Raw genomic sequence first — 56,637 nt, 5'->3', positions numbered from 1 at the left:
GGAGAAGGTTTCGGCAGGCTCTCTCGTCGGGGCAGCGTAAATGGGCTAATGCGGAGATGATGTTCGAATTGAGCCAGCTCCGTTGCTTCGTCGCCGCTGCCGAGGAACTCCACTTCGGCAGGGCGGCGAAGCGTCTTAACATGACGCAATCGCCGCTCAGCCGGCAGATACAACTGCTTGAGCGCATTCTGGACGTGACCCTGCTGGAGCGGACCAGCCGCAATGTGGCGCTGACGCCTGCGGGGCGGGTGTTCCTGATCGAAGCGCAGCGGATCGTGCGGCTGGCAGAGAACGCGGCGCTGGCCGCCCGGCGTGTGGCGCGGGGCGATGCGGGCAAGGTTTCCATCGGGTTCACTGCCGTATCGGGCTATTCGCTGGTGCCGGGCATCGTGGCGCAGGCGCGCACGGCGCTGCCGAACATCGATCTTGAATTGCACGAAATGGTTTCGCGCGATCAGACCGAGGCATTGCTGACCGGGCTGGTGGACATCGCGTTCATGCGCCCGCCCATCGTGCGCAGCGAGTTCGAGACGGCGCTGGCACTGTCCGAGCCGCTGGTGGTTGCCTTGCCCGATGGCGATCCGCGCGAGGACAAGGAAGAGCTGACGCTGGCCGATCTGCACGATGTGCCGCTGGTGATGTATTCGCGGAAAGGCGCGGGGTATTTCCACGACATGCTGATGCGCTTTTTCGATGAAGCGGCGCTCAGCCCGGTGGTGGTGCAGCACGTCACGCAGATCCATTCTATGCTGGGGCTGGTGCGTGCGGGCGTAGCGGCGGCCATCGTGCCGCGTTCGGCCGTGGACCTGCACCCCGATGCCGTGAGGTTCCGGCGGCTGGTGACGACACCCGAAGCGCCGGTGGAACTGTTCATGGCGTGGAAGCGCGGCAATCCCAACCCCGCACTGGATGCGGTGCGCCGCTTGTGCCTGGATTGTCTGGCGCAGCAGGCTTGATGGCGTGACCAGCGCAGACCCCATAGCGCTGACGCGGCATGGCCGGGTGCGGGGCCTGCGTGAGGATGGCGTGCTGGTGTTTCGCGGCGTTCGCTATGGTGCGGACACGCAGGCGACCCGCTTTGCCCGTGCGGCGTTGCCCGAAGCATGGCGGGATGTTGCCCCGGCGACAGCCTATGGCCCGGCTGCGCCGCAAACCCACGCGGAAGAGCCGATCAGCGAGGATTGCCTGCTCCTCAATGTCTGGACACCGGCGCTGGACGGTGCCCGCCGCCCGGTGATGGTCTATCTGCACGGCGGAGCGCACGCGCACGGTTCCGGGTCTGATCCGCTATACGATGGCGGCAATCTGGTGCGGCGGGGCGATGTGGTGGTGCTGACGCTGAACCACCGGTTGGCGGGGTTCGGTTACGGCTATTTCGCAGGAGTGGGCGGGCCTGAGGAATCGGGCAATGTCGGCAATCTCGATATCTGTATGGCTTTGCGGTGGGTGCAGGACAATATCGCAGCGTTCGGGGGCGATCCGGGCAGGGTGATGATCTTTGGCCAATCGGGCGGCGGGGCCAAGGTGGTGTCGCTGATGGCGATGGAAGAGGCGCGACCGCTGTTTCATTCGGCTGCGACGATGAGCGGCCAGCATGTAACCGCCATTGGGCCGATGAACGCGCGCCGCCGCGCCGCTGCATGGATGGCGGCGGCGGGGGCAACAAGCTTTGCCACGTTTTGCGAGATGTCGATGGAGCGGCTGGTCGAGGCGATGGGCGCGCGCGATCCGATTGAGGGCAAAGGGGAGATCAGCTTTGCATCGACGCTGGATCATTGCGCGCTGAAGCGCCATCCTTTCCATCCCGATGCGCCAGCCGAGGCGGCGCACATCCCGCTAATCATCGGCAATACGCATGACGAGACGGGCTATTGGCTCGCTTCGGCCCTGAAGGCGGGCGATACCGATTGGGGCAATCTGGAAGCGAGGGTGGCGCAGCAGATCGTCAAGGATGTGGACCCAGCATGGTTGGTGGCGCAGTATCGCGCACTCTATCCCAAACGATCGGCGGGCCAACTGCTGCTGGCCATGTCCACCGCCGCGCGGTCATGGCCGGGACATCTGGTTCAGGCCGAAGCGCGGGCGCGGCAGGACGGGCCGACGTGGATGTACCAGCTCGATTATCCATCGCCCGAAGCAGGCGGGGTGCTGGGAGCATTTCACACGCTGGATATTGGGCTGGTCTTTGCCAACACGCACTTGCCAGCCGCGCGCACCGGCAACACGCCGGATGCCGCGAAGGTGGCAGGGGAAATGGCCGAGGCCTTTATCCGGCTGGCGCGGAGTGGCGATCCCAATGGCGGCGCTTTGCCGCACTGGCCGCGCTTTACGCTGGAGGAACGGGCGACGATGATCTTCGACCGGAAGGTGCGCGTGGAGAACGATCCGCGCGGGGCAGAGCGCAGGTTGCTTGCACCGATCCCCTATATCAAGCCGGGCGGCTGACCTTTACCTGTCCCACGGGAAGGCCAGCGTGGGGCGAGCGGCATAGCGCGTCATTTCCAACGCCAGTTCGGTGCCGCAACCGGGGGCAAGCTGGATGGCAAAAGCCCTGCCGCCCACTTCGCGCCGGATGCCATCGCTGCGCACGGCATCGATGCGGTGTTCGCCATAGGCACCACCCTGAACCACCACTTCGCGCGTGGACGTGCCGGTGTTGACCAGCGTGACGCGCGTTTCACGGTCGGACATGGCCGTCACCAGTGCGGCCACGTCTTCGGGCATTCCCGCGCGCTTTCGCACCGGATCGAAATAGCGCAGGCGGCAGTGCAGGGGCACGCCGCCTTGTGGCGGGCTGGTGCGCGACCATGTGGGGCGGGCGATATGCAGGCCGCCGGTCATGGTCTGGACCAAGGCCTTTGCGCTGGCAGGGTTGAAATCGAGCGTCCAGTCCGCCAGCCGGGTTTCAGGCGTGGAGGTATCGGCGCGCATTGCGGCAACGCGCGCATCAAGGCGCTGGCGATCAGCCACAAGCGCGCGTTCGGCATAGCCCGGATCACGGCCTTCGAGGAAGGCAATCCACGGATCGTCGCCCGCGATGGCGCGGTCTTCAGGCGCTTGTGTGGCGTACCAGATCTCGAACGCGCTGGTGCGATAGGGGCCGGGCTTCCAGCCATACCAACCTTGCGGACCGTGCATCGTGGGCGTGGAAAACGTGCCATCGACAATGCGCCCGGCATCGTTGATGATCGCGGTCTGCCGCCGCCACAGGCGCATGAATTCCATGTCACCGCTGAGCAGCAGCGCATTGTAGAACGCCGTGATCGAGCGGGGCACGCGGTTACGGTGTTCGCGTTCACCGGTTTGCGGGACGATGGGGGAAAAGTTCCAGCCATAGGTGCCGCCCCACCAGGCTGGCGCGATGCTGCCATCGAGCGCGATCTTGCTGGGCAGGACGCCGCCATTGGCGCGCATCCGGTCTGCCCATGCGCCGAAGTAATCGAGCGTCCATGTGCGAAACCGCTCTCCCAGCCCCAGCGCATAGGCATTGAGGCCAAGCGTGGTGGCCTGAAGGTTCAGCGGGTTATCGCCCACCACATCGGTATATTCGGCGTAATGGGCAAGGAACTGGCCGTAATCGTCCTCACCATGTTCAAGGTGAAAACGTGAGGCATCGAAAGGATCGCCTGCCCAATCGAGCGGGGTCGCCTTGCGCAGCATCGGGCCGCGGCTGCCGTTGAGCAGGCTGCGGATCACGCGGGCTTTGCGATCGTAGTTTCCGACCGACTGATCGTGCCCGGTGTAGAGATCGGCAAAGGCGCGGGTGCGGGCGGCAAGGCGCGGGTCGGCAGGTGCGCTCAGGCCCATGACGTTGAACGTGGTCAGGCCTTCGGCATTGTGCTGCCAGTCCATCTGCACGGGAAAGTCGCGGTGATACATGCCCTGCCGCGCGATGGGCACGTCGCTGGTTCGGGCAGCAGCATACTGGCGCAGATGCCCTTCCCAGAAGCGCTGCGACAGGTCGAGCAGGCGGTCTGATGCGCCGAGGGCGTGGAGCAGAACCCAGTCGTTGGTGAACTCTGCGGCGTCATCAGGCCCATCGTTCGCGCCCCAACGCACGAAGCAGCGCAGCGCGTCGTTTTCATCGACATAGCGGGCGTAGTAGGCCTCGCACGCTTTGGCATGGGCGGCCAGAAGATCGCGCTGGAGCGTGGCCCAGCGGGGGGTGGGCATGGGCGTATCGACCGCCAGCGGCGCTGCGGGCAAGCCGCGCGGGCGGGCGGGTAGGGGAGCGCAGCCGGTGGCGGCGAGGGTCGTCAAACCCAAGAGTGCTGCGCGCCGGTCAATCCTCACGCCGCCAGCTCCAGCCTGCGGATCGGGCCGACGATGACGGTGTAGGCAAGGATCGTGAGCACGCAGTGCAGCGCGACAAAAGCCAGCGCGAGGTCGAACGAGCCGGTGGTGCCGACGATATAGCCCACGACGATGGGCGTGACGATGCCAGCGGTGTTGCCGAACATGTTGAACACGCCACCCGAAAGCCCGGCAAGCTGGCGCGGCGCGACATCGGCCATGACGGCCCAGCCGAGCGAGGCGACGCCTTTGCCGAAGAACGCCAGCGACATCAGCAGGATCACCAGCCATTCCGCATCGACCCACACGCAGCCGATGATCAGCGTGGCCAGCGCCATGCCCAGCACCAGCGGCACCTTGCGGGCGCGATCAATGCTGCCGGTGCGGGCAAGGATACGGTCGGACACGATGCCGCCGGCAAGCCCGCCGATGAAGCCGCAGATCGCCGGAACGGCGGCGGCAAAGCCCGCTTCCATGATGTTCAGCCCGCGTTCCTTGACCAGATAGATCGGAAACCAGGTGACGAAGAAATAGGTCAGCACATTGATGCAATACTGGCCAAGATAGATGCCCAGCATCATGCGATTGGCCAGCAGTTGCCGCACGTTGTGCCAGGTGAAGGTTGGCTGTGCGGCGGCGCTGGAGGGGCGCTCCATCGCGATTTCGCCGCCGCCTTCGCGGATGAGATCAAGCTCTGCCCGATTGATGGCGGGATGCCGGTCCGGTCCGTGGATGAAGGCCATGAAGATGGCAGCGGCGGCGATCCCCAGAACGCCCATCACCCAGAACACCGCACGCCAGTGAAAGGTATGGACCAGCCAACCCATCAACGGCGCGAAGGCGACGAGCGAGAAATATTGTGCCGAATTGAAGATGGCCGATGCGGTGCCGCGTTCGCGGGCTGGGAACCATGCCGCTACAAGCCGCGCATTGCCGGGAAACGAAGGGGCCTCTGCCAGCCCCACGAGAAAGCGCATGACGAACAGGGTGGTGACTGCCGCCAGGCCCGGAATCCAGCCGACGAACCCTTGCAATGCGGTGCAGAGCGACCAGAACGCGATGGCGGCAACATAGACCCGCTTGGTGCCGAACCGATCCAGTAGCGCGCCGCCCGGAATTTGTGCCAGCACATAAGCCCATGCGAACGCCGACAGGATGAAGCCGGTCTGCACTGCCGTGAGGCCGAGTTCGGCGGAGGCTGCTTCCCCTGCGATGGAGAACGTTGCGCGATCGGCATAGTTCAGCGACGTGATCAGAAAGATCAGGGCGATGATCTGAAAGCGAATCCGGGTTGGGCGCGTGGCAGTTCCGCTGGGCGCTGGTTCGCTGGGCATCGTCTTCTCCGGGTGATCGTTATCGCGGCCCCTCATTCGATGCGACGCTCCCAATGTATTAGGGCTTTGCGCGCACTTGCCGGAGGCTGTCCACGCTGTGGTAGCCAAAGCGGCATTGCCGGTCCAAGTCCAATTCCGCAGGGATTGAGCCAAGGACGGCATTGATCGCGCAGCAGGTGCGGGTATCGGACGCTGGGCGGGTGGCTACTCGCCAGCGCTTGGCCGTGATCGGTGCAACTTGCGCAATGATCCATGCGCGATTGAGGTTGGCCTTGGGCAAGGCACCGTCGCTATCCAAAGATCGCTCCGGCAAACATGACCGGGAATGATTTGGTCGGTACGCGGCATCGCGACGGCCAGGTATGAGGGGATACGAAATGGCACTTTTCGATCTGCGCGCAGCACGGGCTGCGCTGGCTTGTTCATCGGCTCTGGCGACTCTAGCCGCCGTCCCCGCGATTGCCCAGGATGCCGCGCAATCGGTGGCGGATGAGGCTGCGCCGCCCGAATCGGCAATCATCGTGACCGGTTTCCGCGAAAGCCTTTCCAGCGCGCTGGGCCTGAAGAGGAACGAGACGGCGGCGATCGATGCGATCAAGGCCGAGGATATTGCCGAGTTTCCCGACCTGAACCTTGCAGAATCGTTGCAGCGCATTCCCGGCGTGGCGATCAGCCGCGTCAACGGCGAAGGGCGCAACATTTCGGTGCGCGGCCTTGGCCCGGAATATACCCGCGTCCGCATCAACGGCATGGAAGCCATCGGCACCACCGGCGGCACCGACAATTCGGGTGGCGTGAACCGTGGCCGCGGGTTTGACTTCAACATCTTCTCGTCCGACCTGTTCAACAGCCTTGCCGTGCGCAAGACCGCTTCGGCCGATGTCGAGGAAGGTTCGCTGGGGGCGACGGTCGATCTGACCATTGCTCGCCCGTTCGATTTCCGCAAGCCAACGGTCAGCATCTCGGCACAGGGCAGCTACAACGACCTGTCGCGCAAGGTTACACCGCGCATTTCCACGCTGGCGACGACGACCAACGATTCGGGCACGTTCGGCGTGCTCATGTCGATCTCATACGAAGAGCGCCGCATCAAAGAAGAGGGCGCGAACATCACGCGCTGGACCTATGGCGGGTTCAATGGCGGCTTCAATGCGGCATCGACGCTGCCGGGCAAGACGATTGCCCAGATCAACGATGCCAACCCCGATACTGCGCTGTTCCACCCGCGCATTCCGGGCCTTGTCTCTTACGATATCAACCAGAAGCGCCTTGGCGCGGCGGTTTCGGTGCAGATGCGGCCTGCGGAAAGCACGTTGATCTCGGTCGACGGGCTGTATTCGCGGCTCGACGGGACGCGCGCGGAAGCGCAGCTTCAGGCGATCAGCTTCTCGCGCTCTGGTTCGGGCAAGCCGCAGACGATTATTCGTGACGGTGTGGTCGATGGGAACAACAACATCATCAGCGGCCGGTTCGACAATGTGGACCTGCGTTCGCAGGCGCGCTTCGACAAACTGGTCACTGATTTCTACGAAGTGACCGGCAATCTTGAGCAGGAACTGGGCGAAAGCCTGAAGTTCACCGGCCTTGTCGGCTATTCGAAGTCAGCGTTCCGCAATCCGGTGCAGACGACCGTCACCATCGACGCGATCAACAGCCCGAATTTCCAGTACGACTTTTCCAGCCGTTTCCCTGCCATCGTGCCGGGCGTTGACGTAACGTCGCCCGCCAGCTTCGGTTTCGTCAACAGCACGTCGGAAGTGCGCATCCGCCCGCAGACGGTGGACAATTCCTTCACCACCGCCAAGGGTGCGCTGGAATGGAAGGCCAGCGATATCCTGACCTTCAAGGGCGGCATGGACTGGCGCCGGTTCAGCTACAACTCCACCGAACAGCGCCGCATTCAAGGCGAGACGCGCGTCAATTCGCTTACCGCATCGCAACTGGCGGCAGGCACACAACTGTTCAGCGGCTTCGGGCGCGGGCTGAACCTGCCACAGGGCACCCCGACCGGTTGGGTGGTCCCGAACCTCGATTACTTTGCCAACAACTATGGCATCTACAGCGATCCGCTTTACCAGACCGGTGGCGTGGAAAACGCAACGGCGCGCGGATCGTACATCACGGTGACCGAGAAGGATCTGGGCGCGTGGGCAATGACCGCGTTCAACATGGCCGATGTGGGCCTGCCGCTGCGTGGTGACGTGGGCCTGCGCTATGTGAACACGAAGCAGTTCTCGACCGGCTATGCCAGTCAAGGCGCGAGCATCAATTTCGTGACTGCAGAGCGCAGCTATGATCGCTGGTTGCCTTCGGCCAATCTGGTGTTCGACGTCACCCCGCAACTGCTGGTGCGCCTTGCCGCTGCCAAGACGCTGGCCCGCGCTGGCATCGCCTCGCTCTCGCCCGGCGGCAACCTGAACGTTTCGGGCGGCAATCGTTCGTTCAGTTCGGGCAATCCTGATCTGAAGCCTACGGAATCGACCAATCTTGATTTCGCGGTGGAGTGGTATCCGGCCAAGGGCGCGATCTATTCGGTGGCGCTGTTCCAGAAGGATATCGGCACTTTCGTGCAGACCTTGGCGGTCACGGTGCCATTCGCCGCGCTCGGCCTGCCGGATTCGCTGCTGACCGGCACAACCGCCAGCCCGACCGACGATTTCATCGTCAGCCGCCCGGTCAATTCCAATGGTGGCAAGTTGCGGGGCTTCGAGGTCAACGTCCAGCAGCCGTTCACCTTCCTGCCGGGCATTCTGGCAAACTTCGGCGCGCTGGCGAACTACACTTATGTGAAGTCGGATATCGAATATCTCACTTCGGCAAACGGACAGTCTTCGGTTGTAGCGCCGCTGCTTGGCCTGTCGAAGAATGCAGCTAACCTCACGCTCTATTACGAGGACAGCAAGTTCTCGGTGCGCGGTTCGGTGGCTTATCGTTCGAAGTATCTGACCGCTGTTCCGGGCACAGAAGGCAACGCTTTCAACGGCACGAACAGCACGACGAACCTTGATGCGCAGATGTCCTATGCGATTACCGACAATCTCAAGGTGAGCCTTGAGGCGATCAACCTGCTCGACACCAAGAACGATCAATTCGTGGACGAAACCAATCGCCTGAACGTGCTGACCCACAGCGGTCGCCAGTTCAACCTCGGCGCCAAGTTCACGTTTTAAGTTCGAGTTGCTCCCTGCCCGGTCCGCCTTGCTACGCGGACCGGGCCTTTTTCATGTGAGGCAAATTGACGATGGCTGCTGCTGACGCTCCCCTGTTCTCGATCGACGCAGCCACCGGAAAGCGTTTGGGCGATCCTTTGCCCGTCGATGGTCCGGCAGAAGTGGCCGCTGCCTGTGCCGCTGCCGATGCGGCTTTCGATCCGTTCCGCATGGCGGATCATGAAGTCCGCGCGCGCCTGCTCGAACGGATCGGTGATGAACTTGTGGCCACGGGCGATGTGTTGATCGAAACCGCGATGCGCGAAAGCGGCTTGCCCCGCGCGCGGCTGGAAGGGGAGCGCGGGCGCACGGTAGGCCAGTTGCGGTTGTTTGCCGATGTGGTGCGCAAGGGCGATTGGCTGGAACGCCGCATCGATCTGGCTATGCCTGATCGCCAGCCTCTGCCGCGCCCGGATTTGCGGATGCGGATGATCCCGCTGGGACCGGTGGCGGTGTTTGGCGCATCGAACTTCCCGCTCGCCTTCTCGACGGCAGGCGGCGATACGGCATCGGCGCTGGCAGCAGGGTGCCCGGTCGTGGTCAAGGCGCATCCTGCCCACCCGCGCACGGCCCTGCTGGCCGCGGAGGCTATCGGGCGTGCTGTTGCCGCCTTGGGTCTGCCCGCGGGCGTTTTCGGGCAGGTTCAGGGGCCATCTGCAGAATTGGGTACGGCGCTCGTGCGCGACCCCCGTATCGCCGCTGTGGGCTTTACCGGATCGCGCGGCGGTGGACTGGCGCTGGGACGCATCGCGCAGGAACGCCCGGTGCCGATCCCGGTCTATGCCGAAATGTCGAGCATCAATCCGGTGGTGCTTCTGCCGCAGGCCCTGCAAGCGCGGGCAGCGGCTATCGGACAGGGGTTTGCCCAATCGCTGACGATGGGAGCGGGGCAGTTCTGCACCAATCCGGGTCTGGTGCTGGGCATTGCCGGTGAAGAGCTTGATGCGTTCTGTGCTGCTGCTGGCGCCGCGATCAGCGATGCTTCGGCGCAAGTCATGCTCACGGATGGAATCCGCGATGCCTATGCCCGGCATACCACCGCTTTGGCACGGGCAGAGGGTGTTACCGTTGCTGCAACCGGTGCGTTGGCGGGGGACGAGCGCAGGGCCAGCAGCATGATGCTGCGCACCAACGCCGCAACTTTCCTTGCCAATCCGCGTCTGCATGAAGAGGTGTTCGGCCCGGCAGGGCTGGTGGTCGCTTGTGCGGATGCAGACGAACTTGCCGCCGTGCTGCGCAGTCTCGAAGGGCAACTTACTGCAACGTTGCACATGGCCGCTGAAGACCTGACAGCTGCCCAAGCCCTGTTGCCCATCCTTGAGCGCAAGGTCGGGCGGATTCTCGTGAACGGCTGGCCGACCGGGGTCGAGGTATGCGACGCTATGGTCCACGGCGGCCCGTTCCCGGCGACCACCGACGCGCGAACGACATCGGTGGGAAGCCTTGCCATCGACCGCTTCCTTCGCCCGGTCTGCTATCAGAATTTCCCGCAAGGCCTCCTGCCGGATGACCTTGCGGGGTAAGGGCTGACGGCTAGTGGTTTGATATGTGCGTGCCGAGGTGGTGGTCCGCGATGTAGCCAAAGGTGAGGCCGGGGCCGAGCGTTCCGCCCGCGCCTGCACCTGCATCGTGGTGCCGGTCTGATCGGTGGTGCCCTTGTCCACTTCGGTGCCCGCATCGGGCGTGACGAACATGATGCGGTTGGTCGCCCAGACCAAACCGATGATTTTCTCTTCATCGTCCGACAAGACAACGCCCACGGCATCGCGCATCTCTCGAGCTCGCTCGCGGGTCTGGCCGCGCATTTCAGGGGCATAGGCCTTGGCGGGATCGGCGTGGATCTGCAGCAAACGGGCGGATTCGCGCGCGGCTTCAAGTTCGAAGGCTACCGCTACGACTTCGGCGCGACGCTCTTCCCGGTCGACGATGATCGGCATGAGTGCAGACCAACGCCATGATCAGGCTTCGTAGCGGAGCCATCGGGCAGATCGATTGAAGTGGTCGGGGAGATAGGATTCGAACCTACGACCCTCTGGTCCCAAACCAGATGCGCTACCAGGCTGCGCTACTCCCCGACACCCGCAGGCCCCTAGGCCGATGCGCGCGGCGGGGCAAGGGGGATTGTTTGCATTGCGTGATCTTTGAAAGCCCTCTTGCGGATCAAGTCAAAATTAGAGTATTCATTCTTATATGGACGGGCGCGGATGGTGCAGCCGGTCTGGGGAGAATGGTGGCCTATGCAGGACGGTCAGCCCACTGGCTGGAAGCGGCGTGATTTCATGGGTGCGGCGGCATTGGTGGCGCTCGCGCTTGGCCTGCCGACGGCAGCGGTCGCTTTCACGGAACTGGACGAAAAGGACGCGCCCACATCGCACCAGCGGACGCTGATGAAAGAGGTGAGCCAGCTCGTCATTCCGCGCTCGGCTACGCCCGGCGCGGGCGAGGTGGGGGCCGGAGACTTTGCAATTCTTGTGCTGGCGCATGGGCTGGAGAACAGCCGCAAGCCGGTGAAGGATACGGCAGCCTACGCCCGCTTCCTTCGAAATGATGGGTCGGTGCGCCATGTGGCGTGGCTGGAACGCGAACTCGATCTGCGGGCGGGCGGCGATTTCCTTGGCGCTGATGCCACGCGCCGCGCCGCGTTGTTGGGCGCTCTCGATGCCGAAGCTTTTGCCAGCCGCGCCAGTGAAAGCCCGTGGAAGGCGATCAAGGCGCTGATCGTGACAGGGTATTACACCAGCGAGCCGGGCGGTTCGGAAGAACTGCGGTACGAGCCGGTCCCCGGACGCTTTGATCCCGACCTGCCATTGAAGCCCGGCGACCGGGCGATTTCCAACGACTGGACCGCCGTCGATTTCGGCTGATACGCAAGGGTAACGGACATGCAATTCGATGCGATCGTGGTCGGCTCCGGGATCACCGGCGGCTGGGCGGCCAAGGAACTGACGCAGGCGGGCCTCAAGGTTCTGATGATCGAGCGTGGGCGCGAGATCGTCCACGGTGAGTATGAGACGGAACTGAAAGCGCCGTGGGAAATGCCGTTTCGCGGCGTGGGTGATGCCGCACTCTATGCGCGCGAATATCAGGTGCAGTCGCAGAACCGGCACTTCAACGAATATACGCAAGGGCACTTCGTCAACGACAAGGACAACCCCTATACCACTGCGCCCGGCAGTGAATTCAACTGGCTGCGGTCTTATCAGCTTGGCGGACGGTCGCTCACATGGGGCCGGCAGACCTATCGCTGGTCGGACTATGATTTCGGCGCGAACAAGCGGGATGGCAATGGCACCGACTGGCCGATCCGCTATGCCGATCTGGCCCCGTGGTATGACAAGGTGGAAGAGTTCATCGGCGTTTCCGGCGCGGCTGAAGGTCTGCCGCAACTGCCCGATGGCAAGTTCCAGCCGCCGATGGCACTCAACGTGGTGGAGCAGCACGTCCGCAAGGAAATAGCGGGGAAGTTCGGCCGCTGCATGACCATTGGCCGCACCGCCAACATGACCGTGGCCAAGCCCGAAGAGGGCCGCGCCGAATGCCAGAACCGTTCGATCTGCGCGCGCGGCTGTTCGTTCGGAGCCTATTTCTCCACGCAATCCAGCACGCTTCCTGCCGCCAAGGCCACCGGCAACCTGACCGTGGTGACCGATGCCGTGGTGGAGAAGCTGGATTATGATCCGAAAACCAACCGCGTCACCGGCGTGCGGTATATCAATACCAAGGACGGATCGCGCGGCGCTGCAACTGCTCGCTTGGTGTTTCTCAATGCCAGCGCGTTCAATTCGGTCCACCTCATGCTCAATTCGCGCAATGATGCGATGCCGCGCGGGCTTGCCAATTCCAGCGGCGTGCTGGGCACGCAGATCATGGACCACCCCAGCACGCTGTCCACGATTGCGCTGTTTCCGCAGTTCAATGACCGCACGACTTTCGGTAACCGCCCGACCGGCGTGGTCGTCGCCCGCTATCGCAACATGGATGCAATGGACGGCGTAGGGCATAGCCGTGGCTATTCGTTTCAGGGCGGCGCACTGCAAAGCAACTGGGGCGCGGGCAAGCGTGAGGCAGGCATTGGCACCGCGCTGAAGGACAAACTCCACAGTCCCGGCATGTGGCGCATGGTGCTGGTCGCTTTTGCCGATTGCGTGCCGCGTGACAGCAACCGGCTTACGCTCGATGCGGCAAAGACCGACCGTTTCGGTATTCCGCAACTGCAAATCCAGTTCGCCTTCGGCAAGGAAGAGCAGGCCGCGCTGGCGCAGGCCAAGGCCGATGCGGCCGAAATGTTGACCTCCGCGGGCGGCACAGTGATCATGGGCATGGACCAGCCCGGAACCGGCGGCATGGCCATTCATGAAATGGGCGGCGCGCGCATGGGGCACGATCCGAAGACTTCGGTTCTGAACAAGTGGAGTCAGGCGCACGATGTGCCCAACCTCTTCGTCACCGATGGCGCGCAGATGGCGTCTTCGGCCTGCCAGAACCCCTCGCTTACCTATATGGCGTTGACCGCGCGGGCCTGTGACGCAGCGGTGAAGATGCTGCGTGAAGGCAAGATCTGATCCGATGCCCCAGACAAATGCCAGCCAGAAGCTCGACCAGATGACCGACCGGCAGAAAAGCCTCGCTTTCTTCACGCTGATCACGGCGCTGGTGCTGGAGATCGTCGACGTGACGATCATCAACACCGCGCTGCCCGCCATGCAGGCAGATTTTGCCGCGCGCGGGCAGGATCTGGGCGGCAGCGCCGCGCAATGGATCGCGGCGGGGTATTCGCTGTCCTTCGGGCTGCTGCTGATCCTCGGAGGGCGGCTGGGCGATCTTTATGGTGGACGGGCAATGTTCCTCACCGGCGTGGCTGGTTTCACACTGGCATCGCTGCTGTGCGGGCTGGCGGGTGATGCGCAACTGCTGATTGCCGCGCGTGTGCTGCAAGGTGCAGCAGGGGCGATCATGGCACCGCAAGTAATGGCGGTGATCCAAATCCTTTACGATCCGGTAGAGCGTATCGGGCGGCTGGCCTGGTTCGGGGTAATCGGCGGGCTGGCCGGGATCGCCGGGCCTATCCTTGGCGGTTTGCTGATTTCCGCCGACATTGCTGGGTTGGGCTGGCGCAGCGTTTTCCTGATCAACCTGCCCATCGGCGTAGCGGCGCTGGTGGCGGGCTGGCGCTATCTCCCGCGCGAAGTGGCGCACAAGGGCGCGCGGATCGATATGATTGGCACACTGGCGTTCGGCGCGGCGCTGGCTGCCATGCTGTTTCCGCTGGTGCGCGGGGAGCACGGCGGTTTCGATATGAAGAGCGGCGCGCTGCTAGCCTCGTCCCCTTTCCTGATGTGGGCTGCGTGGCATGGACTGGTAACACGGGCGCGGGCAGGCAAGCCGGTGATTCTCGATCCTGAATTGCTCGACGATGGCCTGTTCCGCACTGGTGCGCTGATCGGCCTGATTTTTTCGGCGGCAAACACGGGCTTTCTGTTCGTCTTTGCGCACGCGCTGCAATCGCGGTTAGGGTATTCGCCCTTGCAGACAGGACTGGTCCATATCCCGTTCAGCGCGGGCGTGATGATCGGCATGGGCTTTCTGGGGCGCCGTTATCTGGCGCGCATGGGCAAGTGGGTGATGGTCTTTGCATCGGTCGCGTTGCTGATTGCCAATACGGGCACTTTCGTGTGGATCGCATGGGGTGGCCCCGGCTTGCCGCTTCTGCTGCTCGCACTGCTGTTGGCGGGAATTGGCATGGGCACATCGTCCGGCCCGGTATCGCCCGTGGCGCTTGCCCGTGTTGATCGTCGCCATGCCGGAGCCGCGAGTGGCATACTCAAAACCGTCCTGCAAATGGGTAGCGCCTTCGGCATAGCGCTCGTCGGTAGCGCATATTTTGCGCTGGGCGGGCCGCAGGCCGCGATGGGGGCAGGGGGCATCTATGCCGCGCTGGGCGTGATACTCGTGCTGCTGGTAGGCTGCCTTGCACTGGCGCTTTCGCTGCCCGAACAGATATTTGCGCGCGATTCATCTTCCCAAGAGGCATAAACGCGATAATCTCACCCGCGACGGAAGCGCCAAAAGGCGCGCGGGAGAAGGACGATCGCGATGGAAGAACTTCCCACGGCGCAGTTCCACAGCATGACCGAAGGCACCCAGGCGGATTGGGACGCGATCATGGTTCATATGCGCCCCCACGCCAGCATCGGCGGGGCACGCGTGCTCGATCACTTGCGCTTGCTCGAAGGCGATTGCGGCGGCTTTGCGGTGGACCGGCTGACGCATTGCCTGCAAACGGCAACCCGCGCCTATCGCGATGGGCGTGATGAGGCCTATGTCGTCATGGCGTTGCTGCACGACATTGGCGACATGCTGGGGGCCTATAACCACCCCGATATCGCGGCCGCCATTCTCAAACCCTTCGTGTCAGACGAGCTGCTGTGGATCGTGCAGCACCACGGCATCTTTCAGGGTTACAACTTCTTCCACTTTATCGGCCTTGATCGCAACATGCGCGACAGGTTTGCCGATCACGAACACGCCGCCGCTACAGCCGAGTTCATTGAAAAGTACGATTGCCCCTCGTTCGACCCGAACTATGACACGTTGCCTTTATCGTTCTTCGAACCGATGGTCATGCGCCTGTTCGAAACGCCGAAGACGAGCGTCTACAAGAAGGCGATGGAGCAGGCCTGAAATGGTCCCAGCCAAACCCGATACACTCTGTCAAGATTGGCAGGGTTGCGTCGGGACTTAATTGCATGATTAACTCCCGCAAACTGCTTGGGAGAGCGAAGCATGGCCGAAGCTGCGGAACTGCCGACAACTGCGGAACGCACCGCACATCTCTTTACGTTTGACGGGTTCCTGCGCTTCTGGGCGGATGATCGCCCGCAAGGTGTGGCGCTGGATGGGCCGGACCGAACGCTGACCTATGGCGAACTTGAACGGGTGACGGCGCAGGCAGTTACCGGCCTTCAGGCGCTGGGCATCGAGAAGGGTGACAGGATCGCGTGGTTCGGCAAGAACAGCACGCTGTACTTCACGCTGTTCTTTGCTGCCGCGCGGCTCGGCGTAGTGATGGTGCCGATAGGGTGGCGGCTTGCTCCTGCCGAGGCGACATGGATCGCGGGCGATGCGCAGGCCAAGGCGGTGTTCCTAGGGCAGGGTTTCGAAGCGCTGGCCGATGCCTTCGCCACGCTGCCACTGGTTGGCCGGTGCTTTACGCAGGACGAAGCATGGCGCTGGATCGATGGTCAGCAGCGCACCGAATTTGTTGCTGCCGGGCCAGACGATGCGGTGCTGCAACTCTATACCTCCGGCACCACCGGCAATCCAAAAGGCGCGGTCCTGTCCAATCGCAACCTCTTTGGCCTGCGCAAGCAGTCTATCGGCAGCGATCAGCCCTACACCACGATGACCGATGACGAGGCTATTCTTGTCGCCATGCCATGCGCGCACATCGGCGGCACTGGCCTTGGCGTCATGGCCATTGGCGCAGGGCTTCCCGGCATCGTGCTGGCCGAGTTCGAACCGCGCGCGGTGTTCGATGCGGTGGAGCAAAAGGGCGTGACCCGGTTCTTCATCGTGCCTGCCGCGTTGCAGATGCTGCTCAACCACCCCGATTGCGCCAGCGTGGATTTTTCCCGCGTCAAATACATCATCTATGGCGCATCACCCATTCCGCTGGTGTTGCTGCGTGAATGTATCGCCATGTTCCGTGCCGAATTCATTCAGGCCTACGGCATGACCGAAACCACCGGCACGATCTGCATGTTGCCGCCAGAGGACCACTGTGTCGAAGGCAACCAGCGGATGCGCTCAGCGGGCAAACCGTTGCCGGGCGTGGAAGTGCGCGTGATCGGCGAGAATGGATCGGCACTCGATCCCAACGAGATAGGCGAGATTCAGACCCGTTCGTCGAACAACATGCTGGGCTACTGGAACCTGCCTGAAGCAACCGCCAGCACCATGACACAGGATGGCTGGATCGCCACGGGGGACGCCGGCTATCTGGACGAAGATGGCTATGTCTACATGCACGACCGCATCAAGGACATGATCATTTCCGGCGGTGAGAATGTCTATCCCGCGCAAGTCGAAAGCGCGATCTATGGCCATCCTGATGTGCTGGAAGTTGCCGTCATCGGTGTTCCCGATGAGAAATGGGGCGAGGTGGTCAAGGCGGTTTGCGTGGCAAAGCCAGGCCACACGATCGATCCGCAATCGATTATCGATTGGACGCGCGAGCGTCTTGCCGGTTTCAAGGTGCCCAAATCGGTCGATATAATGGCCGCGCTGCCTCGAAACCCGTCGGGCAAGATTTTGCGGCGGACCTTGCGCGAACCCTACTGGGCGGGGTTTGAGCGGCAGGTGAACTGAGAAATCGGCAAAGTGTCCGTCCGGCGTCCGCCCACTGGCAGACGCCGGGCCGGAAAGGATCAGCCGTTGAGCTTGTCCTTGACCGCCTTCGCAGCCGAGAAAGTCAGCTTGTTCGAAGCTGCGATCTGGATGGTTGCGCCGGTTGACGGGTTGCGGCCTTCGCGGGCCGGGGTGTTCTTGACCTTGAACTTGCCGAAGCCGTTCAGCGAGACTTCCTCGCCCTTCGCGGCAGCGTCAGTGATCGCGGCAAACACGCTGTCGACGGCCTTGCGGGCGTCAGCCTTCGAGAGGCCGTGGTTGGCGGCGATGATGTCGGCGAGGTCGCTGTTGTTCATTGTACTCTTGTCCTCTGCTGGAAAGGGATGGCACGGCTAACGCAACGCTGGCCGCAAACACCATGCCTCCTGCGCGTCTTTCCACGGAAATTCGCACCTTGGGAGCGATTTTGCGTCTATTTTGGGGTTGCCTTCCACCGAATCGCTGAAAAATCGTGTTTTTGATGCAAATGTAACTTTGTGTCGCAGCTGTCGATCCTGACCATCAAGGAGCGTGCGCAACTGCAGCAATCTGCTAGACACGCGCCGAAACACGCTTTGCCGGGCGGGTTTGCGATAGCTCTGGGGCGAATCGCAGGCTCGTGCGTTCGGGTGTGTCCGGTTGCGAAATCCTTTCGAGTGAGAACGTCCTTGCGGTCCCAAGCGCATTTTCTCCTGCGTGCCATTGCTGTCCTTTTCGTGCCGCTGGCCCTTTCTGCCTGCGGTTCGGCCGATGCCGAAAAGCCCAAACCGATGCCGGTGGTTGGCGTGATGATTGCAAAGGCGCAGGCTGTCGAACTCACCACTGAATTGGCCGGTCGTACCGAAGCCTACGAAATCGCCGAAGTGCGCCCGCAAGTGGCGGGTCTGGTGATGGCGCGTCTGTTTCAGGAAGGGTCCTACGTCCGCCAAGGGCAGGCGCTTTACCAGATCGATTCCCGCCTCCTTGCGGCCACGCAGGCGCAGGCATCTGCTGCTGTCGCCTCTGCCGAAGCTACTGTTGAGGCCAATCGGCTGCGGGCCGAACGCTTTGCCATGCTGGCCGAACAAGGCGGGGTCAGCAAACAGGATGCGGTCGATGCGCGAGCCACCTATAATCAGTCGCGCGCCGCCGTGGGTCAGGCCCGTGCGGCGCTGGCTTCGGCGCGGGTGAACCTCGGTTTTACGCGCGTCACCTCGCCCATCAGCGGCCGCATCGGTATTTCGATGGTCACCAAGGGTGCGCTTGTCACCAATGCGCAGGCCACGCCGATGGCGAAGGTTCAGCGGCTTGATCCGATGTATGTCAACATCCGCCAGTCGGGTGCGGAATTTATCGCGCTGCGCAAGGCGATTGAAAGCGGGAAGCTGGTCGCCGGGGCAGCGCCGGTTACCGTGATCCTGCCCGATGGCAGCGAATATCCGATGGCCGGAAAGCTCAACCCTGCCGACATCGACGTGAATCCCGAAACCGGCACCATCACCGTGCGCGCCGTCGTGCCCAATCCCAAGGGTGATCTGTTGCCCGGCCTGTTCGTGCGGGCGCGCGTGGGGCAGGGATCGGTGCCCAACGGCATCCTCGTGCCGCAGGCCGCCGTAAGCCGCGATCCACGCGGTCGTGCCAGCGTGCTCATTGCCAATGCCAAGGACGAACTGGAAAAGCGCGAGATCACCGCTGAATCGCCCGTTGGCCCGAACTGGCTGGTCACTGCCGGGTTGAAGCCGGGCGACCGGGTGGTCGTGGACGGGCTGATAAATGCGCGCGAAGGGGCCAAGGCCAAAGTTGTCCCTGCGGGCAGCGCTCCCAAAGCTGATAGCACTGCCCCTGCGAAAACGGCGGGGAACTGACGGCAGATGGTCTCCCGGTTCTTCGCTTACCGCCCGATTTTTGCCTGGGTGCTGGCCATCGTGATCATGGCAGCGGGCCTGTTTTCGGTCAGCACCATGGGGGTGGAACAGTATCCCGATATTGCCCCGCCGACCGTCTCGATAAACGCCAACTACGGCGGCGCTGACGCATCCACGGTCGAAAACTCCGTCACCCAGATCCTTGAGCAGCAGCTCAAGGGGCTGGACGGGATGCTCTATTTCAACTCCACCTCGTCGAACAATTCGTCCAGCATCACCGTCACCTTCGACAAGGGCACCGATCCCGATACCGCGCAAGTGCAGGTGCAGAACGCGATCTCGCGCGCGATCAGCCGCTTGCCCGCAGTCGTTCAGCAGCAGGGCGTCAACGTCAACAAGGCGCAGTCGGACATGCTGATGGTCGTCTCGATCTATGACGAGACGGGCCGTGCCACCAATTCCGATATTTCGGATTATCTCACCACCCACTTCCAGGACCCGCTTTCGCGCGTCGAAGGCGTCGGCAGCGCCAACGTCTTCGGCGGCTCCTTCGCGATGCGCGTGTGGCTCGATCCGGTGCGCCTTGCTGCCGTGCAGCTTATGCCCTCGGACGTTACATCTGCTTTGCAGGCGCAGAATACGCAGGTTGCCGCCGGCGAAATCGGCGGCAATCCCGCACCCGAAGGCCAGCGCCTCAACGCCACGATCACCGCGCGGTCGCGCCTTGAAACGCCGCAGCAATTCGAAAACGTTGTGGTCAAGACCAATGTCGATGGCTCGGTGGTAAAGCTCAAGGACGTTGCACGGGTCGAGATGGGGGAGGAGAACTACGGTTCGCTCAGCCGCTTCAACGGGATGCCGGCCACCGGTCTTTCGATCAATCTCGCTTCGGGTGCCAATGCCACGCTGACGGCGGAACTGGTCAAGGAAAAGGTGGCCGAACTCGCGCGTGATCTGCCGCCCGGCTATCACAGCGCCTACCCGCGCGACAGCAGCATCTTCGTCAAGATTTCGATTGAGGAAGTGGTCAAGTCGCTGATTGAGGCGATCATTCTGGTCGTGATCGTGATGTTCCTGTTCCTGCAGAACTGGCGCGCCACGCTGATTCCGGCCATTGCGGTGCCGGTGGTGCTGCTGGGCACGTTCGGCGTGCTTTCGCTGTTCGGCTACACGATCAATACGCTCACGATGTTCGGCCTCGTCCTTGCCATCGGCCTTCTGGTGGACGATGCTATCGTCGTTGTCGAAAACGTCGAGCGCGTGATGCACGAAGAGCATCTTGGCCCGCTCGAAGCCACCGTCAAATCGATGGGTGAAATCACCTCGGCGCTGATCGGCATCACGCTGGTCCTTACGGCGGTGTTCGTGCCGATGGCGTTTTTCGGCGGATCGACCGGCGCGATCTACCGGCAGTTCTCGGTGACCATCGTGTCCGCGATGGCGCTTTCCGCCTTCGTCGCGCTGATCTTCACGCCCGCGCTCTGCGCGACGCTGCTGGCCCCGGTCGAACGCGAAAAGCCCAAGGGCCGCTTCTTCACGAAGTTCAACAGCAGCTACGAACGGCTTGAGGACCGCTACAAGAACCGGCTGGCCCGCACCGTTTCGCGCCCGCTGCCGTGGATGCTGGCCTTCGTGGGCATCACCGTGGCGATGGTGCTGCTTTACATGCGCCTGCCCACCAGCTTCCTGCCCGATGAAGATCAGGGCAATATCTCGATCAACTACCAGCTTCCCGTTGGCTCCACGTCAGAGCAGACGCGCGCCGTCGCATTCGAGATTTCGCGCTACATTCAGGAAGCCGAGAAGGACAATATCAACGCCGTCTTCGTCAACATGGGGCGCGGGCCTTCCGGGTCTGCCCAGAACAGCGGTCAGGGCTTCATCCTTCTGAAGGACTGGTCCGAACGCAAGGGCGCGGACCAGTCCGCCTCTGCCATTGCTGAACGTCTCAATGCCTATTTCCGCAAATCGCGTGAAGCGCAGATATTCATTCTCAATCCCCCGCCGATCCGTGGCCTTGGCCAGTCTGCCGGGTTTGAAATGTGGTTGCAGGATGCCACGGGTGCCGGGCGCGAGGCCCTGACCGCCGCCCGTCGCCAACTGGTTCAGATGGCGGGAGACAATGCACGTCTGGGGCAGGTGCGCCTGAGCGGTCTTGAAGATACGCCGCAGCTCAAAGTCCATATCGACGATGAAGCGCTGACCGCCTTCCAGATCACGCCTGCCTCTGCCAACTCCACGCTGTCGATTGCCTGGGGCGGCCTTTATGTGAACGATTTCGTTGATCGTGGGCGCGTGAAGCGCGTCTACGTGCAGGGCGATGCCGCCTACCGCGCCGAACCTGCCGACATCGGCCAGTGGTTCGTGCGCGGCACCAATGGCGAAATGGCCCCGTTCTCGTCTTTTGCCACCTCGCAGTGGACACAAGGCCCGGTCAGGCTTGATCGCTTCAACGGCATCGCCGCGCAGCAACTCAACGGCAGCGGCGCGCCTGGTGTCAGTTCGGGCGATGCGATGAAGATCATGGAAGAAAACGCCGGTACGCTCGACGGAGGCTTTACCGTTGCGTGGAGCGGCCTGTCCTATCAGGAACGTGCCGCTTCCAGCCAGTCGGGACTGCTCTATGCTGCCTCGATCTTCTTCATCTTCCTCTGCCTTGCCGCGCTCTATGAAAGCTGGTCTGTGCCGGTCGCGGTGTTGCTGGTGATCCCGCTCGGCATCATTGGCGCGGTACTGGCGGTCACGCTGCGCGGGTATGACAACGACATCTATTTTCAGGTTGCGCTCCTGACCACCATTGGTCTGTCCGCCAAGAATGCGATCCTGATCGTGGAATTTGCCGAATTCGCCATGCAGAAGGGCGCAACGCCGATGGCCGCCGCGCTGGAAGGCGCGCGCCTGCGCTTGCGCCCGATCATCATGACCAGCGTGGCCTTCATCGCGGGCGTTGTGCCACTGGTGCTGGCCAGCGGGGCAGGAGCCAATGGCCGCCGCGCCATCGGCACCGGGGTCATGGGTGGGATGCTTTCCGCCACGGTGCTGGCGATTTTCCTTGTGCCGGTGTTCTTCGTGCTGGTGAAGGGGGCGCTTGGCCGCAAGAGTGCCCCGCAGCCTGCCGCGCCGGCAGAGGGAGAACCGGCATGAAGCTACGCCTGCTCCTCGCCGCGCTACCCGCTTTCGCGCTGACAGCGTGCAACTTTGCACCCAAGTACGTGCAGCCAGAAGCGCCCGTCGCGCCAAACCTGCCGCAAGGCGCGGCTTATCCGGCGCTGACCGCAGGAGACACCACCGTCGATGCTTTGGGCTGGCGCGATTTCTTCACCGATGCGCGGCTCCGGCAGGTCATTGCCAAGGCTTTGGCCGACAATCGCAATCTGCGCACCTCGCTGGCCAATGTCGAACGCGCGCGCGCGCTTTACCGCGTAAACCGCGCGGCGTTGTTTCCCATCGTAAACGGCACCGCCACGCTTTCTGCCGTGCAGGGCACGCAAGGGCAGGTGACTGACAATTTCCTCGTTCAGGCCGGTTCCAGCGCCTACGAGATCGATCTGTGGGGCCGCTTACGCAATCTCAGCAGTGCCGCTTTCGAAACATGGCTGGCGACCGATGAAGGGCGAAAGTCCACGCAGATCGCACTTGTGGCCGAAACGGCCAGCGCATGGCTCAGCTATGCCGCCACCGCAGATGCGCTGCGCATTGCGCAAGAAACTGTCGCCACTCGCAAGGATACGCTCAGCGTCAATGTGCGGCGTGAAGCGAACGGCATCGGCACCAAGCTCGATGTTGCGACCGCCACCTCGCAGCTCAATACGGCAGAGGCCGCTGCCGCCGATCTGCAAACCAACCTTGCGCAGGCACGCAACGCGCTGGAACTGATTACCGGTGGCCCCTTGGCCGACAACCTTTTGCCCACCACGCTGGGTGAAGGCGATCAGGTGCTGGCTGCGCTGCCGGTCGGCCTTTCGTCCGAAGTCCTTCTGCGCCGTCCTGATGTACTTTCTGCCGAACATTCGCTGCGCGCCACTTATGCGAATATCGGTGCGGCCCGCGCAGCCTTCTTCCCTGCGCTATCGCTTACCGGCCTGTTCGGCTTTGCTTCGGCAGGCCTGACGGGCATATTTGAAAACGGCGATTTCCAGAAGACAGCCAACGCTGCTGTGCGTCAGCGGATTTTCGATGGCGGTGCCACCGCCAACAACCTCGCCGCTGCCAAAGCCTCACGCGATGCCGCGTTGGCAACATACGAAGGCGCGATCCAAACGGCGTTCCGCGAAGTTGCCGATGCCCTCGCGCGGCGTGGCACCATTGACGAAAGCCTGCGCGCGCAAACCAGCCTCGCCATCAATGCGGCCACGGCCTATCGCCTCAGCAAATTGCGGTATGACGCGGGCGTGGCGACCTACCTTGAACCGCTCGACGCGCAGCGCACGCTCTATAACGCGCAGCAATCGCTGATCTCGGCACGGTTGACGCGCGCCAGCAACATGGTCGAACTCTACCGCGCGCTGGGTGGTGGGCTTCAGGAAACGACAGGGAAGTCTGAACGATAGTGATGATGCAATCTGGATTCCCGCCTTCGCGGGAATGACGATGGTTCATTCAATTCGTCATTCCCGCGAAGGCGGGAATCCAGCCCAACATAAAGCCTCAAACCCGCCTCAATAGCTCCTCGGCAAGCCCAGCACATGCTCCGCCAGATACGACAGGATCAGGTTCGTGCTGATCGGCGCCACCTGATAGAGCCGGGTCTCGCGCAGCTTGCGTTCAACATCGTATTCCTCGGCAAAGCCGAACCCGCCATGTGTCTGCACGCAGGCATTGCCCGCTTCCCAAGATGCATCGGCGGCCAGCATCTTGGCCATGTTCGCCTCTGCCCCCATCGGCAGTCCGGCTTCATACATTCGCGCCGCTTCGCGCACCATCAGTTCTGCCGCGCGCATCTGCGCGTAGGCCTTGGCGATAGGGAAGGCGATGCCCTGATTGGCCCCGATGATGCGGCCAAACACCTGACGTTCCTTGGCATATTCGACCGACCGCTGGGTGAACCACTTGGCATCGCCCACGCATTCCGCCGCAATCAGCACACGCTCGGCATTCATGCCAGACAGGATATAGCGGAAACCCTTGCCTTCCTCGCCTAGCAGGTTGCCTGCCGGGATGCGCATATTGTCGAAGAACACTTCGGTCGTCGCATGGTTCATCATCGTGCGGATCGGCCTGATGGTCAGCGATTTGCCCACCACCTCTCGCATGTCGACGATGAAAACCGAAAGCCCGTCGGTCTTCTTGGCCACCTCCTCGCGCGGGGTGGTCCGCGCCAGCAGCAGCATCAGGTCGGAATGTTCGGCACGACTGGTCCAGATCTTCTGGCCGTTGACCACGTACTCGTCGCCCTCGCGCCGGGCAAAGGTGCGCAAGGACGTGGTGTCCGTCCCGCTGGTCGGTTCGGTCACGCCAAAGGCCTGTAGCCGCAGTTCCCCGCTGGCAATCTTGGGCAGATAGGCGCGCTTCTGCTCCTCCGAGCCATGCCGCAGGATCGTGCCCATCGTATACATCTGTGCGTGGCAGGCCCCGCCGTTGCCGCCTTCGGCCTGCACCGTCTCAAGGATCGCCGCCGCCGCGCCAATGCCAAGGCCCGACCCGCCATATTCTTCCGGGATCAGCACCGAAAGGTATCCGGCCTCGGTCAGCGCGTTGACGAATTCGGTTGGATATTCGCGGGCAGCATCCAGCTTGCGCCAGTATTCGCCCGGAAACTGCGCGCACAGCTTGCGCACGCCCTCACGGATCTCGCCGTGATCTTCGCTGTCATAGGGGGACAGGATCATCGCGCCGCCTCGAATACCGCCGCGATGCCTTGTCCGCCGCCGATGCACATTGTTTCCAGCCCATAGCGCCCGCCGCGCCGCTGCAATTCGCGCGTCAGATTGGCCAGAATGCGCCCACCGGTGGCGCCAATCGGATGGCCGAGCGAAATGCCCGATCCGTTCACATTGAGCATGTCGTGGCGGCTATCATCGTCAGCCCAGCCCCAGCCCTTCAGGCAGGCCAGCACTTGCGGGGCAAAAGCCTCGTTCAACTCGATCAGGTCGATATCCTTCCATGAAAGACCGTTGCGCGCAAAAAGTCGCTCCGTGGCGGGCACCGGGCCATAGCCCATGCGGCTAGGATCGCAGCCCGCCGCTGCCCACGAATGGAACCATGCAATCGGCTCCAGCCCCAGTTCGTCCAGCTTGTCCTCCGCCACGACCAGACAGGCCGCGCCCGCATCGTTCTGCTGGCTGGCGTTCCCTGCCGTCACCACACCACCTTCCAGCGCCTTCAACTTGCCCAGCGTCTCCGGCGTGGCGTCCGCGCGATAGCCTTCGTCGTGCGCGAAGACCATCGGATCGCCCTTTCGCTGCGGCACCGGCACGGCCACCAGTTCATCGTCGAACAGCCCGCCAGCCCAAGCTGCTGCTGCCCGCTGGTGGCTGCGCGCCGCATAGGCATCGCAAGCCTCGCGGCTGATGCCGAAGTCTTTAGCCAGATTCTCCGCTGTTTCGATCATCCCGCTGATCACGCCGTATCGCTCCACCGGCTGGCTCATTACTCGCCCGCGCGAAAGCCGGTCATGCAGCATCAGGCCGCCCGCCCGCACGCCCTTGCGCACGTCGGTGGTGTAGTGCTCGACGTTGGACATGGACTCCACGCCGCCTGCCACCACCACATCAGACACTCCGGTCTGCACCATCATCGCGGCATTGACGATGGCCTGAAGCCCCGATCCGCAGCGCCGATCCAGTTGATACCCTGGCACCTGTTCCGGCAGCCCGGCCAGCAACCATGACCAGTGCGCAATGCACGGCGCCTCGCCATTGCCATAGCCTTGGGCGAAGACCACATCGTCCACCCGCGTCGGATCGATCTTCGTCCGCTCCATCAGCGCTTTCAGGATCACCGCGCCCAGTTCGCCTGCGGTGAGCGAGGACAGCGCTCCGCCAAACTTGCCCACGGCAGTGCGGATGGGGGCCACGATGGCGGCTCTTCTGAGTCCTTGAGCGCGTAGGGTCATGTCATTTCCCTTTTCTACTGAACCCGCTCAGGCTGAGCCTGTCGAAGCCCCCTGAGGTGGCAAACCAGGTTGGCGGCCTTCGACAAGCTCAGGCTGAGCGGGGTTGGGGATCGGATCAAGCCGGATTCCGGTCACTGGTGCCCACCACGCCCTGATCGATCAGCGTGGCAATCTGGCCTGATGACATCCCCAGCCGCTCGGTCAGCACCTCTTCGCTATGCTGCCCAAGGTAGGGTGCAGGCAGCGGATCGCCCGCCTTACGATCCGGGATATGCGCAAAGCTGCGCGGGGCGGGATATTCGAACCCGCTGGGATTGGCGGGCGAGGGGCCGAACAGCGGGTTGCCGGTCACCAGATCGGGATCGCGCGCCATCTCGTGCATGGTGCGATAATGTTCGAACGTTGCCCCGGCCCGCGTCAACCGCGCCGCAAGGTCGGCATAGTCAAACCCCTCCGCCGCCCGCTGAAACAGATCGAACAACCGGTGGCGGTGGACGAAGCGGTGGTGATCACTGGCAAGGAAACTGACGCCGAGCTCTGCTTCCAAAGCCGCCACCGCATCGCCCAGCCCAAAGGCCTCCACCGTGGCCTTCCACTGCTTGGGCGTCAGCGCGGCCACCATGATGCGCTTGCCATCGCGGCTGCGGAAATCGCGCCCGAACGCGCCCCATATCGCATTGCCAATCCGTTCGCGATCATCCCCGCGATAGAGCATTTCCGCCGCCGCCCCCGCGTTGAACGCCGTGCCGATGGCCACATCGCCCAATGGCACGCGCAGTTCGCTCCCCTGGCCGGTTGCATCGCGATGGCGCAGCCCGGCCATGAGCGCGAACGCGCAATAGGCACCGGTGATGAAGTCCCACGCAGGCAGGATCTGGTTTACCGGATGTGCGGATTCCCGATCCCACTCCTCCGGCCCGGTCATCAGCGGATAACCCGACGCGGCGTTTACGGTGAAGTCCATCGCCTGCCGCCCATCGTGCCAGCCCATGATCCGCACCGAAACCAGATCGGGCCGTCCTGCCGCGATCCGCTCATGCGCCATGAAGCTTTCCACCGGCAGGTTGGTGATCACCTGTCCGGTCTGCTGCGCCAGCAAGACCGCCAGTTCGCGCCCTTTCGCCGTCTGGAGATCCAGCGCCACGCTCTTCTTCGCACGGTTCAGGTTCTCCCACGAAAGCGAACGCCCTTCGCGCGTCATCATGTAGCGGCGATAGTCCAGCCCGCCGCGCCTGTCGTCGATGCGGATCACCTCCGCGCCCATCTGCGCGCAATAGAGGCCCGCCGTGGGTGATGCGACGAAGGATGAGACCTCGACAATCGAAAGGCCGGTCAGCAACTGGTACATGGAGCTACCAGACCGTCCCTTCGCTGGCGAATTCGCGCAGCAGGTGCTTCGCGATCTGCAACTGCATGATCTGGCTGGTGCCTTCGTAGATGCGCAAGATGCGGGCATCGCGGAAGAAGCGCTCCGCCGGATATTCGGCCAGATAGCCCGCCCCGCCAAACACCTGCACGCAGCGGTCGACCACGCGCCCGCACGCTTCGGACGAAAACAGCTTGGCCGCCGCCGCCTTGCGCTGGATATTCTCGCCCCGATCCGCGCGGGCGCAGGCATCGGCAATCATGCACTCGGCGGCGTAAAGCTCGGCCTCGCTATCGGCCAGCATCGCCTGGATAAGCTGGAAGTTCGCAATCGCCTCGCCAAAGGCCTTGCGTTCGGTGGCATAGCGGATGGCAGTGTCGAGTGCGCGCCGCCCCATGCCCACGCCCATGCCCGCCACTGAAAGTCGCCCGTTATCAAGGCTCTGCATCGCGATCTGAAAGCCCCGGCCTTCCTCGCCGCCAACCAGCGCCGAACCGGGAACGTGAACGTCTTCCATGATCACGTCGGCAATGTGTGCGCCCGACTGCCCCATCTTCTTGTCAGGCTTGCCCACCGTGATTCCCGGCGCGGTCATATCCACGATAAAAGCCGAAACGTGCGCGTTCTTGGGCAGCGCTTCTTTGGATGTGCGCGCCATGATCAGCCCGATCTTTGCCGAAGGGCTGTTGGTGATGTAGCGCTTGGTCCCGTTGAGGCGATAGCCGTTGCCATCGCGCACAGCGGTTGTCTGCATCGCCGCGCTGTCCGATCCCGAACCCGGCTCGGTCAGGCCGAAGCAGGCGATCTCGCCACTAGCGATGCGCGGCAGCCATTCCGCTTTCTGCTCTGCCGTGCCGAAATTCTTGATCGCGCTTCCGGTCATGCCGATGTTGATCGAAATGGTGGATCGATAGGCGGGTGAGGCATAGCTCATCTGCTTCACCGTCTCGATATACTGGCTGACATTCATGCCTGCCCCGCCGAACTCTTCGGGGATAGTGATGCCAAACAGGCCCATATCGCGCATCTCGCCAAGGATATCGTCAGGGATGCGATCCTGAGCGATCACCTCTTCCTCCGCCGGGATCAGCCTCTCACGCACATAGCGGCGCAACTGTTCGATGAACTGGTCGAAGATTTCCGGGTCCATTCCGGGGTTTACAGTGGTCATCTCAGAAGTTCCTCAGACCGGATCGTAGGGGAAAACGTGCGCCGAAACCTCGTCCGCGCGGGCAAAGGCGGGCTTGAACGCGGGGATCAGTTCTTCGGCAATCGCAGCAGGCGTCCAGCCTTCCAGCTTGATCATGGACCGCACCGGGCGCGGCTTGTTGAACAGCAGGATCTCGTTCTTGCGCACCGAGAACACCTGATTGGTAACTTCTGCCGAAAGGTCAGACGCCAGATAGGCCACCAGCGGCGCGATCTTGTCCGCGCTCATCGTTTGCAGCCGTTCTACCCGCTGCTTCTGTTCGGGCGTTTCTGCCGGGATCGAAGCCGTCATCCGGCTCCAGGCGAAGGGCGCGATGCAGTTTGATCGCACGCCCCAGCGCGCCATGTCGAGCGCGATGGATTGCGACAGTGCCACCAGACCCAGCTTGGCCGCCGAATAGTTGGCCTGCCCCACATTGCCGATCAGGCCGCTGGTAGAGGTAAAGTGAATGAAACTGCCCGAAGCCTGCTCGCGGAAATAGGGGGTCGCCGCCTTCGATACGTTGAACGCGCCGGTCAGGTTAACGTCGATCACGCTGGTCCAGTCCTCATAGGACATCTTGTGCCAGATCGTGTCGCGCAGGATGCCTGCGTTGTTCACTACGGCATCGATCCGACCAAAGCGGTGCACCGCATCGTCCACGATGCTCGCCGCGCCCACGGGATCAGCCACGCTGGCCAGATTGGCCCAGGCTTTGCCGCCTGCCGCCACGATATCGTCCACCGTGGTCTGTGCGGGGCCAGCATCGCCCCCGTCGCCCGCCTGCGCCACGCCGGGATCGTTGACGACCACTGCTGCCCCTTCGCGGGCGCAGAGCAGGGCGATCTCACGCCCGATCCCGCGCCCTGCGCCGGTTACGGCAACGACCTTGCCCGCCAACACCCCCGCCATCCGAATCTCCAAACCGCTCTGCTTTACGTGAACGTTAATCAAGCGATTAAAAACTGCAACTGTCGGTTGTGATTTTCTTGGGCCAGTGCGTTGTGCAGCGCACCTTGCGGTGCCCGCCAAACCGGGCTAGGGGCGCGCCCAAAGAAATCCCCATAATCTGTAAGGATAAGTCCGATGGCGGTTACCCGCACCTTCTCGATCATCAAGCCTGATGCCACGCGCCGCAACCTCACCGGTGCGGTCACCAAGATGCTGGAAGAAGCTGGCCTGCGCGTCGTCGCTTCGAAGCGCATCCACATGACCCGTGAACAGGCTGAAGGCTTCTACGCCGTTCACCGCGAACGCCCTTTCTTTGGCGAACTCGTTGAATTCATGATCTCCGGCCCGGTGGTTGTGCAGGTTCTCGAAGGCGAGAACGCGATGCAGCGCAACCGCGACATCATGGGCGCGACGAACCCGGCCAACGCAGAACCCGGCACGATCCGCAAGGAACTGGCTGAATCGATCGAGGCAAACACCGTACACGGTTCGGACTCGGACGAGAACGCAGCGATCGAAATCGCCTACTTCTTCAAGCCCGAAGAAATCGTCGGCTGATCATCCGATCGCCTTGACTGCAAAAAGGCCGGGGCAGCAATGCTCCGGCTTTTTTGTTGGCATCCGTATCGGTTCGCACGCGGGCGGAAAAACCCACCCTCAACCCCTCCCGCTTGCGGGAGGGAAGCGAGACTTTCTGAGCCGCAGGCGAAGTTAGTCGCAGCGGGGTGGGCTTTTGGCCTGTCGCATTTGCAAAATGCCTTAGCCCGGCTCCCGCAACACCGACCATCGGCTAATGTTGCCTCCATGCAACGCTCCGTTGCAAATCGCTTGTTATCCGGGATAACAATAATTGTAGGCGGTGCATACGACTGCTAACTAAAGGTCGTCTCATTTTTTGTGGGGACGTTGGGTCGAAAACCGGCCCTTCAGGGAGGATACCTGATGCTTACCACTCGCGCATCCGCGCGCCTGCTCGCGCGCACCAGCCTTGTCGCTGCCGCTGCTTTCGCGCTCTCGCAGCCTGTCTTCGCCCAAGATGCCGCCGAACAGGCTGCTGAAGAAACCGCTGGCGGCGAAATCATCGTCACCGCACAAAAGCGAGCGCAGTCACTGTCGGACGTGTCGCTTTCGGTCGCCGCTGTCGGCACTGAACAGCTTGCCGCCAACAACACTGTCAATCTGGAAGGCCTGCAAGCCCTCGTTCCGTCGATCAGTTTCGGCAACGATTTCAACTTCGCCAAGCTGTTCATTCGCGGCATCGGCCTGTCCAGCTCGCTGCCGGGCGTCGATCCGTCCGTCGCGCTGCACGTCGATGGCGTAGTCGTCAGCCTCGCACAGGCGCAACTCGGCTCGATGTTCGATCTTGAACGGGTCGAAGTGCTGCGCGGCCCGCAGGGCACGCTCTATGGCCGCAACGCCACGGGCGGCGCGGTCAACCTGATCACCGCCAAGCCTACCGAAGAGCTCAGCGGCTATGTCCGCCAGACCATCGGTGGCGATGCCCTGCTGATCCAGACCGATGCCGCTGTCAGCGGTTCGCTCACGGAAGGCGTCCGGGCACGTCTGGCGGTGCAGCGCATCAAGCGTGATGGCTTCGGCATCAACGAATTTACCGGCAACGAGATCGACAACGCCAACCAATGGTCGGTGCGCGGTCATCTGCAGTTCCTGCCGACCGACAAGCTCTCGATCCTGCTGACCGGCGAACTCCACACCGAAGATGATCGCTCGCTTGCTGTGAAGTTCCGTGAAGTGTCGTTCCCCGGCACCACCACGGCCAGCCTGACCGCACTTGGCCAGCGTAGAAACGCCGATGGAAGTCAGGCTGCATTCGCCAGCAACGTCCGCAACCTGAACACCAACTTCGATCCGATCAACGATCGCAAGCAGTATGCCTTCACCGGCATCATGGACTATGCGGCGTCGGACGCCGTCTCGCTCAAGTCGTTGACGACCTATCGCAATTTCCGCGCCATTTTCTTCCACGACTTCGACATGTCGTCCTATCGCGGCTATCCGCTGGCGCAGACGAACGCGGTGCAGACCAGCGCCAACCACTGGCAGCCGGTGTTCCAGCACCAGTTCAGCCAGGAACTGCAGGCCAACGTCGATACCGACAAGCTGCACGCCGTCTTTGCGGGCTTCTACCTCAAGGAAAAGATTCGCGTCGAAAACCACATCGGTTTCGATGTGCTGACCAACACCGATCCCTATCGCGTGCAGTTCGACGGCAAGCTTGACGTTGAAACGTGGGCCGTCTTTGCGAACCTGACCTACGATCTGACCGATCAGTTCTCAGTCAAGGCCGGTGGCCGCTATTCGTGGGAAAAGCGCCACATCCAGAACAACAGCGGCATCGGCACCGCCGCGACTGGCTTTGTGCTCGATCCGCTGCAGTGGAACACGTCGAAGACCTGGGACGATTTCTCACCCTCGCTAGGGCTGGAATTCCGCCCGAACGACGATGTGATGGCCTATTTCAACTGGTCGCGCGGCTTCAAGTCGGGCACCGCCGAAATCGGTTCGCGCCGTTCAGCCACGGCGGTCACGCCTTTCGTGAACCCCGAAAAGGTCGAAGCGTTCGAAGGCGGCATCAAGTACAGCGCCGGTGGCGTGCAGACCAACCTTGCGGTGTTCTACCAGAAGCTCAAGAACGGCCAGTTCCAGCGCACTTTCCCCATCCCGAACCCGCCGTTCTTCGCCAGCGCGCTTGAAAACGCGGCGGAATCGCGGGCCTATGGTGCGGAATTCGAACTGCGCTGGCGCCCGATCGATGGTCTGTCGATCGATGCTTCGGCGGCTTACCTCAATTCGGAGTTCACCAAGTTCTTCTCGAAGGATCCGTTGAACGCCGCGCTGTTCGGCCCCGGCGGTTCGTCGATTCCTGATCAGGATCTTTCGGGCAATGCCACCCGCATGAGCCCGAAGTGGACGCTGAACTTCAATCCCTCTTACACCGCCGATCTTTCGAGCGGGGCGAGCCTGACGTTCGCCACCAACGTCTCATATCGTTCGAAACAATATCACACCGAATTCAACGATGATCGCATGGCCGCCGATGCCTATGCGATGGTCGATGCGAACGTGAAGTACCGCCATTCGGACGACAAGACCTCGATCAACCTGTGGGTCCGCAATCTGACCGACAAGCTGGTCTGGGCAGGCAGCTATGCCGTGGCGACCAGCCGCACCATCGGTGGCACGCTGATGCCGCCGCGCACCTATGGCGTGACGCTCGGCTACGAATTCTGATCCACCCCCGCTTGGGGACTCCTTCGGGCCACCGGTTCACTCCGGCGGCCCTTTTTGTTAAGCGTGCGCTTAAAGGAGATTCGGATGCAGGGTATGGGTGGAGAGGATTGTCCGTTCGAATTCAATTTCGATGCGGCAACGTTCAAGGTGGGCGATACCGTATCTTACCGCATCGTCGGAAACCCGATGTTTCAGGACATGCCCTTCGTGGGCGAACTGCTTGAAGTGCATGATGATTTCGTGGTCATCGCGGGCGATCCCAACGATGCGTCGGTGCGTTATCGCGCCACGCGGGAAAGCCGTCCGCAGGTGGATGCGAGCGAGATTTGATGACAATCCTGAAATGCACCTAGATGCACCTAACTGCACCTAGGCGGTACTGGGCTGCCTGTACCATTGCGCAAGCCCCCACCAGATTGCCCCTATCGCGCCAAGGCCGAGGAGGATGGGCAGAGTGTAGCCGAATCCGAGATGAAGTATCGTGGCGGCGACCAGCGCGGCCGTCGAACAGCCCAAGTCCCACCCGCCTTCGGTCGCCATATTGAACCGCAAGGTGCACTGTGATCGCTGCGCCATCGCATAGAGTGGGGAGAGCATCGCCGTGGCGAGCATTGGCGTTACAAGCGCGCCGAGTGCCGTGGCGACGAGGGCGGGGAGGGGGAGCTCCCAAGCCAAGGCCTTGATTGCAATAACGATTCCGCCAAGGCCGTAGGCCAGCGTGAGCGAGTGGTTGGCGCGTCCGCCATCGATCAACCGCCCGATCAGCAGGCTCCCCGCCGCTGCGCCTATGCCTGCCAAAGCAAGCGCGCCGCCAAAATTTTCGAAGCTTTGTCCGAGGGTTACGAAAAGGGCGAGGTTCCACACGACCACGCTGCTGCCCGATTGCAGCCCTTCGGCAAAATAAACACGGCGGCCGAAGCGGACGATGGCGGGATCGGCGCGGGTGCCGGGATCAATCACCGGGTTGGGCGCACCGAGCAGTGGCGCGGCAGCAAGTAGTTGAATCACCGCGATAATCGCAAAACCCGCAAGCGGTCCGGCCCAGCCGAGCAGCAGCCCGCCGACCACCGGTGCGACGATACCCACCGTGGCGGTGACCGCCTGCTGGATCGAAACTTGCCGTGCCATCGCGGCGTTGTCTCCGGCTGCGGAAACATAGGCGTGATAGCCGGTCCAGTAGAGCACGCTGCCAAGGCCCGACACAAGGATGTAGGTGACCAGAATTGGTCCCAAGCCGCTGATAAACGGCAACATTATGAACGATGCAGCGCGGATCTGCACGCCCAGCAACAGCACGCTGCGCAAGCCGTATCGGTGCGCGAGCGGGAGCACGGCGGCACGCAATGCGAAGCGGGACAGAAGGATCAGCGCAAAGGTCGCCAGCGCGAACGATGGGCTAAGCCCTTGTTTGACAAGGAAGCCGACCACGAAAAGGCCACCGCTTGCTTCTACAAACGATTGCAGTCCGGCGTGCGCATAGATGCGGCGGATCGTGGTGAACGCCATATGGCTTTAAAATTCCATCATTGCGGCAAGGCGGCGCGGGGCGACAGCGGCCCAACTGCGGCGCAGCCAGTCTGCGGCATGGTCCCAATCGACGTTGGGGCGGTTGAGAATCAAGCCTGCCCAACCACTTGCGCCGTAATAGGCGGGGCGGAACCAGGTGTCTTCGTCCTGCTCGATCAGCGCGGCGAGTTCGTCTTGCCCGCTGGTCTTTACCAGCAGCGCGATATGCGGCGTGCCGTGGTGCTGATCGTTGAAATAGGCGAAGTACTTGCCGCCGACGCGCCAGCCGGGAGAACCGTGGCTTTCGCGTTCTTCCACTTCCGGCAGTGCAGCCGCCAGCGCGCGGACTTTCTCAAACAACCAGTCGGCGCTGCTTTCGCGCGCGACGAAGGCGGCGAGGGTGCGCGAATAGAGTTGGTGTTCGGCAAAGAGGACGCGCGCGGCGAGGCTTTCGCCTGTGTCGCCGGAGATTATCGCTACCTGCGTCTGGCCGAGGATTGGGCCGTCATCGAGTTCGGCGGTGACGAGGTGGACGGTGCAGCCGCCGTGGCTGTCGCCCGCCTCAATCGCGCGGTCGTGCGTGTGCAACCCTTTGTATTTGGGCAGGAGCGAGGGATGGATGTTGAGCATCCGGCCTTCCCAGCGGCCCACGAATTCGGGGCTGAGGATGCGCATGTAGCCTGCCAGCGCGATGTAACGCGCGCCCGATTTCAGGACTTCGGCTTCCATCATCGTGTCATGTTCGACGCGGGGGATGCCCTTGTGCGGCAGGGCGAAAGTTGGGACGCCTTCTGCCTCGGCCAGCTTCAGACCGGACGCATCCGGGTTGTTCGAGAGGACGAGGACGATTTCGTAAGGGCAGTCCGCTGCGCGGCTTGCATAGAGCAGCGCGGCCATGTTGGTGCCGCTGCCCGAGATGAAGACGGCGACGGGCGTCCGATCAGCCAAGGTGAACGGCTTCCCAGGCGGCGCGTGCGGACCATGTCTCCGCGCTGCCGGTAACGGTGCAGCCCTTTTCGCCGGTGACGATTTCACCGACGCGGTAAACGGTTTCGCCCGCTGCGGTGAGGTCTGCGGCAAGCGAATCCGCTTGGTCCGGCTCTACCGCGAGGATCATGCCGATGCCGCAGTTGAAAGTGCGGGCCATCTCTTCAGGCTCGATGTTCCCCTGTGCCTGCAGGAAGGCCATCAACCGGCTCTGCTCCCAGCTATCGGCATCGATGCGTGCGTGGAGGCCCTTTGGCAGCACGCGCGGCACGTTTTCCAGCAAACCTCCGCCGGTAATGTGGGCAAGCGCGTTGATCCGGCCGGAGCGGATGAAGGGCAGCAGGCTCTTCACATAGATCCGGGTCGGTTCGATCAGATAGTCGATCAGCAGGCGTTCGTTATCGAACAGGGCGGGGCGATCCAGCTTCCAGCCTTTGTCCGCAGCGAGACGGCGGACGAGCGAATAGCCATTGGAATGGACGCCCGATGATGCAAGTCCGAGCAGGACGTTGCCTGCGGCCACGCGATCCCCGGTCAACTGTTCGCCACGTTCGACCGCGCCAACGCAGAAGCCCGCAAGGTCATAATCGCCATCGGCATACATGCCCGGCATTTCGGCGGTTTCGCCGCCGATCAGCGCGCATCCGGCGATACGGCAACCATCCGCAATGCCCGCAACGACACGTTCGGCCACGCCGTTGTCGAGGCGGCCCGTGGCGAAATAATCGAGGAAAAACAGTGGTTCGGCCCCCTGAACGATCAGATCGTTCACGCACATGGCGACAAGATCGATGCCGATCTGGTCGTGCCGGTCATGATCGATCGCCAGCTTTACCTTGGTGCCGACGCCATCGTTGCCCGCGACCAGCAACGGGTCTTTATACCCTGCTGCCTTGAGATCGAAGAAACCGCCGAAACCACCAAGTTCCGCGTCCGCGCCGGGGCGGGCGGTGGACTTGGCAAGGGGGCCGATGGCCTTCACCAGCGCATTGCCTGCGGCGATGTTCACGCCGGCCTGGGCGTAGCTGTAGCTCTGCGGCTTTTGATCCTGTTCGCTCATGGAGCGCGCGCCTAGCGCTTTCTCGCTTGGATTTCCACTTGCCTTTGGGCAAAAGCGAACGCGCAAGCACCGGAAATTCGAATTCCGGGCACCTTTCTGGCCAGCGCTGCGGCCCAACTGAAGTTCGGAGTTGTCTTGGTCGCCCTGCGCCTGCCATTGGAAAATGCGAAGAACCGCAAGCTCTTGGGTCTTGGCCTGGCGCTGCTGCTGGCAGCGGGCGGGGCGGTTCTGGTCGCGCAGATCGAAGGTGATCGCGGCATTCCGCCGATTGCCAGCAACGGCGATTTCGAGATTCGCGGCATCGAAGTGAACGTCAGCGGCGATAATCCCGAAGACGCGCGGATGAACGGCTGGCGCGAGGCGCAGCGCAAGGCTTGGGCCAAGCTGTGGGAATCGAACGGTAGCGGCGGCGCCGCGCCGGGGCTGGATGATTCGACCATCGAATCGATGGTGTCTGCCGTGGTGGTGGAACGCGAACAGGTGGGGCCGCGCCGCTATATCGCCACTTTGGGCGTGATTTTTGACCGGGCGCGGACGGGGGAACGACTGGGTATGACCGGCGCGCGGGCGCGGTCTGCGCCGCTGCTCGTGATCCCGGTGCTGTATCAGGGCGGCGTGGCGACGGTGTTTGAAACCCGTACACCGTGGCAGAAGGCCTGGGCCGAATATCGCACGGGCAATAGCGCGATTGATTATGTGCGACCAACCGGCGCGGGATCGGATTCGCTGCTGCTGACGGCAGGCCAGCTTGACCGGCGCAGTCGCAACTGGTGGCGCATGATTCTGGACGAATTTGGTGCTTCGGACGTGATCATGCCGATTGCGCGGCTGGAGCGTGAATTTCCCGGCGGACCGGTGAAGAGCACGTTCACGGCGCGCTATGGCCCGGATAACCGCTTTCTGGGCAGCTTCACGCTGACCGCGAAGAACGAGGGCGAAGTGCCCAAGATGATGGAGCAGGCCATCGGCCAGCTTGACCGCATCTTCACGCAGGCGCTGGCCGATGGGACGCTGAAACCCGACCCGACGCTGAATATGGTGACGCAGATCGATCAGGCGCTGATCGATGAGACCATGCAGAAGCTGGGGCCAGCGCCCGTGGCGATTCAGGCCGAGCCGGTGGGTGACGAGCCGGGCGCGGTGACAGCAACGCCTTCGGCTGCTGCTACCAGCACGTTCACCGTCCAGTTCACCACGAGCGATGCTGCGGCGGTGGACGCTGGCATGGCGGCGGTTCGTGGCGTGGCCGGCGTGAAGAGCGCAAGTTCCACGTCAATCGCCATCGGGGGCACATCGGTGATGCGCGTGACCTATGCGGGCGAACTGGATGCGCTGGCAGCGGCACTGCGCGCGCAGGGCTGGCGCGTGACAGTGGGCGCGGGCGCGCTTTCGATCCGCAAGTAACGCCTCTTCGTGATTCGAGCGTATAAGCGAACCGATGTCGACGCAGATTGCCCTTCCGCTGGTGACGGCGCGCGGTGCCGAAACCGTGGTGATGGGGCAGAGCCTTGTTCCCGTGATCGAGGCTTTGCAGGCGGCGGACCGCTGGCCTTTCCGCACGGCGATTCTGGCCGGGCCGCCGCGTTCAGGCAAAAGCCTGCTTGCGCGCTGGTTTGCCGAAAGCGGGGCTGGCGATGTGATCGACGGGGCCGATTCGCTGGGGGAAGACGATGTGTTCCACCGCTGGAACCGCGCGCAGGCCAGCGGGCGACCGCTGCTGCTGGTGGTGAATCGCGCGCCGGGTGACTGGAAAATCGCGTTGCCCGATCTGGCATCGCGACTGGGTGCGGCACTGCTGATCGAAATTGCGCCGCCCGACGATGATCTGGTGGCGGGGCTGGTTGCGGAACTTTCCGCGCGGCGCGGGCTTGTGCTGGGGGAGCAGGTGCTGGCCTATCTTCTGCCCCGGCTGGAGAGAAGTCATGCGGAAATCGAGTTGCTGATTGAAACTCTTGACCGGCTCTCTCTTGAGCGTAAAGCACCCGTCACCATATCGCTGGTTCGCGATGCGCTTGCTGAGCGAAACGGGGAATTTCAGCCGCGCTTGCTTTAACGCGGGATTAGAGAGAGAATCGGGGCATGTTCAACGGCCTGATAGCCTATCTGGATTCGATCCGTTCGCGCGATCCCGCGCCGCGTTCGCGCTGGGAAATCCTGCTCTATCCGGGGCTGTGGGCGGTGGGTTTCCATCGTGTGGCGCACTGGCTGTTCGAAGCGGAGATGTTCTTCCTTGCCCGCGCGGTGAACCATTTCTCGCGTTTTCTGACCGCCATCGACATTCATCCCGGCGCGAAGATCGGCAGGCATCTGTTTATCGAACACGGCTTTACCGTGATCGGGGAGACGGCTGAGATTGGCGATAATGTGACTATCTATCAGTGTGTTACGCTGGGTGGCACCAATCCCACGAATGGCATTCCGGGCAAGCGCCATCCCACGCTTTCGGACGATTCGATCATCGGGTCGGGCGCGCAGATCCTTGGTCCGATCACGGTCGGCGCGCGGGCGCGCGTGGGGGCGAATGCCGTGGTGACCGACGATGTGCCCGAAGGCGCGACGATGATCGGGCTGAAGGCGCGGTCCACGCTGGTTCCGGCGGAAACGTGGCTCAAGCAGTTCATTCCATACGGCACGCCCTGCAAGGAGCCGTGCGAGCCGAACGGCGGCAATCGCGTGGATGATCTTGAGGCTGAAGTGGCCGCGCTGAAGGCGCAGGTTGCAGCGCTGATTGCAGCGCAGGACGGCGGCACGCCCGCGCCGACGCCGACGACCGTTGGCAGAAGGACGCGCAACTGAGCGTGAACGGACCCGACGCCGGTGCGCCCGGCAGCGTGGTGCCCTTTCCCAACGTGCGCGTCGTGCAGCAGGTCGGCTTTGAGCGGGTCGAACTGCTGAAGATTCTCGATATTTATGGCCGCATGGTCGCCGCCGGATTTTGGCGCGACTATGCGATGGACTTTGGCAAGGATGCAGCGGTTTTTGCCGCGTTCAAACGCACGGCGGAGCGGCCCACTGCACGGATCGAGAAGCGGCCTTCGCTGCGCGGCAAGCAGGGCATGTGGGCACTGTTTGGCGAGGCGGGGCAAGTGCTCAAGCGCGGGCACGATCTGGGTGGCGTGCTTTTTCCGCTGGAGCGGCGGTTGATGAAAGTTGTGGAGGAGTAAGAAGCCCCTCCGTCATTCGCTGCCGCGAATGCCAGCTCCCCATTTGCGCCTTCGGCAAAAACGGGGAGGATTTGAAAAGTTCTGGCCCATTTGTGCTGCGCAAAAACGGGGAGGATTTTCAGGTTTTTGGCTTGAGCAGGAAGTTCATCCAGCAGCTTGCCAAAGGCTTTTCACGATCCGCCTGCCAGGCTTCGGCGCGGACGTTGGCGATGCGGCGGCCCGCGCGGATGACCTGACCGCGGGCGAAGGTTTCCACCGTAACGCCGCCGCGCAGATATTCGACCGAGATGTTGACCGGCTTGATGCGAACGCGCGCGTCCTCTTCGCCCAGTTCGGCGTGGAGCGCCATGATCGCGGCAATTTCGAGCATCCCGGCGATGGCGCCGCCGTGGAGAAAGCCGGGGCGGCCCATCGCGCGGTCGGAAAAATCCATGACCAGCAGCGGACTGCCATCGAGCAGGCCTTCGATGCGCATTCCCATTGCGCGGGCATAGGGCGGCAGGCGGTCTGAAACGAGCGTCATGCCCCGGCCCCTTCCGGTGCGTCCGGCTTCGATGGTCTGGCCCAGCCATCGGCTTCGACCTGAATGAAAATCCCGGCGGCATGGGCTACGGGATCGGCAATGTCGCCATCGTGAGCGATGCCGCGCACGAAGGCCATCGATTGCTTGAGTTGGTAGCATTCGGCCCACGCGACGATCATCTTGCCCGGCGTTGCGGCGCGGACGTAATCGACACGCAGATCGAGTGTGACCTGCGGGCGGAAGCCGCCGCGCAAGGCCCAGACCGACATTGAGGTGGCATTGTCGAGCAGGCTGATGATCGGGCCGGAGGCAAGCACGCCGGTTTCAGGGTCGCCCACCAGATCTTCGCGCCACGGCAGGCCGAGTTCGACCCAGTTATCGCCGTGACCGCGGTATTGCATTCCGATGAAGCCGGTGTGACCGTGCTTCATCATGAACTTGCCGAAGCGCGAGGGATCGAACGCCATGTCGGGCGGGATGGAAGGGCGTCCGCCGCTGCTGTCTGGAGTGCTGTTCATCCAGCATCCCTGCATCAGGTGCAGGGCATTGACAAGCGGCTTAAGCGATTGATTAAAAAGCGCTTCCGGCCAATGCGTCTATCGCACCCTGCAGGATCAATGCGGCGGCGTGCGAATCGATGCGTTCGGCGCGCTTGGCCCGGCTGAAATCCTGCGCGATCATTGCGCGTTCGGCAGCCTGCGTGGTCCAGCGTTCATCCCACAGCAGGATCGGCAGGCCAAGGTCTTCAAGATTGCGGGCAATGGCACGTGCGCCCTGGGATCGGGGGCTTTCAGACCCGTCCATGTTGAGCGGCAGGCCGATGACCAGTCCTTTTACGTCCCGCTCGGTAACGAGCGCGACAAGCTTTGCCTTGTCAGCCGTGAATTTGCCGCGCTGGATCGTCTTGCCTGCGGTGGCAAAGCGCCAGTCGGGATCGCACAGCGCCACGCCGATGGTCTTGGTGCCGGTATCGAGACCCATGAGCGTGCCGCCATCGGGCAGCTCATCGCGCATCGACAGGGCAGACTGCGTGATCATTGCGCCACTGCCTTGCGCGATGCTTCCCATGCCGTGACGCGGCGATTCACGTCGGTGCGCAGGTTCGTCCAGAAAAGCGGGATATCATAGACATGGTAGTTGTTGCCGGGCAGCACATAAGGGCCGAGTTCGGGCGGATCGCCGATCAGCAGGATGCCGGTGGCGGGATCGCACCGGGCCGGAACCGCACCGACGATGATATCGCCGCCCTTCAGATCATCGCTGGGCTTCAGCGTGCCGAGATTGGCGCTGGCAGGGGCAGCGGGGGTTGCGCCGCCATTGAGCGGATTGGTGCAGAGAATCGGGCGCGCATCTTTTGCCTTGCCATCAAGGGCGGGGCGGGTGCGATAGGCTTCGAGCACGACGCCCGGGTCAGCCGGTTCGGCAAAGCTGGCCCAGCTCATCACGCAGCCTGTGCGGTCTGGCCCATTGCAGGCAGGCAGGCCCATTGCAGGCAGGTCGTGTTCGATGGAGATCGGCCAGCCGACCGCATAGGCACCCACAACGCGCGCGGCGAGCGGCGTTCCGGCCACGCGATCCTTGAGCAAATGGATCAGGTGCAGCGCGCCCTGGCTGTGTCCGGCCAGCACGATGGGTTTGTCGGCAGGAACCGAGGCAAGGAACGTGTCGAAGGCCTGCCGCACATCGAGATAGGCGGCATCCAGCGCCATCTGCCCTTCTGCCTTGTCCGTCAGGAATGCTCCGAACGCGGCCTGACGGTAGCGCGGTGCCCAGATTTGTGCCTGCCCGTTGAACGGGCTGGCCATTCCCTGAATGAAATAGGTGGCGCGGCGGTTGGTGTCAGTATCGTCAAGCGGACCGTTCCATGCGGCGCGCGCAAGATAGCTGGTCGGGTGGATGAAGAACACCGCTGCGGAACCATTGCCTTTCTGCACGCCGGAAGGCACCCATTGCGATGGGTCTTGCGCGCCCACGCCGGGGCGCGAAAACCACATCGTGTTTGCGGCATAGGCATCAGCCGACACGGGTTCGAGGCGGGTATAAGCAGAGCGGGGGACGAACGCGAAGCGGGTCAATTCCGTCGACCAGATGCGCATGGCGAACAGCGCCGCGATCACTAGCCCGGCGAGAATGGCGATCATGTAGAGGAATTTGCGGGCCATCAGGAGTCTCTGTGTTCAGGCGGGAGGCGGAACTGTCAGCCCATCACGCCCCACACTGTTGCGTTCGGCCTGACGTTCGAGCAAGATTTTCAGCATGACGACGATGGGATCGGCCAGCATCAGTCCGAGGATGCCGAACAGTAGGCCGAACATCAACTGTGCGCCAAGCACCAGCGCGGGGGCGAGGTCGGCTGTGCGTTTTGCCACCATCGGGATGATGATATTGCCGTCCACCGTCTGGACCACGAAATAGACTGCGATACAGAACAGCCCAGTTTCGTTGCTGACCGAAAAGCCGACGAGCGTCATCAGCAAGCCCGAAATCGGCGCGCCGATATTGGGCAGGAAGGCCAGAAGCCCGGTAAGCAGGCCGAGCAGTGCCGCCATCGGCACGCCCCACCACGCCAGCAGCGCCCACGTGGCAATGCCTTCGACGAACATGCCGACCATTCGCCCGAACAGTAGCATCCGCAGCGCCTTGCCCATGCGCAGGGCCGTGCCTTCCCAGTGATCGCGGCTGTCTTCGGGCAGCATCCATGCAAATCCGCGCCGGTAGAGGTGCGGTTCCAGCACGAAATAGATCGACAGGATGAAGATCAGGAAGGCGGTGGTGAAGCCGCCGAAAATCCCGCCCAGTGCGCGGGTAACCTGTCCGACGCTGCCCAGAACCTGACTGACAATCTGCTGCAGGTTGAAATCGCGCACGGTGATGCCGTGGTTTTGCGCCCACAGGGCAAGACGGCCAAGCTGGGTCTGGATTACGGCGGGCAGGGCGGCTGCCTGCGCGGCGATCTGCCCGCCAGCAAAGATTACCAGCCAGATCAGAAACGCGAATGCACCCAGCACCACGATCATGATGCGTATGCCACGCGGCAGCCAAGGCGCGAGCCGGGATATCAGCCGCTGCCCGCCATCGATCAGAGCGGCAAAAACGATTCCCCCAAGGATCACCATGATCGGCTGTGCCAGCAGCACCACCAGTGCGAAAAGCGAAGTGACGCCGATCCAGACGAAAGCCTTCTTCGCCTCGCGGCGGATCAGGTCGTCCTTGATGTCGGTCGGCCCTGCACTCCATTCCGCGCTGGCTTCGTCCATAGGGTTCAGCGCTCCGTTGGTGCCGTATGGCGGATTTCAGGCCGCAGTCTGGTCCACGCGCGGCCATCGCGCAAGGCGGGCCACCACGTGAGCGGGTTGAGCGCTTCGCTGCCATCGAGAGAGAAGGTAACGAATTCAGCTCGCCCGCCGACGTTTGCCAGCGGCACAGGGCCGCCAAGGCCGCGTTCCTCTACCGGTGCGCGGCTGTCTGCCGAATGATCGCGGTTGTCGCCCATCAGGAAAACGTGACCCGGCGGGATCACGGTTTCGGGATAGTTGTCGAGCATCTGGTCGAGGTGATCGATCACCAGATAGCTGGCGCCGTTGGGCAGAGTTTCGCGGAAGGCGGGCAGTTCATAGACCTCCCGCCCATCGGTAAGGCGCGTGCGGTAGCGTTCGAACATGTCGTAGCAGGGCGTGCCATCGCAGGAGAGCTGCGGATCGGCCGGAATCAGCACCGGAGGCTCCGCCTGCTGCGGCACCAGCTTGCCGTTGAGGATGATCTGGCCGTGAATTACCGCGATTCGATCACCGGGAAGTGCAACCACGCGCTTGATATAGTCCTCGTCCCGATCCGGTGGGACGGCGATCACGATATCGCCATATTCCGGTGTCTTGGGCAGGATGCGCTCCTGCTCGCGCGGCAGAACGTGGAACGAGGCCGAAACCCACGACCAGCCATAGGGGTATTTCGAAACGATCAGTCGGTCACCCACCAGCAGGTTGGGCATCATCGAGATCGAAGGAATATAGAATGGCTTGGCGACCATGCTGTGGAATACCACTACCGTCAGCAGCATGAGCGCGAGGCCGCGAATCTCGGCCCACCAATCGACACCGCTTTCGGGCGGCGGTGCGGCAGGGCTGAGCGGTTCGGCGGTTTGTGGCTCGGCCATGAGGTCTTCAGGCTTTGGGGCAGGCTGGTCGGTCAAGCGGGGGGCATTCCGGCAAGGGGGCGGGCTTCGATCACCACAAAGGCCTGTGCCCAGGGGTGATCGTCGGTCAGGGTAAGGTGGATGACGGATTCGTAACCGGCAGGGGTGATCGCGGCAAGCCGTGCCGCAGCGCCGCCGGTCAGCGCCAGCGTGGGGGCACCGGAAGGCGCGTTGACCACGCCAATGTCCTTCATGAAGACGCCCGCCTTGAACCCCGTGCCGACCGCCTTGGAAAAGGCTTCCTTCGCGGCGAAGCGCTTCGCCAGTGTGCCTGCAATTGTATAGGGGCGGCGCGCGGCCTTGGCTTTTTCCACATCGGTGAAAACGCGGTTGATGAAGCGATCACCGAACCGGTCGAGCGAGTTTTGGATGCGGTCAATGTTGCAGAGGTCCGAGCCGATGGCGAGGATCATGGTGTTGTCCGTGGAGTGCGCCCATCGCATCCGCGATGGGCCTGTGCCGCTTCTGCCATGAAGCGGACCGTCAACGCGCTTCGTCCATCAAATCGCGCATCCGGCGCACCGCGGCATCAAGGCCCGTGAAGATCGCCTCGCCAATCAGGTAGTGGCCGATGTTGAGTTCGGCCAGTTGCGGAATGGCGGCGATGGGCTGGACGTTTTCATAGGTCAGACCGTGACCAGCGTGGGGTTCTATGCCGTTGCGTGCGGCGAGCGCTGCCATATCGGCAATGCGGCGCAGTTCGATGGCGCGTTGTTCGCCTTCTGCGTGGGCGTATTCGCCGGTGTGCAGTTCGACCACCGGGGCGCCGAGACGCATGGCGGCTTCGATCTGGCGCGCTTCGGGGGCGATGAACAGGCTGACGCGAATGCCGGCGTCAGACAGGCGCGCGACGATGGGGGCGAGCCGGTTGTGCTGGCCGGCGGCGTCAAGGCCGCCTTCGGTCGTGCGCTCTTCCCGCCGTTCAGGCACGATGCAGGCGGCGTGCGGTTTGTGGCGCAGCGCAATTTCCAGCATCTCGTCGGTCGCCGCCATCTCAAGGTTCAATGGCAGATTGGTTGCGGCCTGAATGCGGGCGAGATCCTCGTCGCGAATGTGGCGACGATCCTCGCGCAAGTGTGCGGTGATGCCATCGCCGCCGACGCTGGCGACGATTTCCGCCGCGCGCACCGGATCGGGATGATCGCCACCGCGCGCGTTGCGAATGGTGGCGACGTGATCGATGTTGACGCCGAGCCTGAGGCGTTTCGGAGTCAGCACGCTGTTCACAGCTTGGCCCGGCTGCCCGGCTTCACCGCCTGCGTGGCGGCGAGTTCGGGCGGAAGCTCATCGGGCGCATACGTCGGGAAGTTCAGCGCGACGAGCGGGAAGAACGGCACGCCGAGATCGACGCTGCCAGCGGACCGATCGACCAGCGCGGCGGCAGCGATGACCTGACCGCCTGCTTCTTCGATGGCCTTGATCGCCTCGCGGCTGGATAGGCCGGTGGTGACGACATCTTCAACCATCAGCACCTTTTCGCCGGGGGTGAGCGCGAAGCCACGGCGCAGTTCAAACGTGCCGGTGGGGCGTTCGACGAACATCGCTTCTACGCCCAGCGCACGGCCCATTTCATGACCGATGATTACGCCGCCCATCGCGGGCGAGACGACCTTTTGAATCTGCTGGCGCAGATCGCGCGGGATTTTCTGGGCTGTGGCGGCAGCAAGGCGCGAGGCGCGCATCGGGTCCATCAATACGCGCGCGCATTGCAGATAATACGCACTGTGGCGGCCTGATGAGAGCAGGAAGTGTCCTTCGAGCAAGGCTTGGCTGGCGCGGAATTCGGAAAGGATATCGTCTTCTTGCATGGGTCTGCCTGCAAATGCCGTTCTGATGTGGCGATCTATATGGCCCGCAAATGGCCCTTGCCCGCGCGGGGGGCAACCCTTTTCCGCATGATCTGCAAGGGGGCCGGTAAAGCGTCCTGAAACAGCACCCTGTAACACTGCATTGCCGCATTGCCCGAATGGCCATGAGCGGGTCATGAAAAATATGCGTTGTGCGGCTTGAGGCTTGAGACTGCTGCGCGTATAGGCCGGGACGATCGAGGGACTTAGAGGGGGCGCGCAAGCGCTTCCTTGATGCAGCGCAACAAGCGCGCAAACAGGGAAAAAGCGGAAACTTTGACGATGAGTCTAGCCGATACCGCCCGCGCTGCGGGTAAAGCTTTCCGAACCTTTGGCGTCGCTTTCGCGCTGACTTTCGGAGCCAACGCCTTTGCGGCTGCGCCTGCTGCGCCGGTCGCTGCCGCACCTGTGGCGGTCGAGTCGCAAGCTGCTGCTGCGGCACCTGCGGCCGATGCCGGTTCCTACACGCCAATGGCGCCGACGCCCGGCAAGGGTATGCCGGTGGACAAGGGTTGGACCTTTCAGGATCAGTATTCGCCCATCGGTGAAGAAGGTCTGTGGATGCACGACGCGATCCTGATGCCCGTCATCGTCGCGATCTCGATCCTCGTCCTCATCCTGCTTGTCGTGGTTGCGGTGAAGTTCAACAAGCGCGCCAACCCGGTCGCTTCGAAGACCAGCCACAACACGCTGATCGAAGTGGTGTGGACGCTGGTGCCGGTGCTGATCCTCGTGGTGATCGCGGTACCTTCGATCCGCCTGCTGGCCCACCAGTATGACCCGGCGCCCAAGGGCGCGGTGACCGTGAAGGTGACCGGATACCAGTGGTACTGGGGCTATACCTATCCCGACAACGGCGGGTTTGAGGTCATCTCGAACATGCTGCCGGAAGAAGAAGCGCACAAGCGCGGTGAGCCGGGCCATCTCGCGGTCGACAATCGCATGGTCGTTCCTGCAGGCGAACCGATCCGCATCCAGACCATCGGTTCGGACGTGATCCACGCCTTCGCCGTGCCTTCGCTGTGGTTCAAGCTCGACGCTGTGCCAGGCCGCATCAACGAGAAGGTTCTCTTCATCAAGGAGCCGGGCGTTTATTACGGCCAGTGCTCCGAACTGTGCGGCGCGCGCCACGGCTACATGCCGATCGCGGTTGAAGCCCTGCCGCGTGCCAAGTTCGAAGCTTGGGTGAAGACCCAGCCCGGCGGCACTGTCGGTCCGGTTGCGGAAGCTGCTCCGGCTGCCGCACCTGCCGCCGCTGCGGCTCCCGCCGAAGCCCCGGCTGCTGACGCTTCCGCAGCGCCTGCCGCCTGACGCGAATTTATCGACAAGGTTTGACCGAGATGGCCACCATTCCAGCAAACGAAGGTTTCGATGCGCATGATCATGCGCACGACCACGATCATGACCACAAGCCGGGCTTTTTCGCCCGGTGGTTCATGTCCACCAACCACAAGGACATCGGTACGCTGTATCTGATCTTCGCGATTTTCGCGGGGGTCGTTGGCGGTGCCGTTTCCGGCATGATGCGCTGGGAATTGGCGCAGCCTGGCATTCAGGTTCTCGGCTACTTTGCCGAACTGCTGGGCACGCAGAATCCGACGTTCGATCAGCAGCTCCACCTGTGGAACGTGCTGATCACCGCGCACGGCCTGATCATGGTGTTCTTCATGGTCATGCCCGCCATCATCGGTGGCTTCGGCAACTGGTTCGTTCCGATCATGATCGGCGCGCCGGATATGGCCTTCCCGCGCATGAACAACGTCTCGTTCTGGCTGACGTTCGTGGGCTTCTGCTCGCTGATGTTCTCGGCCTTCATGCCGGGTGGCACAGGGCAGGGCGCAGGCACGGGTTGGACGGTCTATGCACCGCTTTCCACTTCGGGTTCGGTTGGCCCCGCTGTCGACTTCGCGATCTTCTCGCTGCACCTTTCGGGCGCGGGTTCGATCCTCGGTGCGATCAACTTCATCACGACCATCCTCAACATGCGCGCACCGGGTATGACCCTGCACAAGATGCCGTTGTTCGTGTGGTCGGTGCTGGTTACCGCGTTCCTTCTGCTGCTGGCGCTGCCGGTTCTGGCTGCTGCCATCACCATGCTGCTGACTGACCGCAACTTCGGCACGACCTTCTTCGATCCTGCTGGCGGCGGTGACCCGGTTCTGTACCAGCACCTGTTCTGGTTCTTCGGCCACCCCGAAGTGTACATCATGATTCTGCCGGGCTTCGGCATCATCAGCCAGATCATCTCGACCTTCTCGAAGAAGCCGGTGTTCGGTTACCTCGGCATGGCTTACGCGATGGTCGCCATCGGCGTGGTCGGGTTCATCGTGTGGGCGCACCACATGTACACCACCGGTCTCGACGTAAACACCAAGATGTACTTCACCGCCGCAACGATGGTGATCGCGGTGCCCACCGGCATCAAGATCTTCTCTTGGATCGCGACGATGTGGGGCGGCAGCCTTGAGTTCAAGTCTCCGATGGTCTGGGCAATCGGCTTCATCTTCCTGTTCACCGTGGGCGGCGTTACCGGCGTCGTGCTGGCGAACGGCGGCGTGGACGACAACCTGCACGACACCTACTACGTGGTCGCGCACTTCCACTACGTGCTGTCGCTGGGCGCAGTGACTTCGCTCTTCGCCGGGTTCTACTACTGGTTCCCGAAGATGAGCGGCCGGATGCACTCCGAGTTCCTCAGCCACCTACAGTTCTGGGTCTTCTTCGTCGGCGTGAACCTGATCTTCTTCCCGATGCACTTCCTGGGCGTTCAGGGTATGCCGCGCCGTTATCCTGACTATGCGCTGGCCTATTCCTACTGGAACGAAGTCGCTTCGAACGGCTACCTCATTATGGCTGCATCGATCGTGATCTTCTTCATCAACATCGCCTATGCATTCCTTGCTGGTAAGAAGGCGGAAGCCAACTACTGGGGCGAAGGTGCAACGACGCTGGAGTGGACCTTGTCCTCGCCGCCGCCGTTCCACCAGTTCGAAACGCTGCCGGTGATCGACGACGCCGCTCACGCACACTGAGCAAGTCATCGGCCAACGCGCTGAAACAAGAGGGCCTCCGGGGAAATCCGGGGGCCTTTTTGCTGCGTGTAACGGCCTGTCCCGTTTTGCTTCCCATGAGCGTCGCCTGCGCGTATAGGCCCGGCCAATCATGGATTCAGCAAAGCCTCTCGGATCAGATGTAGCCCTGCCTGCGGAGTGGCGCGATTTCTTCGCGCTGACCAAGCCGCGCGTGATGACGCTGGTTATCTTCAGCGGATTGTGCGGTTTGCTGGCTGCGCCGGGCACAATTCATCCGGTGATCGCATTTACCGCAATTCTGTGCATTGCGGTTGGAGCGGGCGGTGCCGCTGCGCTGAACCAGTGGTGGGAAGCTGACATTGATGGCGGGATGAAGCGCACCGCAGCGCGTCCGCTGCCCGCCGGTCGTATGGATCGCACATCGGCGCGCGATTTTGGCGTGGCGCTATCGGCGGCGTCCGTGATGATCATGGGGCTTGGGGTGAACTGGCTGGCGGCTGGAATCCTTGCCTTCTCGATCTTCTACTATGCCTGGATCTACACGGTCTGGCTGAAGCCGCGCACACCGCAGAACATCGTCATCGGCGGTGGGGCTGGTGCATTCCCACCGATGATCGGATGGGTTGCTGTAACGGGCGACATCACCCTGATGCCGGTGTTGCTGTTTGCGATCATCTTCATGTGGACGCCGCCGCACTTCTGGGCACTCGCCCTTTTCGTGCAAACTGATTACGCGAAAGTCGGCATTCCGATGATGCCGGTGGTGGCTGGCGAGAAATCGACGCGCCGGCAAATCCTGATCTATGCGATCCTGCTGCTGCCGGTGACGCTGGCACCTTGGTGGATTGGCGGAACGGGTGCGATCTATGGCTGGTCGGCGCTGGTTCTGGGACTGATATTTGTGGCGTTCTCAGCCAAGGTTGGTCTGCGCGATGCCGCACCGGATGATACGATGCGGCCGGAAAAGCGCCTGTTTGCTTATTCAATCCTCTACCTCTTCGTGCTTTTCGGCGTGTTGGCAGGGGACCGCATCGCTACTGTGCAAGGCTGGCAATGATGAACAACGTCCAAGACAATGCCGCGAACGGCGCTGGTGCCCCCGATCGTTTGTCTAAGGCGCAGACCGATCTATATCGCACGCGCCAGCGTGGGCGGAACAAGGTTCTGGGAATCGTGCTGGGATCGCTGGCAATCCTGTTCTTTGCAATTTCGATCGTGAAAATTGCGGCACAAACTGGTGGAGCGCACTGAAATGGCCGCTAGCGTCGTCCCGAATAGCGCCAAGAACCGCAAGGTCGGCATTCTCGCCGCAGGCGGTGCACTTGCCATGCTGGGCCTGGGGTATGCTTCGGTCCCGCTTTATCGCCTGTTCTGTCAGGTTACCGGATACGGCGGCACTACACAGCGGGCCGATGCAGTGACGGCAGCGGGTGTGAAGGTGGCCGGCAAGGTCGTGACGATCCGTTTCGATGCGAATGTCGCGCGGGACATGCCGTGGGAGTTCAAGCCCATGCAGGTGAAGCAGGAAGTGCGCATCGGTGAGCGCCAGATCGCCCGTTATCATGCGCGCAATCTGGCTAACCGCACGGTGACCGGCACCGCGATCTTCAATGTTTCGCCCGAGCAGGCAGGAAAATATTTCAACAAGATCCAGTGCTTCTGCTTTACTGAGCAGACTTTGAAGGCCGGGCAGGACGTGCCGATGCCGGTGATCTATTATGTGGATCCGGCGATTCTCGATGACCCCGCAGCGAAGGACATCGAAGAGATCACGTTGAGCTATACATTTAACGAAACGCACGAAAGCCTTGCTGCAGCAACGCAAAAGCCTGTTTCGCAACCGATGGAAAAGCCTCTGGACCCGGCGCGAGCGCGGCGATAAAGGCCAAGATGAACTGCGCGCCGGGCCTTATGCCGGGCGATGCACAGATGACCAGACCTGACTGGGGGATTTCGACGATCATGGCCGGCGCTAAGAACCACGATTATCACATTCTGCCGCCCGATATCTGGCCGTTCGTCGGCGCGATGTCGGCACTGACGATGGCTGTTGGCGGCGTCTTCTGGATGCACAAAATGGCCGGTGGCACTGCTGTGTTTCTGCTCGGCCTGCTGGGCGTGATCATCACGTTCTTTTCTTGGTTCGGCAAGATCATCAAAGAAGCCCACGCGGGCGACCACACCCCGGTGGTGCAGCTGCATCAGCGCTATGGCATGATCCTGTTCATCGCTTCGGAAGTGATGTTCTTCGTCGGCTGGTTCTGGGCTTTCTTCGACTTTTCGCTGTTCCCTTCGCAATTGGCCGAAGTGGTTGGTGGTCAGTGGCCGCCCAAGGCAATCGAAGCGGTCATGGACCCGTTCGATCTGCCGTTGCTCAACACGCTGATCCTGTTGTGCTCTGGCACAACGCTCACCTGGGCACACCACGCGCTGATCCACGGTGACCGCGACGGCCTGAAGAAGGGCCTCTGGGCCACGATCCTGCTCGGTGCAGTGTTCTCGGCCATCCAGGCTTACGAATACGGCGCAGCGCCGTTCGCGTTCGGCACCAACACGTTCGGTTCGTCGTTCTACATGGCGACCGGCTTCCACGGCTTCCACGTGATCGTGGGCACGATCTTCCTGATCGTTTGCCTGATCCGCGCCTACAAGGGTCACTTCACCCCGCGTCAGCACTTCGGCTTCGAAGCTGCGGCATGGTACTGGCACTTCGTTGACGTGGTGTGGCTGTTCCTGTTCGTTGCCATCTATGTGTGGGGTAGCTGGGGCTATCCAACTCACTGATGTCGCACGGCGATAGCCAAGATAAGAAGGGGCAGTCCGGGCTAACCGCGACTGCCCTTTTCGGTTTGTGCCCGCGTTGCAGGGCAAGGGGCGCATGGGCCGGGCTGGGCGTGCTTGCGGAGCGGTGCGGAGCTTGCGGGCTTGAGCTTGAACGGTACGAGCCGCGTGGACGGGCGATGTATCTGGTGATCCTGCCGGTGACGGTGCTGCTGGTGCTGGCGGCGTTGAAACTGGATGATCTGGTGCAACTGCCGATCTGGGTGCTGATCGCGCTATGGGGCGTGGTCGTACCGCTGGTGGTGACCGTGGCGCTGCGCTTTGCCAAAGCGGCAGCGCTAATGGCGCGACTCGAAAAGGAAGGCCTGATCTGATGCGGCGCGTGCCGATTGTTTCGACGGTGATTGTGGTGGCCGCGGTACTGACCATGATCGGGCTCGGCGTATGGCAATTGCGACGACTGGATGAAAAACAGGCGATGCTGGCCCGCTATGCTGCAGCAGTGGCCGATGGGACGGTGGTGACGTATCCTGTTGCCGAGAAGGCGGCGGTCGATCTGGCGCTGTTTCATCGGTCCGAGGTTGCATGCCAATCGATCTCCGGCCCTTGGAATTCGATTGCCGGGCGCAACGCTGCGGGCGAGACGGGGTATGTTCACCTTGCCAATTGCGCGATTGGTGGCGGACGCACGGCTTGGGTGCAGGCGGGCTGGACCAAAGGGCCGCAGCACCCCGATTGGGTTGGCGGCAAGGTGACGGGCCTGATCGCGCCCTATACCGATGGCGCGGCGCGGTTGATTGCTGATCCACCAGTTGCAGGTTTTGCGGCGAGCGCGCGGCCCGATCCCGCTGACGTTCCGAACAATCATCTGGCTTACGCGGTCCAGTGGTTCTTTTTCGCGGGCGTGGCCTTGGTGATCTTTGGTCTGGCCTTGCGGAAACGGTGGCAGGACAAAGGCTGAGGCCAGAATCCTTGCCCTTTCGCCCCATCGCCGCTAACCGCGCAAACCCATGAAGTATGTCAGCACACGGGGGCAGGCACCCTCGCTCGATTTCCAGGGCGTCACGCTCGCAGGCCTTGCCTCGGACGGGGGCCTTTATGTGCCCGAGAGCTGGCCGCAGTTCAGCGCGGACGAGATCGCGGCGATGGCTGGGCTGCCCTATGCCAAGCTGGCGCAGACGATTATGCAGCCTTTCGTGGGCACCTGCCTGACGCCCGAACGCCTGCTGGAACTGTGCGAACAGGCCTATGGCCGCTTTGCCCATGCGGGGGTTACCCCGCTCAAGCAACTGGACGAGACGCAGTGGGTGCTGGAACTGTTCCACGGCCCGACGCTGGCGTTCAAGGACGTGGCGCTGCAATTGCTCGGCCTGCTGTTCGAAGAGTTTCTGGCGAAAGGTGATGATCACCTGACCATCGTTGGCGCGACATCGGGCGACACCGGATCTGCGGCTATCGATGCCGTGGCGGGCCGCGCCAAGGTGGATATTTTCATGCTCCACCCGCATGGACGCGTGTCGGACGTGCAGCGCCGCCAGATGACCACGGTCATTGCTCCCAACGTTCACAACATCGCCATCGACGGCAGCTTTGACGATGCGCAGGCGATGGTGAAGCGCATGTTCAATGATGCGGCGATGACCGGGCGTTTCGGGATCGCAGCGGTCAATTCGATCAACTGGGCGCGGCTGATGGCGCAGGTAGTCTATTACTTCTACGCCGCGCTGCAATTGGGCGCGCCGCAGCGCAAGGTGGCGTTCTCGGTGCCGACCGGGAACTTTGGCGATGTGTTCGCAGGCTATGTTGCGGCAAAGATGGGCCTTCCCATCGAACGCCTGATCGTGGCGACCAACGTCAACGACATTCTGCACCGCGCGCTTTCGAACGGCGATTACTCGGCCAGTACGGTGACTCCAACGGCAGCGCCTTCGATGGACATCCAGGTTTCGTCGAACTTCGAGCGCCTGTTGTTCGATGGTTGTGGCCGTGATGGGGCTGCGCTTGCTGCGCAGATGAAAGGTTTTGAAGCGAGCAAGGCCATGCAACTGACCAATGCGCAGCGCGAATTGGCGGCGGCGCTGTTCACCTCGGCCCGTGCTGATGCGGGCGATATGGCCAATGCGATGCGCTGGGCGTTCGAGGAATGCGGCGAAGTGCTTGATCCGCACACGGCCATCGGTCTTCACGCTGCACGTGCGGCGGAAGGCATTCCGGCGGGCGTACCCATCGTGACGCTGGCGACGGCGCATCCGGCCAAGTTCGTCGATGCGGTGGAGCGGGCCACGGGCGTGCGTCCTGGCCTGCCTGCGCGTGTCGGTGATCTGTTCGAGCGTGAGGAGCGCTGCGACCGCTTGCCGGGCGAATATGACGCTGTGGCCACCTATGTGGCCGAACGCGCGACTCCGAAACATGGCTGAATTCGATCTCCAGCCGAAGCTGATGGTCGGTGAGGGCTGGGCGGACTTTGCCCTGCTCGATTCCGGGCAGGGACGAAAGCTGGAGCAATATGGGCGGCATCGCTTCATCCGGCCAGAACCGCAAGCGATGTGGGCACCGCGGCTTGCCGATTGGCGGGCGGATGGCGAGTTTGTGCCAGGCTCTGATGAAGACGGCGGCGGGCGCTGGGTGTTTGATCGCCCGGTGCCGCGTGAGGGCTGGGACTTGGGCTGGAACGATGTGCGGTTTACCGCATCGTGCACGCCGTTTCGGCATCTCGGCTTCTTCCCGGACATGGCCCCGGTGTGGGACTGGATGGGCGAGCAGGTTGCCGGAAAAGCGGAAGCGCAGACGCTGAACCTGTTCGGCTACACTGGCGTCGGCACGCTGGCTTTGTCGGAATACGGGCCGGTCACGCACGTCGATGCGTCGAAGAAGTCGGTGGCGCAGGCGCGCAGCAATGCCGCGCTTTCGGGCATGGAAGGTCGCCCGGTGCGCTGGATCGTTGATGATGCAGCCAAGTTCACTGCGCGCGAAGTGCGACGCGGGCGACGCTATGACGGGATCATCCTTGATCCGCCCAAGTTCGGGCGTGGGCCGGATGGTGAGGTCTGGCGGCTTGAGGAAAGCTTGCCGGGGCTGGTAGCTGACTGCGCAAAGCTGCTCGACGCCGACAGCCGCTTCCTGTTTCTGACGGTTTATGCCGTGCGCATGTCCTCGCTCGCCATTGCCGGGCTTTTGGCCGAGGCGTTGAAGGATTTGGGCGGGACGATCGAACACGGCGATCTGGCCATCCACGAAAAGGGCGAAGGCGGGCGACACCTGCCGACCGCGATCTTCGCGCGGTGGAAAAACTGAAACCCTGCAGCGGCGGTGGACTCGTCCGCCCGCCAGTGCCAAAGGCCGGACCATGACCGACAGCCTGATCCTTGAAGTCGCAAATCTCGAATCCGATGTGCTCACCGGGATTTACTCGGAAGAGACGGGGCGGCCGCAGCCGCTGCGCATCACCATGCGTGTCGGGCTGAAGCATCAGGATCGCTACACGCCGGATTGCCCGCTGGCGGCCAGCAAGAATTACATGGACCTCAAGTTCGCGGCGACCGAAGGCCTGCCCAAGGGTGTGCATTTCAAGCTGATCGAAGCCGTGGCAGACCACATCATCGAAACGCTGCTGTTGCAGGATGAGCGGGTGATGTGGGTGGAAGTGAAGATCGTGAAGCTGGCGATCAGCGAGAACGGTGAAGAGATTGGCATTACCTTGAAGCGCGAACGACGCGGCGTGGCTTTCGCCTGATGGCCCGCCCGCTGGCGCTGATTACCGGAGGGTGGCGGCGGATCGGCGGTGCGATTGCGCGCAAGCTGGCGACCGAGGGCTGGGATCTGGCGCTGCACGCCCACCGGGCTGACACATTCGATGCAGAGTTCAAGGCACAACTGGAATGGCTGGGGGCAGCGGTGCATCCGGTTGCCGGTGATCTGGAAGATCCCGCATTTCCGCCCACGCTGCTGGCGCAAGTGGGCGCCACCGCAGGCCATTCACCCGATCTTCTGGTCAACTGCGCCTCGCTGTTTCACGACGATACGGTCCAGACCATCACGCCGGACGCGTTGGAGCAGCATTTCAGAGTGAACCTCTTCGCACCGCTCTTGCTGACGCGCGCTTTTGCTGAAGCGTTGGGCGAAAGGACGGGGTCTGTGGTCAACATCCTGGATCAGCGCGTGATCAATCCCGTGCCCGATCAGATCAGCTATACGATCTCCAAACAGGCGCTCCACGCAGCTGTGCGGACTCTGTCACGGGCGATGGCTCCCAAGGTGAGGGTCAATGGCGTGGCACCGGGTCTGATACTGCCGACGGCTGATTACGATGCCGAGCAATGGCGGCGGCTGGAAGAGGTGATGCCGCTGCGGCGGCTACCGGGGGCGGATGAAATTGCCGATGCGGTGCACTATCTGGCCAGCGCCCTGTCGGTGACGGGACAGACTTTGTTTGTCGATGCGGGCGCAAGCCTTGAATCTTACCCCCGTGACTTCGTATACATGGGCAAGTGAGCAGCGCATCGCCCTTGATTGACAGGTTCGCACGGCGAATCACCTACCTCCGGCTTTCGGTGACCGACCGGTGCGATTTGCGTTGCGCCTATTGTATGCCCGAACGGATGGAGTTTCTCCCCAAGGCTGAAGTGCTGAGCCTTGAAGAACTGCACCGGCTGTCTTTGCACTTCATCG

Annotated in this window: 55 protein-coding genes and 1 tRNA gene (2 of these 56 running past the window's edge); 34 read left to right on the top strand and 22 right to left on the bottom strand. The window is 62.5% G+C overall.

The features are described 5' to 3' along the window. The 3 genes in view from kdgD to HGI47_RS09845 are tightly spaced (at most 19 nt apart) and all read left to right on the top strand, a layout consistent with a single transcriptional unit that may run on beyond the window. A protein-coding gene (kdgD, locus tag HGI47_RS09855; protein WP_168852573.1) for a 5-dehydro-4-deoxyglucarate dehydratase crosses the window boundary here: on the top strand, nt 1-40 show its 3' end. 890 nt of this gene lie to the left of the window's left edge; 40 of the gene's 930 nt are visible here — the last part of the coding sequence; the start codon falls outside the window, past its left edge; it ends in the stop codon at nt 38-40. Between the two features lie 19 nt (nt 41-59). After that, nucleotides 60-956: a LysR substrate-binding domain-containing protein gene (locus HGI47_RS09850; protein WP_168852618.1), complete on the top strand. Its 897-nt coding sequence runs from the start codon at nt 60-62 to the stop codon at nt 954-956. A 4-nt stretch (nt 957-960) separates the two neighbouring features. Next, entirely contained in the window at nt 961-2,445 is a 1,485-nt protein-coding gene (locus HGI47_RS09845) for a carboxylesterase/lipase family protein (protein WP_370521680.1), read from the top strand. 3 nt (nt 2,446-2,448) lie between these two features. Here HGI47_RS09845 and HGI47_RS09840 read toward each other — a convergent pair whose 3' ends face one another. Genes HGI47_RS09840 through HGI47_RS09830 form a run of 3 tightly spaced genes read right to left on the bottom strand, consistent with a single transcriptional unit; the run spans nt 2,449 to nt 5,925 of the window. Continuing rightward, nucleotides 2,449-4,266 carry a hypothetical protein gene (locus HGI47_RS09840; RefSeq protein WP_168852571.1) on the bottom strand — a complete coding sequence of 606 codons (1,818 nt, stop codon included), beginning with the start codon at nt 4,264-4,266 and terminating at the stop codon, nt 2,449-2,451. 23 nt (nt 4,267-4,289) lie between these two features. Next, on the bottom strand, nt 4,290-5,627 hold the full coding sequence (locus HGI47_RS09835) for an MFS transporter (protein ID WP_168852617.1): 1,338 nt from the start codon (nt 5,625-5,627) through the stop codon (nt 4,290-4,292). A 58-nt stretch (nt 5,628-5,685) separates the two neighbouring features. Next, entirely contained in the window at nt 5,686-5,925 is a 240-nt protein-coding gene (locus tag HGI47_RS09830) for a hypothetical protein (RefSeq protein ID WP_168852569.1), read from the bottom strand. 79 nt (nt 5,926-6,004) lie between these two features. On the opposite strand from HGI47_RS09830, the gene HGI47_RS09825 reads away from it, so the two are divergent. The 3 genes from HGI47_RS09825 (at nt 6,005) to HGI47_RS22920 (ending at nt 10,794) form a co-directional block, all read left to right on the top strand. Continuing rightward, entirely contained in the window at nt 6,005-8,797 is a 2,793-nt protein-coding gene (locus HGI47_RS09825; RefSeq protein WP_168852567.1) for a TonB-dependent receptor, read from the top strand. A gap of 71 nt (nt 8,798-8,868) precedes the next feature. Beyond that, nucleotides 8,869-10,359, top strand: coding sequence for an aldehyde dehydrogenase (NADP(+)) (locus tag HGI47_RS09820; protein ID WP_168852565.1), 1,491 nt, complete (start codon nt 8,869-8,871; stop codon nt 10,357-10,359). A gap of 312 nt (nt 10,360-10,671) precedes the next feature. Further along, a complete protein-coding gene (locus HGI47_RS22920) occupies nt 10,672-10,794 on the top strand; it encodes a hypothetical protein (RefSeq protein ID WP_255460743.1) in 123 nt (40 codons plus the stop codon). 40 nt (nt 10,795-10,834) lie between these two features. On the opposite strand, the gene HGI47_RS09810 is transcribed toward HGI47_RS22920, so the two are convergent. Further along, nucleotides 10,835-10,911: transfer RNA gene (locus HGI47_RS09810), tRNA-Pro, on the bottom strand. A gap of 129 nt (nt 10,912-11,040) precedes the next feature. Between HGI47_RS09810 and HGI47_RS09805 the strand changes: the two genes are divergently transcribed. The 5 genes from HGI47_RS09805 to HGI47_RS09785 all read left to right on the top strand — a co-directional run bounded on the left by HGI47_RS09805 (nt 11,041) and on the right by HGI47_RS09785 (nt 17,203). Then, nucleotides 11,041-11,700: a gluconate 2-dehydrogenase subunit 3 family protein gene (locus HGI47_RS09805; protein WP_240950109.1), complete on the top strand. Its 660-nt coding sequence runs from the start codon at nt 11,041-11,043 to the stop codon at nt 11,698-11,700. 18 nt (nt 11,701-11,718) lie between these two features. After that, nucleotides 11,719-13,398 carry a GMC oxidoreductase gene (locus tag HGI47_RS09800; RefSeq protein WP_168852564.1) on the top strand — a complete coding sequence of 560 codons (1,680 nt, stop codon included), beginning with the start codon at nt 11,719-11,721 and terminating at the stop codon, nt 13,396-13,398. 4 nt (nt 13,399-13,402) lie between these two features. Then, nucleotides 13,403-14,869 (top strand): MFS transporter, encoded by a 1,467-nt coding sequence (locus HGI47_RS09795; protein WP_240950108.1) that lies wholly within the window; start codon nt 13,403-13,405, stop codon nt 14,867-14,869. Between the two features lie 60 nt (nt 14,870-14,929). Further along, nucleotides 14,930-15,517: an HD domain-containing protein gene (locus HGI47_RS09790; protein ID WP_168852562.1), complete on the top strand. Its 588-nt coding sequence runs from the start codon at nt 14,930-14,932 to the stop codon at nt 15,515-15,517. 102 nt (nt 15,518-15,619) lie between these two features. Further along, the gene (locus tag HGI47_RS09785) at nt 15,620-17,203 is read left to right on the top strand and encodes a fatty acid--CoA ligase (protein WP_168852560.1); all 1,584 of its coding nucleotides are present in this window, start codon (nt 15,620-15,622) and stop codon (nt 17,201-17,203) included. Between the two features lie 59 nt (nt 17,204-17,262). On the opposite strand, the gene HGI47_RS09780 is transcribed toward HGI47_RS09785, so the two are convergent. Beyond that, a complete protein-coding gene (locus tag HGI47_RS09780) occupies nt 17,263-17,538 on the bottom strand; it encodes an HU family DNA-binding protein (RefSeq protein ID WP_168852558.1) in 276 nt (91 codons plus the stop codon). Nucleotides 17,539-17,937: 399 nt separating this feature from the next. Between HGI47_RS09780 and HGI47_RS09775 the strand changes: the two genes are divergently transcribed. The 3 genes from HGI47_RS09775 to HGI47_RS09765 are packed head-to-tail and all read left to right on the top strand — an operon-like array spanning nt 17,938 to nt 23,615. Beyond that, entirely contained in the window at nt 17,938-19,065 is a 1,128-nt protein-coding gene (locus tag HGI47_RS09775; RefSeq protein ID WP_370521679.1) for an efflux RND transporter periplasmic adaptor subunit, read from the top strand. 6 nt (nt 19,066-19,071) lie between these two features. Continuing rightward, a complete protein-coding gene (locus tag HGI47_RS09770; RefSeq protein WP_168852557.1) occupies nt 19,072-22,209 on the top strand; it encodes an efflux RND transporter permease subunit in 3,138 nt (1,045 codons plus the stop codon). Further along, nucleotides 22,206-23,615, top strand: coding sequence for an efflux transporter outer membrane subunit (locus tag HGI47_RS09765; RefSeq protein WP_168852555.1), 1,410 nt, complete (start codon nt 22,206-22,208; stop codon nt 23,613-23,615). The genes HGI47_RS09770 and HGI47_RS09765 overlap by 4 nt, the downstream gene beginning before the upstream one ends. Before the next feature lie 108 nt (nt 23,616-23,723). Here HGI47_RS09765 and HGI47_RS09760 read toward each other — a convergent pair whose 3' ends face one another. The 5 genes from HGI47_RS09760 to HGI47_RS09740 all read right to left on the bottom strand — a co-directional run bounded on the left by HGI47_RS09760 (nt 23,724) and on the right by HGI47_RS09740 (nt 29,586). Beyond that, nucleotides 23,724-24,893 carry an acyl-CoA dehydrogenase family protein gene (locus tag HGI47_RS09760; RefSeq protein WP_168852554.1) on the bottom strand — a complete coding sequence of 390 codons (1,170 nt, stop codon included), beginning with the start codon at nt 24,891-24,893 and terminating at the stop codon, nt 23,724-23,726. Continuing rightward, nucleotides 24,890-26,119 carry an acetyl-CoA C-acetyltransferase gene (locus tag HGI47_RS09755; RefSeq protein ID WP_168852552.1) on the bottom strand — a complete coding sequence of 410 codons (1,230 nt, stop codon included), beginning with the start codon at nt 26,117-26,119 and terminating at the stop codon, nt 24,890-24,892. Before HGI47_RS09755 ends, HGI47_RS09760 begins: the two co-directional genes overlap by 4 nt. Before the next feature lie 115 nt (nt 26,120-26,234). Further along, complete coding sequence (locus HGI47_RS09750; protein WP_168852550.1) at nt 26,235-27,467, bottom strand: CoA transferase; 1,233 nt, start codon at nt 27,465-27,467, stop codon at nt 26,235-26,237. Nucleotides 27,468-27,471: 4 nt separating this feature from the next. After that, nucleotides 27,472-28,656 (bottom strand): acyl-CoA dehydrogenase family protein, encoded by a 1,185-nt coding sequence (locus tag HGI47_RS09745; protein ID WP_168852549.1) that lies wholly within the window; start codon nt 28,654-28,656, stop codon nt 27,472-27,474. A gap of 12 nt (nt 28,657-28,668) precedes the next feature. Then, entirely contained in the window at nt 28,669-29,586 is a 918-nt protein-coding gene (locus HGI47_RS09740) for an SDR family NAD(P)-dependent oxidoreductase (RefSeq protein WP_168852548.1), read from the bottom strand. Between the two features lie 174 nt (nt 29,587-29,760). On the opposite strand from HGI47_RS09740, the gene ndk reads away from it, so the two are divergent. The 3 genes from ndk to HGI47_RS09725 all read left to right on the top strand — a co-directional run bounded on the left by ndk (nt 29,761) and on the right by HGI47_RS09725 (nt 33,207). Further along, nucleotides 29,761-30,183 (top strand): nucleoside-diphosphate kinase, encoded by a 423-nt coding sequence (gene ndk, locus HGI47_RS09735; protein WP_168852546.1) that lies wholly within the window; start codon nt 29,761-29,763, stop codon nt 30,181-30,183. Between the two features lie 384 nt (nt 30,184-30,567). After that, complete coding sequence (locus tag HGI47_RS09730) at nt 30,568-32,877, top strand: TonB-dependent receptor (protein WP_168852543.1); 2,310 nt, start codon at nt 30,568-30,570, stop codon at nt 32,875-32,877. Nucleotides 32,878-32,961: 84 nt separating this feature from the next. Then, the gene (locus tag HGI47_RS09725) at nt 32,962-33,207 is read left to right on the top strand and encodes a hypothetical protein (RefSeq protein WP_168852541.1); all 246 of its coding nucleotides are present in this window, start codon (nt 32,962-32,964) and stop codon (nt 33,205-33,207) included. Between the two features lie 39 nt (nt 33,208-33,246). On the opposite strand, the gene HGI47_RS09720 is transcribed toward HGI47_RS09725, so the two are convergent. The 3 genes from HGI47_RS09720 to purM are packed head-to-tail and all read right to left on the bottom strand — an operon-like array spanning nt 33,247 to nt 36,430. Next, nucleotides 33,247-34,383: an MFS transporter gene (locus HGI47_RS09720; RefSeq protein ID WP_168852539.1), complete on the bottom strand. Its 1,137-nt coding sequence runs from the start codon at nt 34,381-34,383 to the stop codon at nt 33,247-33,249. 6 nt (nt 34,384-34,389) lie between these two features. Then, on the bottom strand, nt 34,390-35,331 hold the full coding sequence (purN, locus tag HGI47_RS09715; RefSeq protein ID WP_168852538.1) for a phosphoribosylglycinamide formyltransferase: 942 nt from the start codon (nt 35,329-35,331) through the stop codon (nt 34,390-34,392). Then, nucleotides 35,324-36,430 carry a phosphoribosylformylglycinamidine cyclo-ligase gene (gene purM / locus HGI47_RS09710; RefSeq protein ID WP_168852536.1) on the bottom strand — a complete coding sequence of 369 codons (1,107 nt, stop codon included), beginning with the start codon at nt 36,428-36,430 and terminating at the stop codon, nt 35,324-35,326. Before purM ends, purN begins: the two co-directional genes overlap by 8 nt. 135 nt (nt 36,431-36,565) lie before the next feature. On the opposite strand from purM, the gene HGI47_RS09705 reads away from it, so the two are divergent. Genes HGI47_RS09705 through HGI47_RS09690 form a run of 4 tightly spaced genes read left to right on the top strand, consistent with a single transcriptional unit; the run spans nt 36,566 to nt 39,594 of the window. Next, complete coding sequence (locus HGI47_RS09705) at nt 36,566-37,834, top strand: heavy-metal-associated domain-containing protein (RefSeq protein WP_168852535.1); 1,269 nt, start codon at nt 36,566-36,568, stop codon at nt 37,832-37,834. A 34-nt stretch (nt 37,835-37,868) separates the two neighbouring features. Beyond that, entirely contained in the window at nt 37,869-38,483 is a 615-nt protein-coding gene (locus tag HGI47_RS09700) for an ATPase (RefSeq protein WP_168852534.1), read from the top strand. Between the two features lie 26 nt (nt 38,484-38,509). Further along, complete coding sequence (epsC, locus tag HGI47_RS09695; RefSeq protein WP_168852533.1) at nt 38,510-39,226, top strand: serine O-acetyltransferase EpsC; 717 nt, start codon at nt 38,510-38,512, stop codon at nt 39,224-39,226. A 2-nt stretch (nt 39,227-39,228) separates the two neighbouring features. Then, a complete protein-coding gene (locus tag HGI47_RS09690; protein WP_370521677.1) occupies nt 39,229-39,594 on the top strand; it encodes a DUF2794 domain-containing protein in 366 nt (121 codons plus the stop codon). A gap of 118 nt (nt 39,595-39,712) precedes the next feature. On the opposite strand, the gene HGI47_RS09685 is transcribed toward HGI47_RS09690, so the two are convergent. The 9 genes from HGI47_RS09685 to pyrE form a co-directional block, all read right to left on the bottom strand. Beyond that, nucleotides 39,713-40,117: a PaaI family thioesterase gene (locus tag HGI47_RS09685; protein WP_168852532.1), complete on the bottom strand. Its 405-nt coding sequence runs from the start codon at nt 40,115-40,117 to the stop codon at nt 39,713-39,715. Next, nucleotides 40,114-40,635 carry a PaaI family thioesterase gene (locus HGI47_RS09680; protein WP_206066099.1) on the bottom strand — a complete coding sequence of 174 codons (522 nt, stop codon included), beginning with the start codon at nt 40,633-40,635 and terminating at the stop codon, nt 40,114-40,116. The genes HGI47_RS09685 and HGI47_RS09680 overlap by 4 nt, the downstream gene beginning before the upstream one ends. Before the next feature lie 52 nt (nt 40,636-40,687). Next, complete coding sequence (ruvX, locus tag HGI47_RS09675) at nt 40,688-41,155, bottom strand: Holliday junction resolvase RuvX (RefSeq protein ID WP_168852531.1); 468 nt, start codon at nt 41,153-41,155, stop codon at nt 40,688-40,690. Then, nucleotides 41,152-42,279 (bottom strand): DUF3089 domain-containing protein, encoded by a 1,128-nt coding sequence (locus tag HGI47_RS09670; RefSeq protein ID WP_168852530.1) that lies wholly within the window; start codon nt 42,277-42,279, stop codon nt 41,152-41,154. Before HGI47_RS09670 ends, ruvX begins: the two co-directional genes overlap by 4 nt. Nucleotides 42,280-42,294: 15 nt before the next feature. After that, entirely contained in the window at nt 42,295-43,374 is a 1,080-nt protein-coding gene (locus HGI47_RS09665; protein ID WP_168852529.1) for an AI-2E family transporter, read from the bottom strand. A 5-nt stretch (nt 43,375-43,379) separates the two neighbouring features. Next, on the bottom strand, nt 43,380-44,270 hold the full coding sequence (gene lepB, locus HGI47_RS09660; RefSeq protein WP_168852528.1) for a signal peptidase I: 891 nt from the start codon (nt 44,268-44,270) through the stop codon (nt 43,380-43,382). A 32-nt stretch (nt 44,271-44,302) separates the two neighbouring features. Continuing rightward, complete coding sequence (acpS, locus tag HGI47_RS09655; protein WP_168852527.1) at nt 44,303-44,722, bottom strand: holo-ACP synthase; 420 nt, start codon at nt 44,720-44,722, stop codon at nt 44,303-44,305. A 70-nt stretch (nt 44,723-44,792) separates the two neighbouring features. After that, nucleotides 44,793-45,536, bottom strand: coding sequence for a pyridoxine 5'-phosphate synthase (locus tag HGI47_RS09650; RefSeq protein WP_168852526.1), 744 nt, complete (start codon nt 45,534-45,536; stop codon nt 44,793-44,795). Beyond that, nucleotides 45,533-46,117, bottom strand: coding sequence for an orotate phosphoribosyltransferase (gene pyrE, locus HGI47_RS09645; RefSeq protein ID WP_168852525.1), 585 nt, complete (start codon nt 46,115-46,117; stop codon nt 45,533-45,535). The genes HGI47_RS09650 and pyrE overlap by 4 nt, the downstream gene beginning before the upstream one ends. Nucleotides 46,118-46,438: 321 nt before the next feature. Between pyrE and coxB the strand changes: the two genes are divergently transcribed. From coxB to moaA, 13 genes are all read left to right on the top strand, one after another. Next, nucleotides 46,439-47,467, top strand: coding sequence for a cytochrome c oxidase subunit II (gene coxB, locus HGI47_RS09640; protein ID WP_206066098.1), 1,029 nt, complete (start codon nt 46,439-46,441; stop codon nt 47,465-47,467). Nucleotides 47,468-47,496: 29 nt separating this feature from the next. Continuing rightward, a complete protein-coding gene (ctaD, locus tag HGI47_RS09635; RefSeq protein ID WP_168852523.1) occupies nt 47,497-49,188 on the top strand; it encodes a cytochrome c oxidase subunit I in 1,692 nt (563 codons plus the stop codon). A 130-nt stretch (nt 49,189-49,318) separates the two neighbouring features. Continuing rightward, nucleotides 49,319-50,245, top strand: coding sequence for a heme o synthase (locus HGI47_RS09630; protein WP_168852522.1), 927 nt, complete (start codon nt 49,319-49,321; stop codon nt 50,243-50,245). Beyond that, on the top strand, nt 50,245-50,439 hold the full coding sequence (locus tag HGI47_RS09625; RefSeq protein WP_168852375.1) for a hypothetical protein: 195 nt from the start codon (nt 50,245-50,247) through the stop codon (nt 50,437-50,439). Before HGI47_RS09630 ends, HGI47_RS09625 begins: the two co-directional genes overlap by 1 nt. A gap of 1 nt (nt 50,440) precedes the next feature. Beyond that, a complete protein-coding gene (locus HGI47_RS09620; protein ID WP_168852611.1) occupies nt 50,441-51,070 on the top strand; it encodes a cytochrome c oxidase assembly protein in 630 nt (209 codons plus the stop codon). Between the two features lie 80 nt (nt 51,071-51,150). Continuing rightward, the gene (locus HGI47_RS09615; protein ID WP_168852610.1) at nt 51,151-51,972 is read left to right on the top strand and encodes a cytochrome c oxidase subunit 3; all 822 of its coding nucleotides are present in this window, start codon (nt 51,151-51,153) and stop codon (nt 51,970-51,972) included. A gap of 110 nt (nt 51,973-52,082) precedes the next feature. Further along, nucleotides 52,083-52,343 carry a DUF983 domain-containing protein gene (locus HGI47_RS09610; protein WP_168852521.1) on the top strand — a complete coding sequence of 87 codons (261 nt, stop codon included), beginning with the start codon at nt 52,083-52,085 and terminating at the stop codon, nt 52,341-52,343. Continuing rightward, nucleotides 52,343-52,930: an SURF1 family protein gene (locus HGI47_RS09605; RefSeq protein ID WP_168852520.1), complete on the top strand. Its 588-nt coding sequence runs from the start codon at nt 52,343-52,345 to the stop codon at nt 52,928-52,930. The genes HGI47_RS09610 and HGI47_RS09605 overlap by 1 nt, the downstream gene beginning before the upstream one ends. A gap of 49 nt (nt 52,931-52,979) precedes the next feature. Next, entirely contained in the window at nt 52,980-54,386 is a 1,407-nt protein-coding gene (gene thrC, locus HGI47_RS09600; RefSeq protein ID WP_168852519.1) for a threonine synthase, read from the top strand. Further along, a complete protein-coding gene (locus HGI47_RS09595; RefSeq protein ID WP_168852518.1) occupies nt 54,379-55,263 on the top strand; it encodes a class I SAM-dependent methyltransferase in 885 nt (294 codons plus the stop codon). Before thrC ends, HGI47_RS09595 begins: the two co-directional genes overlap by 8 nt. Nucleotides 55,264-55,315: 52 nt before the next feature. Continuing rightward, nucleotides 55,316-55,702, top strand: coding sequence for a dihydroneopterin aldolase (locus HGI47_RS09590; protein ID WP_168852517.1), 387 nt, complete (start codon nt 55,316-55,318; stop codon nt 55,700-55,702). Further along, nucleotides 55,702-56,460, top strand: coding sequence for an SDR family oxidoreductase (locus tag HGI47_RS09585; protein ID WP_168852516.1), 759 nt, complete (start codon nt 55,702-55,704; stop codon nt 56,458-56,460). The genes HGI47_RS09590 and HGI47_RS09585 overlap by 1 nt, the downstream gene beginning before the upstream one ends. Next, nucleotides 56,457-56,637, top strand: the beginning of a protein-coding gene (gene moaA / locus HGI47_RS09580) for a GTP 3',8-cyclase MoaA (RefSeq protein WP_168852515.1). It continues 824 nt past the right edge of the window; 181 of the gene's 1,005 nt are visible here — the first part of the coding sequence; the start codon lies at nt 56,457-56,459; the stop codon falls past the right edge of the window. Before HGI47_RS09585 ends, moaA begins: the two co-directional genes overlap by 4 nt.

The organism is Novosphingobium sp. ERN07 (assembly GCF_012641335.1).
Taxonomy (GTDB): Bacteria; Pseudomonadota; Alphaproteobacteria; order Sphingomonadales; family Sphingomonadaceae; genus Novosphingobium.
This window is presented reverse-complemented; position numbering and strand designations above follow the sequence as displayed.

Excerpts from the sequence above, each read along its gene's own strand:
- HGI47_RS09850 (WP_168852618.1), top strand. The coding sequence starts at position 60 with ATGTTCGAATTGAGCCAGCTCCGTTGCTTCGTCGCCGCTGCCGAGGAA.
- HGI47_RS09835 (WP_168852617.1), bottom strand. The coding sequence starts at position 5,627 with ATGCCCAGCGAACCAGCGCCCAGCGGAACTGCCACGCGCCCAACCCGG.
- HGI47_RS09825 (WP_168852567.1), top strand. The coding sequence starts at position 6,005 with ATGGCACTTTTCGATCTGCGCGCAGCACGGGCTGCGCTGGCTTGTTCA.
- HGI47_RS09820 (WP_168852565.1), top strand. The coding sequence starts at position 8,869 with ATGGCTGCTGCTGACGCTCCCCTGTTCTCGATCGACGCAGCCACCGGA.
- HGI47_RS09805 (WP_240950109.1), top strand. The coding sequence starts at position 11,041 with ATGGTGCAGCCGGTCTGGGGAGAATGGTGGCCTATGCAGGACGGTCAG.
- HGI47_RS09800 (WP_168852564.1), top strand. The coding sequence starts at position 11,719 with ATGCAATTCGATGCGATCGTGGTCGGCTCCGGGATCACCGGCGGCTGG.
- HGI47_RS09795 (WP_240950108.1), top strand. The coding sequence starts at position 13,403 with ATGCCCCAGACAAATGCCAGCCAGAAGCTCGACCAGATGACCGACCGG.
- HGI47_RS09790 (WP_168852562.1), top strand. The coding sequence starts at position 14,930 with ATGGAAGAACTTCCCACGGCGCAGTTCCACAGCATGACCGAAGGCACC.
- HGI47_RS09785 (WP_168852560.1), top strand. The coding sequence starts at position 15,620 with ATGGCCGAAGCTGCGGAACTGCCGACAACTGCGGAACGCACCGCACAT.
- HGI47_RS09780 (WP_168852558.1), bottom strand. The coding sequence starts at position 17,538 with ATGAACAACAGCGACCTCGCCGACATCATCGCCGCCAACCACGGCCTC.
- HGI47_RS09770 (WP_168852557.1), top strand. The coding sequence starts at position 19,072 with ATGGTCTCCCGGTTCTTCGCTTACCGCCCGATTTTTGCCTGGGTGCTG.
- HGI47_RS09765 (WP_168852555.1), top strand. The coding sequence starts at position 22,206 with ATGAAGCTACGCCTGCTCCTCGCCGCGCTACCCGCTTTCGCGCTGACA.
- HGI47_RS09760 (WP_168852554.1), bottom strand. The coding sequence starts at position 24,893 with ATGATCCTGTCCCCCTATGACAGCGAAGATCACGGCGAGATCCGTGAG.
- HGI47_RS09755 (WP_168852552.1), bottom strand. The coding sequence starts at position 26,119 with ATGACCCTACGCGCTCAAGGACTCAGAAGAGCCGCCATCGTGGCCCCC.
- HGI47_RS09750 (WP_168852550.1), bottom strand. The coding sequence starts at position 27,467 with ATGTACCAGTTGCTGACCGGCCTTTCGATTGTCGAGGTCTCATCCTTC.
- HGI47_RS09745 (WP_168852549.1), bottom strand. The coding sequence starts at position 28,656 with ATGACCACTGTAAACCCCGGAATGGACCCGGAAATCTTCGACCAGTTC.
- HGI47_RS09740 (WP_168852548.1), bottom strand. The coding sequence starts at position 29,586 with ATGGCGGGGGTGTTGGCGGGCAAGGTCGTTGCCGTAACCGGCGCAGGG.
- ndk (WP_168852546.1), top strand. The coding sequence starts at position 29,761 with ATGGCGGTTACCCGCACCTTCTCGATCATCAAGCCTGATGCCACGCGC.
- HGI47_RS09730 (WP_168852543.1), top strand. The coding sequence starts at position 30,568 with ATGCTTACCACTCGCGCATCCGCGCGCCTGCTCGCGCGCACCAGCCTT.
- HGI47_RS09725 (WP_168852541.1), top strand. The coding sequence starts at position 32,962 with ATGCAGGGTATGGGTGGAGAGGATTGTCCGTTCGAATTCAATTTCGAT.
- HGI47_RS09720 (WP_168852539.1), bottom strand. The coding sequence starts at position 34,383 with ATGGCGTTCACCACGATCCGCCGCATCTATGCGCACGCCGGACTGCAA.
- purM (WP_168852536.1), bottom strand. The coding sequence starts at position 36,430 with ATGAGCGAACAGGATCAAAAGCCGCAGAGCTACAGCTACGCCCAGGCC.
- HGI47_RS09700 (WP_168852534.1), top strand. The coding sequence starts at position 37,869 with ATGTCGACGCAGATTGCCCTTCCGCTGGTGACGGCGCGCGGTGCCGAA.
- epsC (WP_168852533.1), top strand. The coding sequence starts at position 38,510 with ATGTTCAACGGCCTGATAGCCTATCTGGATTCGATCCGTTCGCGCGAT.
- HGI47_RS09685 (WP_168852532.1), bottom strand. The coding sequence starts at position 40,117 with ATGACGCTCGTTTCAGACCGCCTGCCGCCCTATGCCCGCGCAATGGGA.
- HGI47_RS09680 (WP_206066099.1), bottom strand. The coding sequence starts at position 40,635 with ATGAACAGCACTCCAGACAGCAGCGGCGGACGCCCTTCCATCCCGCCC.
- ruvX (WP_168852531.1), bottom strand. The coding sequence starts at position 41,155 with ATGATCACGCAGTCTGCCCTGTCGATGCGCGATGAGCTGCCCGATGGC.
- HGI47_RS09670 (WP_168852530.1), bottom strand. The coding sequence starts at position 42,279 with ATGGCCCGCAAATTCCTCTACATGATCGCCATTCTCGCCGGGCTAGTG.
- HGI47_RS09665 (WP_168852529.1), bottom strand. The coding sequence starts at position 43,374 with ATGGACGAAGCCAGCGCGGAATGGAGTGCAGGGCCGACCGACATCAAG.
- lepB (WP_168852528.1), bottom strand. The coding sequence starts at position 44,270 with ATGGCCGAGCCACAAACCGCCGAACCGCTCAGCCCTGCCGCACCGCCG.
- acpS (WP_168852527.1), bottom strand. The coding sequence starts at position 44,722 with ATGATCCTCGCCATCGGCTCGGACCTCTGCAACATTGACCGCATCCAA.
- pyrE (WP_168852525.1), bottom strand. The coding sequence starts at position 46,117 with ATGCAAGAAGACGATATCCTTTCCGAATTCCGCGCCAGCCAAGCCTTG.
- coxB (WP_206066098.1), top strand. The coding sequence starts at position 46,439 with ATGAGTCTAGCCGATACCGCCCGCGCTGCGGGTAAAGCTTTCCGAACC.
- ctaD (WP_168852523.1), top strand. The coding sequence starts at position 47,497 with ATGGCCACCATTCCAGCAAACGAAGGTTTCGATGCGCATGATCATGCG.
- HGI47_RS09630 (WP_168852522.1), top strand. The coding sequence starts at position 49,319 with ATGGATTCAGCAAAGCCTCTCGGATCAGATGTAGCCCTGCCTGCGGAG.
- HGI47_RS09625 (WP_168852375.1), top strand. The coding sequence starts at position 50,245 with ATGAACAACGTCCAAGACAATGCCGCGAACGGCGCTGGTGCCCCCGAT.
- HGI47_RS09620 (WP_168852611.1), top strand. The coding sequence starts at position 50,441 with ATGGCCGCTAGCGTCGTCCCGAATAGCGCCAAGAACCGCAAGGTCGGC.
- HGI47_RS09615 (WP_168852610.1), top strand. The coding sequence starts at position 51,151 with ATGGCCGGCGCTAAGAACCACGATTATCACATTCTGCCGCCCGATATC.
- HGI47_RS09605 (WP_168852520.1), top strand. The coding sequence starts at position 52,343 with ATGCGGCGCGTGCCGATTGTTTCGACGGTGATTGTGGTGGCCGCGGTA.
- thrC (WP_168852519.1), top strand. The coding sequence starts at position 52,980 with ATGAAGTATGTCAGCACACGGGGGCAGGCACCCTCGCTCGATTTCCAG.
- HGI47_RS09595 (WP_168852518.1), top strand. The coding sequence starts at position 54,379 with ATGGCTGAATTCGATCTCCAGCCGAAGCTGATGGTCGGTGAGGGCTGG.
- HGI47_RS09590 (WP_168852517.1), top strand. The coding sequence starts at position 55,316 with ATGACCGACAGCCTGATCCTTGAAGTCGCAAATCTCGAATCCGATGTG.
- HGI47_RS09585 (WP_168852516.1), top strand. The coding sequence starts at position 55,702 with ATGGCCCGCCCGCTGGCGCTGATTACCGGAGGGTGGCGGCGGATCGGC.